This is a genomic window from Kitasatospora sp. NPDC088783 (assembly GCF_044750705.1).
In the GTDB taxonomy this organism is placed as follows: Bacteria; Actinomycetota; Actinomycetes; order Streptomycetales; family Streptomycetaceae; genus Kitasatospora; species Kitasatospora fiedleri.
Genome location: NZ_JBIVKJ010000001.1, coordinates 172,391 through 230,061, shown reverse-complemented (window position 1 = coordinate 230,061; position 57,671 = coordinate 172,391). Strand labels below are relative to the sequence as shown.

General features: G+C 75.4%; 41 protein-coding genes (1 of these 41 cut by a window edge). 19 read left to right on the top strand and 22 right to left on the bottom strand.

What is annotated here, in order from left to right; translation table 11 throughout:
* Positions 1-174 precede the first annotated feature (174 nt).
* A complete protein-coding gene (locus ACIP60_RS00890; protein WP_400678750.1) occupies positions 175-1,386 on the top strand; it encodes an aminotransferase class V-fold PLP-dependent enzyme in 1,212 nt (403 codons plus the stop codon).
* Between the two features lie 167 nt (positions 1,387-1,553).
* Positions 1,554-2,834, top strand: coding sequence for a hypothetical protein (locus tag ACIP60_RS00885; protein WP_400678748.1), 1,281 nt, complete (start codon positions 1,554-1,556; stop codon positions 2,832-2,834).
* Between the two features lie 115 nt (positions 2,835-2,949).
* Here the strand turns inward: ACIP60_RS00885 and cutA are convergent, their stop codons facing one another.
* The 4 genes from cutA to ACIP60_RS00865 all read right to left on the bottom strand — a co-directional run bounded on the left by cutA (position 2,950) and on the right by ACIP60_RS00865 (position 6,867).
* Complete coding sequence (gene cutA, locus ACIP60_RS00880; RefSeq protein WP_400678747.1) at positions 2,950-3,300, bottom strand: divalent-cation tolerance protein CutA; 351 nt, start codon at positions 3,298-3,300, stop codon at positions 2,950-2,952.
* Positions 3,301-3,536: 236 nt separating this feature from the next.
* Positions 3,537-4,415: a carbohydrate-binding protein gene (locus ACIP60_RS00875; RefSeq protein WP_400678745.1), complete on the bottom strand. Its 879-nt coding sequence runs from the start codon at positions 4,413-4,415 to the stop codon at positions 3,537-3,539.
* A gap of 264 nt (positions 4,416-4,679) precedes the next feature.
* Entirely contained in the window at positions 4,680-5,540 is an 861-nt protein-coding gene (locus tag ACIP60_RS00870; protein WP_400678744.1) for a helix-turn-helix domain-containing protein, read from the bottom strand.
* A gap of 502 nt (positions 5,541-6,042) precedes the next feature.
* Positions 6,043-6,867, bottom strand: coding sequence for a DeoR/GlpR family DNA-binding transcription regulator (locus tag ACIP60_RS00865; RefSeq protein WP_400678742.1), 825 nt, complete (start codon positions 6,865-6,867; stop codon positions 6,043-6,045).
* A gap of 143 nt (positions 6,868-7,010) precedes the next feature.
* On the opposite strand from ACIP60_RS00865, the gene galK reads away from it, so the two are divergent.
* Positions 7,011-8,168 (top strand): galactokinase, encoded by a 1,158-nt coding sequence (gene galK / locus ACIP60_RS00860; protein WP_400678740.1) that lies wholly within the window; start codon positions 7,011-7,013, stop codon positions 8,166-8,168.
* A gap of 133 nt (positions 8,169-8,301) precedes the next feature.
* On the opposite strand, the gene galT is transcribed toward galK, so the two are convergent.
* From galT to ACIP60_RS00845, 3 genes are all read right to left on the bottom strand, one after another.
* Positions 8,302-9,384 (bottom strand): galactose-1-phosphate uridylyltransferase, encoded by a 1,083-nt coding sequence (galT, locus tag ACIP60_RS00855; protein WP_400678739.1) that lies wholly within the window; start codon positions 9,382-9,384, stop codon positions 8,302-8,304.
* Between the two features lie 202 nt (positions 9,385-9,586).
* Entirely contained in the window at positions 9,587-11,230 is a 1,644-nt protein-coding gene (gene pgm / locus ACIP60_RS00850; protein ID WP_400678738.1) for a phosphoglucomutase (alpha-D-glucose-1,6-bisphosphate-dependent), read from the bottom strand.
* Positions 11,231-11,657: 427 nt separating this feature from the next.
* Positions 11,658-12,455, bottom strand: a complete 798-nt coding sequence (locus ACIP60_RS00845; RefSeq protein WP_400678736.1) for a LysR family substrate-binding domain-containing protein — start codon at positions 12,453-12,455, stop codon at positions 11,658-11,660.
* 198 nt (positions 12,456-12,653) lie between these two features.
* Here ACIP60_RS00845 and ACIP60_RS00840 point away from each other — a divergent pair, with 198 nt between their 5' ends.
* Complete coding sequence (locus ACIP60_RS00840; RefSeq protein WP_100839757.1) at positions 12,654-13,097, top strand: DUF5997 family protein; 444 nt, start codon at positions 12,654-12,656, stop codon at positions 13,095-13,097.
* A 107-nt stretch (positions 13,098-13,204) separates the two neighbouring features.
* Positions 13,205-14,773: an adenosine deaminase gene (locus ACIP60_RS00835; protein ID WP_400678734.1), complete on the top strand. Its 1,569-nt coding sequence runs from the start codon at positions 13,205-13,207 to the stop codon at positions 14,771-14,773.
* Positions 14,774-14,880: 107 nt separating this feature from the next.
* Here the strand turns inward: ACIP60_RS00835 and ACIP60_RS00830 are convergent, their stop codons facing one another.
* The 6 genes from ACIP60_RS00830 to ACIP60_RS00805 all read right to left on the bottom strand — a co-directional run bounded on the left by ACIP60_RS00830 (position 14,881) and on the right by ACIP60_RS00805 (position 22,883).
* Entirely contained in the window at positions 14,881-15,930 is a 1,050-nt protein-coding gene (locus ACIP60_RS00830) for a tetratricopeptide repeat protein (protein ID WP_400678732.1), read from the bottom strand.
* Positions 15,931-15,986: 56 nt separating this feature from the next.
* Positions 15,987-17,852 (bottom strand): hypothetical protein, encoded by a 1,866-nt coding sequence (locus ACIP60_RS00825; RefSeq protein ID WP_400678730.1) that lies wholly within the window; start codon positions 17,850-17,852, stop codon positions 15,987-15,989.
* On the bottom strand, positions 17,852-19,771 hold the full coding sequence (locus tag ACIP60_RS00820) for an HSP90 family protein (protein ID WP_400678728.1): 1,920 nt from the start codon (positions 19,769-19,771) through the stop codon (positions 17,852-17,854). Before ACIP60_RS00820 ends, ACIP60_RS00825 begins: the two co-directional genes overlap by 1 nt.
* 119 nt (positions 19,772-19,890) lie before the next feature.
* On the bottom strand, positions 19,891-20,886 hold the full coding sequence (locus ACIP60_RS00815; protein ID WP_400678726.1) for a hypothetical protein: 996 nt from the start codon (positions 20,884-20,886) through the stop codon (positions 19,891-19,893).
* A gap of 132 nt (positions 20,887-21,018) precedes the next feature.
* A complete protein-coding gene (locus ACIP60_RS00810; protein ID WP_400678724.1) occupies positions 21,019-22,398 on the bottom strand; it encodes an NAD(P)/FAD-dependent oxidoreductase in 1,380 nt (459 codons plus the stop codon).
* A 146-nt stretch (positions 22,399-22,544) separates the two neighbouring features.
* Positions 22,545-22,883, bottom strand: coding sequence for an amidohydrolase family protein (locus ACIP60_RS00805; protein WP_400678722.1), 339 nt, complete (start codon positions 22,881-22,883; stop codon positions 22,545-22,547).
* On the opposite strand from ACIP60_RS00805, the gene ACIP60_RS00800 reads away from it, so the two are divergent.
* The 3 genes from ACIP60_RS00800 (at position 22,872) to ACIP60_RS00790 (ending at position 24,857) form a co-directional block, all read left to right on the top strand.
* Complete coding sequence (locus ACIP60_RS00800) at positions 22,872-23,261, top strand: VOC family protein (protein WP_400678720.1); 390 nt, start codon at positions 22,872-22,874, stop codon at positions 23,259-23,261. The genes ACIP60_RS00805 and ACIP60_RS00800 overlap by 12 nt on opposite strands.
* 269 nt (positions 23,262-23,530) lie before the next feature.
* Positions 23,531-24,229 (top strand): hypothetical protein, encoded by a 699-nt coding sequence (locus tag ACIP60_RS00795; protein ID WP_400678718.1) that lies wholly within the window; start codon positions 23,531-23,533, stop codon positions 24,227-24,229.
* Between the two features lie 130 nt (positions 24,230-24,359).
* Positions 24,360-24,857 (top strand): NUDIX hydrolase, encoded by a 498-nt coding sequence (locus tag ACIP60_RS00790; protein ID WP_400678716.1) that lies wholly within the window; start codon positions 24,360-24,362, stop codon positions 24,855-24,857.
* Here ACIP60_RS00790 and ACIP60_RS00785 read toward each other — a convergent pair.
* The gene (locus ACIP60_RS00785; protein WP_400678714.1) at positions 24,838-26,019 is read right to left on the bottom strand and encodes a hypothetical protein; all 1,182 of its coding nucleotides are present in this window, start codon (positions 26,017-26,019) and stop codon (positions 24,838-24,840) included. The genes ACIP60_RS00790 and ACIP60_RS00785 overlap by 20 nt on opposite strands.
* Positions 26,020-26,308: 289 nt before the next feature.
* On the opposite strand from ACIP60_RS00785, the gene ACIP60_RS00780 reads away from it, so the two are divergent.
* The 11 genes from ACIP60_RS00780 to ACIP60_RS00730 all read left to right on the top strand — a co-directional run bounded on the left by ACIP60_RS00780 (position 26,309) and on the right by ACIP60_RS00730 (position 40,260).
* On the top strand, positions 26,309-27,064 hold the full coding sequence (locus ACIP60_RS00780) for a hypothetical protein (RefSeq protein WP_400678712.1): 756 nt from the start codon (positions 26,309-26,311) through the stop codon (positions 27,062-27,064).
* Positions 27,065-27,638: 574 nt separating this feature from the next.
* Positions 27,639-29,240, top strand: coding sequence for an AMP-binding protein (locus ACIP60_RS00775; protein ID WP_400678710.1), 1,602 nt, complete (start codon positions 27,639-27,641; stop codon positions 29,238-29,240).
* A 201-nt stretch (positions 29,241-29,441) separates the two neighbouring features.
* Positions 29,442-29,777 (top strand): acyl carrier protein, encoded by a 336-nt coding sequence (locus ACIP60_RS00770; RefSeq protein ID WP_400678708.1) that lies wholly within the window; start codon positions 29,442-29,444, stop codon positions 29,775-29,777.
* Positions 29,774-31,174 carry a flavin monoamine oxidase family protein gene (locus ACIP60_RS00765; protein WP_400678706.1) on the top strand — a complete coding sequence of 467 codons (1,401 nt, stop codon included), beginning with the start codon at positions 29,774-29,776 and terminating at the stop codon, positions 31,172-31,174. The genes ACIP60_RS00770 and ACIP60_RS00765 overlap by 4 nt, the downstream gene beginning before the upstream one ends.
* Positions 31,175-31,280: 106 nt before the next feature.
* The gene (locus ACIP60_RS00760) at positions 31,281-32,990 is read left to right on the top strand and encodes a class I adenylate-forming enzyme family protein (protein ID WP_400678704.1); all 1,710 of its coding nucleotides are present in this window, start codon (positions 31,281-31,283) and stop codon (positions 32,988-32,990) included.
* Entirely contained in the window at positions 32,990-34,429 is a 1,440-nt protein-coding gene (locus tag ACIP60_RS00755) for a KamA family radical SAM protein (protein WP_400678702.1), read from the top strand. Before ACIP60_RS00760 ends, ACIP60_RS00755 begins: the two co-directional genes overlap by 1 nt.
* On the top strand, positions 34,426-35,490 hold the full coding sequence (locus ACIP60_RS00750) for a RimK family alpha-L-glutamate ligase (RefSeq protein ID WP_400678700.1): 1,065 nt from the start codon (positions 34,426-34,428) through the stop codon (positions 35,488-35,490). The genes ACIP60_RS00755 and ACIP60_RS00750 overlap by 4 nt, the downstream gene beginning before the upstream one ends.
* Entirely contained in the window at positions 35,487-36,698 is a 1,212-nt protein-coding gene (locus ACIP60_RS00745) for a phenylacetate--CoA ligase family protein (protein ID WP_400678698.1), read from the top strand. Before ACIP60_RS00750 ends, ACIP60_RS00745 begins: the two co-directional genes overlap by 4 nt.
* Positions 36,695-38,149: an MFS transporter gene (locus ACIP60_RS00740; RefSeq protein ID WP_400678696.1), complete on the top strand. Its 1,455-nt coding sequence runs from the start codon at positions 36,695-36,697 to the stop codon at positions 38,147-38,149. The genes ACIP60_RS00745 and ACIP60_RS00740 overlap by 4 nt, the downstream gene beginning before the upstream one ends.
* Positions 38,146-38,985 carry an SDR family NAD(P)-dependent oxidoreductase gene (locus ACIP60_RS00735; RefSeq protein ID WP_400678694.1) on the top strand — a complete coding sequence of 280 codons (840 nt, stop codon included), beginning with the start codon at positions 38,146-38,148 and terminating at the stop codon, positions 38,983-38,985. The genes ACIP60_RS00740 and ACIP60_RS00735 overlap by 4 nt, the downstream gene beginning before the upstream one ends.
* Before the next feature lie 12 nt (positions 38,986-38,997).
* Positions 38,998-40,260 (top strand): phenylacetate--CoA ligase family protein, encoded by a 1,263-nt coding sequence (locus ACIP60_RS00730; protein WP_400678693.1) that lies wholly within the window; start codon positions 38,998-39,000, stop codon positions 40,258-40,260.
* A 52-nt stretch (positions 40,261-40,312) separates the two neighbouring features.
* On the opposite strand, the gene ACIP60_RS00725 is transcribed toward ACIP60_RS00730, so the two are convergent.
* The 8 genes from ACIP60_RS00725 to ACIP60_RS00690 form a co-directional block, all read right to left on the bottom strand.
* Complete coding sequence (locus ACIP60_RS00725; RefSeq protein WP_400678692.1) at positions 40,313-41,050, bottom strand: ferritin-like domain-containing protein; 738 nt, start codon at positions 41,048-41,050, stop codon at positions 40,313-40,315.
* A gap of 146 nt (positions 41,051-41,196) precedes the next feature.
* A complete protein-coding gene (locus tag ACIP60_RS00720; RefSeq protein WP_400678691.1) occupies positions 41,197-45,360 on the bottom strand; it encodes a molybdopterin-dependent oxidoreductase in 4,164 nt (1,387 codons plus the stop codon).
* A 188-nt stretch (positions 45,361-45,548) separates the two neighbouring features.
* On the bottom strand, positions 45,549-45,935 hold the full coding sequence (paaI, locus tag ACIP60_RS00715; protein ID WP_400678690.1) for a hydroxyphenylacetyl-CoA thioesterase PaaI: 387 nt from the start codon (positions 45,933-45,935) through the stop codon (positions 45,549-45,551).
* A 194-nt stretch (positions 45,936-46,129) separates the two neighbouring features.
* Complete coding sequence (locus tag ACIP60_RS00710) at positions 46,130-53,098, bottom strand: toxin glutamine deamidase domain-containing protein (RefSeq protein WP_400678689.1); 6,969 nt, start codon at positions 53,096-53,098, stop codon at positions 46,130-46,132.
* A gap of 6 nt (positions 53,099-53,104) precedes the next feature.
* The gene (locus tag ACIP60_RS00705; RefSeq protein WP_400678688.1) at positions 53,105-54,034 is read right to left on the bottom strand and encodes a hypothetical protein; all 930 of its coding nucleotides are present in this window, start codon (positions 54,032-54,034) and stop codon (positions 53,105-53,107) included.
* Positions 54,035-54,050: 16 nt separating this feature from the next.
* On the bottom strand, positions 54,051-55,904 hold the full coding sequence (locus ACIP60_RS00700; RefSeq protein ID WP_400678687.1) for a hypothetical protein: 1,854 nt from the start codon (positions 55,902-55,904) through the stop codon (positions 54,051-54,053).
* Positions 55,905-56,001: 97 nt separating this feature from the next.
* On the bottom strand, positions 56,002-56,658 hold the full coding sequence (locus ACIP60_RS00695; RefSeq protein ID WP_400678686.1) for a hypothetical protein: 657 nt from the start codon (positions 56,656-56,658) through the stop codon (positions 56,002-56,004).
* Between the two features lie 284 nt (positions 56,659-56,942).
* On the bottom strand, positions 56,943-57,671 hold the 3' portion of the coding sequence (locus tag ACIP60_RS00690; protein WP_400678685.1) for an AfsR/SARP family transcriptional regulator. 2,199 nt of this gene lie beyond the right edge of the window; the window shows 729 of its 2,928 coding nt (coding positions 2,200-2,928); the start codon falls outside the window, past its right edge — the gene reads right to left on this strand; the stop codon is at positions 56,943-56,945.

Here is a 57,671-nt window from a genome sequence, read left to right as displayed (position 1 = left end):
GGGCCGCGCCGCTGCTCGTCCCGCCGCCCGTCCCGGTTCCGTCCGGGGCGGGCGGTGCGTCGTGCCGGGCCGGGCGGTGGGTGGGGCGGCGGGCGGGGGCGGTGTCGGCTGTGTCAGGATTTTCCGCAGGTCATCGGGACAGCGTCGCTCCCGGCCGGATCGGAGAGAACAGCCGTGCCCACCGCCGTCGCCCCCAAGCCCCTGCTGCTCCGGGACGGGCGTCCCGCCGCCGCCGGGTGGTCGCTCGACCCCGGGATGCGGCACCTCAACCACGGTTCGTTCGGCGCGGTACCGCTGGTCGCGCAGCGCGAACAGCAGCGGCTGCGCGAGGAGATGGACGCCTCGCCGGTGGTGTGGTTCCCCGGGCTGCCCCGGCGGGTCGCCGCCGCGCGGGCCGCGATCGCCGCATTCCTGCGCGTACCGGCCGAGTTCACCGCGCTGGTGCCGAACGCGAGCGCCGGGGCGAGCGCCGTGTACGGCAGCCTCCCGCACCGGGACGGCGGCGAGGTGCTGGTCACCGACCACGGCTACGGAGCCGTCACCATGGGCGCGGCCCGGCTGGCCCGGCGCTGGGGCGGCTCGGTGCGCACGGTGCACGTGCCGCTGGCGGCCGGTCCGGCGGAGGCGGCGGCGGCGGTGACCGGGGCGGTGACCGGACGGACGGCGCTGATCGTGCTGGACCGGATCACCTCCGCGACCGCCCGCTACCTGCCGGTCGACCTGATCGGCGCGTTCGCCCGCGAGCGCGGCGTCCCGCTGCTGGTCGACGCCGCGCACGTGCCCGGCCTGGACGAGGACCCGCTGGCCGGGGCGGACTGCGACGCCTGGGTCGGCAACCTGCACAAGTTCGGCTGCGCGCCGCGCGGCACCGCCGCGCTCGTCGCCCGGGGCGAACTCCGGCACTCCCTCTACCCGTTGATCGACTCCTGGGGCGCGGAGGAGCCGTTCCCGGAGCGCTTCGACACCCAGGGCACCGTGGACGTCACCGGCTACCTGGCCGCACCGACCGCGCTCGACTTCGTCGCCGAGCAGTGGGGTTGGGCCGACACCCGCCAATACATGAGCGAACTCGCCGACTACGCCGAGCAGTTGATCGGCGAGACGATCACCGCCGCGACCGGCGAACCGGCCACGGCGGAGGTCGGCATGCCGGTGGGCGCCCTCCGCCTGGTCAGGCTCCCGGCCGGCCTGGGCCGCACCCGCCTGGAGGCCGACGGCCTGCGCGACCGCCTGGCCGCCGAGTTCGGCGTCGAGGCGGCCTTCACCAGCTTCGGCGGGACGGGGTACTTCCGGCTGTCCACGCACGCGTACAACACGGCGGAGGACTACGAGTACTTCGCGGAGCGGTGCGTACCGGTGCTGTGCGCCTGGGCCCGGGAGCACTGACCGCACCGGCGCGCGGGCGCGGTCGGCGGGGCCGGTGGGGGCCCCGTCCGGGTGATCGGAAATTCTTCGGATCGAGGCGCAACCGGCGGGCACTCCGGACGTCCTACAGGTACGAACCCTCCGATGACGAACGGAGGGCGTCACTACCAGTGGGGGAACAACTCACCATGCGCAGCCGTATCTTCTCCGGCCTCGCCGTGCTCGCGGCGATCGCCCTGACCGGCCCGGTGCTGGCCGTCGGACAGGCGCAGGCGGCCCCGGCCGCCGGCACCGTGGAGGCGAGCGCCCCGGCGGGCTTCGTCGGGATGGCTCCGACCCGGGTGCTCGACACCCGCAACAGCTACTGGAACGCGAGCGGCGTGGACGGCCCGCTGAGCCCCGGGGAGAACTACCGGGCGCAGCTGCTCGACGTCGCCGGCCGCGCGCACGGGCAGGGCGTCCCGGTGGTGCCGTCCGACGCGACGGCGGTGGTGGTCAACGTGACCGTCGCCGACGCCACCGACAACGGCTACCTGACCCTGACCGCCGACCCGAACGCGCCGGGCGTCACCCCGGCCACCTCCAGCATCAGCTTCGCGCCCCGCCAGACGGTCGCCAACCTGGTCACCGTCGCGATCACCCCGGGCACCGTCCCCGCGATCAACGTCTACAACAACGGCAGCTACACCCACGTCGTGCTCGACGTGGTCGGCTACTACCGGCCGGGCGCGACCGACAAGTACGGTGCGGTCACCCCGACCCGGCTGGTCGACAGCCGGGCGGACGGCCACTGGATCGAGCAGGGCGGGGTCCGCTCGGTCCAGGTCGCCAAGCCGGAGCTGGGCACCGCCGACGCCCGGGCGGTGGTCCTCAACGTCACCGCCACCGACGGCACCGGCGACACCTTCCTGACCGTCTACCCGACCGGCCGGCAGCGGCCGGAGTGGGGCTCCAACCTCAACGTCAAGCCGGGCGGGACGGTGCCGAACCAGGTGGTCGTGCCGGTCGGCCAGGACGGGAAGGTCGACGTCTTCAACCACATCGGCTCGCAGAACGTCGTCATCGACATCGTGGGCTTCTACGGCCCCAGCGGCCAGGGGCTGTTCAGCGCCCTGAAGGTGCCGGTGCGCCTGGCCGACACCCGTCCGAACCTGTACGAGGGCCGCCCCTCGCAGGAGCTCGCGCCGTTCTCCACGCTCCAGGTCCCCACCGGCGCCGGGGCCCCGGCCGGCGCCCTCGCCGCGGAGGTCAACGTGACGGCCACCGCGCCCTCGGAGTCCGGCCACTTCACGGTGTTCCCGAGCAACACGACCCGGCCGGACACCTCGAACCTCAACTTCGTGCCGTGGCAGACCGTGTCCAACTCGGTGACCGCCGGACTGAACGGCGACTCGTTCTCCGTCTACAACCACGCCGGTTGGACGCACGCGATCGCCGACCTCACCGGGTACTTCACGGTGGCCAAGTGATCCGCGAGGCGGCCCGCGCGACGATCCAGGGGGTGACCCGCTAGGTGACCCGCCGGTGGGAACGGCCCGGCGGCCACCCACCGGCGGGACGCGCGGCGAAGCGCCTGCCGGAGCGTCATCCGGCCTCGGGGGTGGTCTCGGTGTCGAGCCAGGCGAGGTAGGCGGGGGATCCGGCGGTCACCGGGACGGCGATCACCTCCGGGGTGTCGTAGCTGTGCAGTTCGCCGATCCGGGTGACGAGGCGGTCGGCCAGCGCGGCCCGGGTCTTGAGGTCGACGCGCCACTCGGGGGCGTCCCGGACCTCGCCGTCCCACCAGTACACCGAGCGGACGGGGTGCAACTGCGCGCAGGCGGCGAGGCGTTCGCGGACCAGGGTGGCGGCGAGGGCACGGGCGGCGGCCTCGTCCTCGTGGGTGGTCGTCACCACCAGGTACCGGTGCGGGGGCTGGGGCTGCTGCTCGGTCATGGGCCGAGCGTACGGGGCCCGGCGGGTTCCGGGCCGGTGGTCCGGCGGGTTCCGGGGCCGGGGTGCCGTGACGGCCCGGGCACCCCGCACGCGGGCCGTCACGGCGTTCGGCGGGCGCGGCCCCGGTCGCCCGGGTTTCCCCTCCCGGGGAGCGGGCCGCGCCGCCGGTTCGGGTGGCTGTCGCCGCTGACCGCCCCGCGTGGGGGCGGGGTCGGTCAGCGACGGGAACGGGGTGGTCAGCGGCGCTGCCAGAGGGCCGGGACGTTCGGCGGCTCCCAGCCCGCGTACGCGATGTGGCCCTGGAGGCAGACGTAGCCGACGCCGTTGTAGGTGACCAGGTCGCCGGCCTTGTAACTGGCGCCGACCGCCCAGGTGGTGGAGCCGCCGGGGGTGGAGGGGCTCGGGCTGGGGCTCGGCGAGCCCTGGGTCGGGCTGCCGCTGGGGCTGGGCGTGCCGGTGCCGTTGACGTTGAGCACGAAGTCGAAGCTGGCCTCGCGCCCGTTGCCGACCTGGCGGACCGTCATCACCAGGTCCGGGTCGAAGATGGTGTCGGTGGAGTTGCGCGGCTCGTTCGGGAAGTACAGCTGGGTGGTGAGGACCGGCTGCCCGGGGGCCTGCACCTTGACGTGGAGGTGCCGGGTGCGGCCCGGGTAGAGGCCGGGGACGATCGTGGTCAGCGTGTACGCCCCGTTGGCGGCGCTGAACTGGTGGCCGCGGAAGGTGTAGCCGGAGTTGTCGTAGGTGCCGTTGGTGTCGGCCTGCCAGAAGTCCAGCAGTGCGCCGGGGATCGGCAGGCAGTTCCGGCCGAAGACGTAGCCGCTGACGGTCAGCGGGGTGCCGGGGGTGCCGCTGGTGACCAGGTTGGTGCGCAGCGGGGAGCCGGGCTTGAAGTACGGGCCCTCGATCTGCTCCTCGGTGACGTGACCGTCGGTGCACTGGGGGGTGAGCGGGGCCGGGACGTCGGCGGCGACCGCGTCGCGGGCCAGGGCGACGCCGCCGCCGATCAGGACCGGCGCGGCGCCGGCCAGGGCGGCCGCCTTGAGCAGGCCCTTGCGGCTGATCCGGCGATCGGCCAGTTCGCTCAGGCCGTCCAGCGGGTTGTGGGGGGTGGGCATGGCTCTCCGTTCGACTGCTGCGGTGGTCGCCGCCCGCCCGGGATCTCTTGGACGGGACATGACATGCGGCGAGGTCGGGCCTCCCGGCGCGGCGGCGCTGTGGGGTGCCTCCGACGCTAGGCCCTGCCCGGCCGGACCGTCGATGGACGGGGTCGGCGGGACGTGGTGCATTCCTCAACCGCCGCCGGGCTAGCGGGCTTTCGGGCCGCCGGACTTTCGAGCCGCCGAGCCGCCGAGCCGTCGAGCCGCCGGGCCGCCGGGCCGTCAGCTCGCCTGCTCGCGGAACTCGCCCGGGGTGCGGCCGACTTCGCGGCGGAAGAAGCGGCAGAAGTAGGCCGGGTCGGAGAATCCGGCCGCCGCCGAGACCTGACGGACCGTCATGTCCGTGGTGGTGAGCAGGTGTTTCGCCTCCAGGGTCTGCTGCTCGCGGACCAGCCGGGCCGGGGTGCGGCCGGTGGCCTCCTTCACCACCTCGTGCAAGTAGCCGGTGGAGACGCCGAGTTCACGGGCGATGGCGAGCACCGAGCGGTCGGCGCGTTCGGCGTCGGCGATCATCCGGGTGAACCGGGCGACCAGCGGATGACCGACCGCCCGCGGAACCGCGGCCCCGCCGCCACCGCGGGCCACCCGCAGCGCACGCACCAGCAGGACGTGCAGCAGCGCCTGCAGCACGCCCACCGCACCGTCCAGACCGGCCTCGTGCTCTTGCGTCAACTCCCGCAGCAGGCCCAGGATCTCGCGGTGCTCCCGCCCCTCCGGCCGGACCCCCGGGCCACTGGCCAGGGCGCGCAGCAGGGCCAGGTCCTCCGGATGCCGGTGCAGGAAGTCCTCGTTGAACAGCAACACCCACCCGTCTAGCCGCCCCGCCCCGGACCAGCGGTGCACCTGACCGGGCAGCACCGCGTACAGCGTGGGCGGCTGGATGCGGTGCTCGACCAGGTCGATGACGTGCGTCCCACCCCCCGCCGTGACGTAGACCAGCTCGTAGAACGAGTGCCGGTGCGGGAAGTCCGCCCGGGAGAGCGGCCCGACGGCGTCGAAGCTGCCCGCCGCGAACGGCAGCAACCCCGGGTCGGGCACGTCCAGGTCGTGCAGTTCCAGGCCGCTGGCCGGTCGGAGCCTCATCGAGCCAGTGTGCGCAAACGCCCCGCGAACCGTCCAGCGGCCCAGCCCAGCCGGCACGCACCGGCAAGCGAGGGGGTGGGGGTCGATGGAGGGGGGTGGGCGGGGAAGGGCCACCATCGGGCCTCCGCCTGGGTGTCACGACCGCGCTGGACGGCCAGTCCGCTGCCGGGCCGGCTGCTCGCGGACCTCGGCCCGGGCGGGTGCGGCGCGGCGCGGCGGCCGACCGCCTCGTGTCCCGGCGCTGCCCCGGCTGGGGCCGCGCTCCCCCGCTGCGGCCCCGCAGGGCGTGTGGTCGCGGTGCGGACGCTGCTGCCGATGGCGCGGACCGTCCGACCGCCGGCACCGGCAACGCCCGCGCCCGCACCCGCACCCGCCGCGGCAACCCCGGCACCAGGGACCGCACCGGCCGCCGCCGCACCGCCCGCCGCGCCACGACGCCCGTCCCCGTTCACCTCCGCACTCCTGACCCTGCTCCGGGCGGTGGTGCGCGGGCCGCGGGGTGTCAGACCAGCAGGAGGGCGCCGCAGGATTCGGTGAGGGCGGTGCGGGCTTCGGGGGGGAGGGCCTGGTCGGTGATGAAGCAGTCGAGGTCGGTGAGGGCGGCGAAGCTGCTGAGGCCGACGATGCCCCACTTGGTGTGGTCGGCGACGGCGACGGTGCGGTGGGCGGAGGCGATCAGGGCGCGGTTGGTCTGGGCCTCGGCGAGGTTGGGGGTGGTGAGGCCGGCGCGTTCGCTGACGCCGTGGGCGCCGATGATCAGGAGGTCGACGTGGAGGGAGCGGATGGCCTGGTCGGCGAGGGGGCCGACCAGGGCGGCGGAGCGGGTGGGGGCGCCGCCGGTGAGCAGGAGGGCGGGACCGTCGTCGCCGCGGGTGCGGACGAGTTCGGCGACGGGGAGCGAGTTGGTGACCACGGTGAGGCCGGGGACGTCGAGCAGGCGGGTGGCGACGGCGTAGGCGGTGGTGCCGGCCGAGACGGCGACCACGCTGCCGGGCTGGACCTGGGCGGCGGCGGCTTCGGCGAGGGCGGCCTTGGTGTCGGCGGCGAGGCTGGACTTGGCCTCGAAGGCGGGCTCGTCCGCGGTGGTGGTGCGGGCGACCGCGCCGCCGTAGACCTTGCGGACGGCGCCGGTGCGGGCGAGGGCGTCCAGGTCGCGGCGGACGGTCATGTCGGAGACGCCGAGTTGGTCGACCAGTTCGGCGACCTTGACGGCCCCGTCCCGGCGGACCAGGTCGAGGATCAGGGCCCGGCGCTGGTCGGCGAGCAGTCCGCCGTCGGTGGTCACTGTGGTCCTCCACGGGTGCTGGGGGTGGGAGAGGATCAGCATAGTTCGCCGGGGCCGCGCCGACCCTGTTCGGGTGTGGGGTTGTGTGTTTGAATGTGTTGGATATGCCGCCCGACTGCTCGTGAACGGCCCGTGAACACCCGCGACCGCCCGTGAACGCCGCTGAACGCCCGCTGGAGTGCCCGATGACCACCGATGCCGCCACCGATGCCGCCGCCGTTTTCGCCTCCGCCTTCGGCGACGCCCCCGACGGCGTGTGGGCCGCCCCCGGCCGGATCAACCTGATCGGTGAGCACACCGACTACAACGAGGGCTTCGTGCTGCCCGCCGCGCTCCCGCACGCCACCCGGGTGGCGGCCCGCCGCCGCTCCGACGGCCTGGTGCGGCTGTTCAGCGCGCAGGGCGACGGCGCGGTGGCGGAGTTCGCGGTGGACGGCCTGGCCCCCGGGTCGGTGTCCGGCTGGGCGGCGTACCCCGCCGGGGTGTTCTGGGCCCTCGCCGAGGCCGGGCACCCGGTGGGCGGGGCCGACCTGGCGTTCGACTCGGACGTGCCGTCCGGGGCGGGCCTGTCCTCGTCCGCCGCGCTGGAGTGCGCCACCGCGCTCGCCCTGGACGAGCTGTACGGCCTGGGCCTGGACGCCCCCGGCCGGGCGCTGCTCGCCCAGCGCGCCGAGAACGCGTACGTCGGAGTGCCGTGCGGCGCGCTCGACCAGATGGCGTCGAGCTGCTGCGTCGCGGGCCACGCCTACTTCCTGGACACCCGGACGCTGGCCGGCCGCCAGGTGCCGCTGGACCTGCCCGCGGTCGGCCTCTCCCTGCTGGTGATCGACACCCGGGTCAAGCACGACCTGGGCGACGGCGCGTACGCGGGCCTGCGGGCGGGCTGCGAGCGGGCGGCCGGGCTGCTGGGGGTGCGGGCGCTGCGCGACCTGGGGGTGGCGGAGCTGGCGGCGGCGCAGGAGCGGCTGCCGGCCGAACTGCGCCCGCTGGTACGGCACGTGGTAACGGAGGACCAGCGGGTGCTGGACGCGATCGCGCTGCTGGACGCGGGCGACCCGCGGGCGCTGGGCCCGGTCCTGACCGCCGGGCACGCCTCGCTGCGCGACGACTACCGGGTCTCCTGCCCGGAGACCGACCTGGCGGTGTCCGCGGCGAACGCGGCGGGCGCGCTGGGCGCCCGGATGATGGGCGGCGGCTTCGGCGGCTCGGTGCTCGCCCTGGTGGACACCGACCGGCTGGCGGAGGTCGAGCGGGCGGTGCGCGAGGCGTTCGCGGCGGCCGGGTACGCCGACCCGCACGCCTTCCCGGCGGTGCCCTCGCAGGGCGCCCACCGGGTGCGGTAGCGGGTGCGGTGGCGGTGGGGAAGGTCGCGGGCCCGTCCGGGAGGTTCTCGGACGGGCCCTGTCCGTGCCGGGCGGGGGTTCCGTGCGGGGCGGGGGTTCCGTGCGGGGCGGGGCTTCCGTGCGGGGCCGCGGGTCAGAGCTCGCGGAGGGTGCGGGCGGCGGTCTCGGGGTTGATGTCGTTCATGAAGGCGCCCATGCCCGACTCGGTGCCGGCCAGGTACTTGAGCTTGTCGGCGGTGCGGCGGAGGGTGAACAGCTCCAGGTGGAGGGCGAGTTCGGCGGGGGCGGGGCGGGGGGTCTGGTGCCAGGCGGCGATGTAGGGGGCCGGGGCGGGGAACAGGCGGTCGAAGCGGCGCAGCAGGTCGAGGTAGACCCGGGGGAACTCGGCGCGGGCGGCCTCGTCCAGGGCGGTGAGGTCGGCGGCCCGGCGGTTCGGGTAGAGGTGCACCTCGTAGGGCCAGCGGGCGGCGAACGGGACGAAGGCCGTCCAGTGCTCGCCGGCCAGCACGACCCGGGAGTCCGGCTTGCCGGCGGTGGCGCGTTCGGCGGCCAGCACGTCGTCGTACAGGTTGCGGCCGGTGGCGGCGAGGTGGGCGGCGGCGCGGTCGAGGGCGAGGGCGGTGCGCGGGGTGGTGAACGGGAAGGCGTAGACCTGGCCGTGCGGGTGGCCGAGGGTGACGCCGATGTCGGCGCCGCGGTTCTCGAAGCAGTAGACCTGCCGGACGCCGGGGCGGGCGTACAGCTCGGCGGTGCGGTCGGTCCAGGCGTCCAGGACGAGGCGGGCGCGCTCCTCGGTGAGGTCGGCGAAGGAGGCGTCGTGGTCGGCGGTGAAGCAGACCACCTCGCAGCGGCCGGTGCCGGGGGTGAGCGCGTACGGGCCGTCCGACCAGGGGGTTACGTGGGTGGCGGAGGAGTCGGCGAGGGACGGGAAGCGGTTCTCGAACACCGCGACCTGGTAGTCGGCGGCCGGGATCTCGCTGAGCCGGCCGTCCCGGGACGGGCAGAGCGGGCACTCGTCGGCCGGCGGGTGGTAGGTGCGGCCTTGGCGGTGCGCGGCGATGGTGACCGCGTCGCCGCTGAACGGGTCGACCCGGACCTCGGAGGCGCTCGCGGCCCGCTCCAGCGGGCGCCGGTCGACGGCGTCGCGGGGGGTGGGCTCGGTGTCGTAGTAGATCAGCTCGCGGCCGTCGGCCAGCTCGGTCACCGTCTTGTGCACGGCGGCACTCCTCGTGGTTCGCAGCGCGGCTCGGGCAGGGCGGGGCAGGGTGAGCCGACACATCAAACATCTTCGAACAGACAGCATCACAATGCAACACCCCTCCGGCGTGGCGGCCGGAGGGGTGTCGTGGCGGGGACGGCGGCGGGACGGCGGCGGGCGACGGGTAGCCCGGGGAACGGTCCGGCGCGGGGGGAGCCGGTCAGACCTTGGCGAGGACGTCGCCGACCAGTTCGCGGGCCTCGGACTGGACCTGGGCGAGGTGCTGCTCGCCCCGGAAGCTCTCGGCGTAGATCTTGTAGACGTCCTCGGTGCCGGAGGGCCGTGCCGCGAACCAGGCGTTCTCGGTGGTCACCTTGAGCCCGCCGATCGCCGCGCCGTTGCCGGGGGCGTGGGTGAGCACGGCGGTGATCGGCTCGTCGGCCAGCGTGTCGGCGGTGACCCGGGAGGCGTCCAGCGCGGCCAGGGCGGCCTTCTGCTCGCGGTCGGCGGGGGCGTCCACCCGGGCGTAGACGGGGTCGCCGTGGCGGGCGACCAGCTCGCGGTGGAGCGCGGAGGGGGTGCTGCCGGTGACGGCGGTGATCTCGGAGGCGAGCAGGGCCAGCAGGATGCCGTCCTTGTCGGTGGTCCACGGGGAGCCGTCCCGGCGCAGGAAGGACGCCCCGGCGGACTCCTCGCCGCCGAACGCCACGCTCCCGTTCAGCAGCCCGTCGACGAACCACTTGAAGCCGACCGGGACTTCGAGCAGCTCGCGGCCCAGCCCGGCGGCCACCCGGTCGATCATCGAGGAGGACACCAGGGTCTTGCCGACGGCGGCCGCGGCGGGCCAGCCCTCGCGGTGGCGGTACAGGTAGTCGATGGCGACGGCCAGGTAGTGGTTGGGGTTCATCAGCCCGCCGTCGGGGGTGACGATGCCGTGCCGGTCGGCGTCCGCGTCGTTGCCGGTGGCCAGCGCGTACGCGTCGCGCTTGTCGATCAGCGAGGCCATCGCGTACGGGGAGGAGCAGTCCATCCGGATCTTGCCGTCCCAGTCCAGGGTCATGAACCGCCAGGTGGGGTCGGTGAGCGGGTTGACCACGGTGAGGTCGAGCCGGTGGGTCTCGGCGATCCGGCCCCAGTAGGCGACGGACGCGCCGCCCAGCGGGTCGGCGCCGATCCGCAGGCCGGCGTCCCGGACGGCGTCCAGGTTCAGGACGGCGGGCAGGTCGTCGACGTAGGTGCCGAGGAAGTCGTAGCGGCCGGTGGTGTCGGCGGCCAGCGCCCGGGCGTAGGGGATCCGGCGGACGCCCTCCAGGCCGGCGGCGAGCAGCGCGTTGGCGCGGCGCTCGATCCAGCCGGTGGCGGTGGAGTCGGCGGGGCCGCCGTGCGGCGGGTTGTACTTGAAGCCGCCGTCGGCGGGCGGGTTGTGCGAGGGCGTCACCACGATGCCGTCGGCGAGCGCGGCGGGGCGGGTGCGGTTGTGGGTGAGGATCGCGTGCGAGACGGCCGGGGTCGGCGTGTAGCCGTCGGCGGTGTCCAGCAGCACGGTGACGCCGTTGGCGGCGAGCACCTCCAGGGTGGTGGCCCGGGCGGGCTCGGACAGCGCGTGGGTGTCGATGCCCAGGAACAGCGGCCCGGTGGTGCCCTGTTCGGCCCGGTAGTCGCAGATCGCCTGCGCGGTGGCCGCGATGTGGTCCTCGTTGAAGGCGGTCCGCAGCGCCGAGCCGCGGTGGCCGGAGGTGCCGAAGGCGACCCGCTGGGCGACGTCCTCCGGGTCCGGGTGCAGCGTGTAATAGTCCGTCACCAGGCGGGCGACGTCGATCAGGTCCTGCGGCTGGGCCGGCTGCCCGGCCCGTGCGTGCACCATCGTGGCTACTCTCCTCGTTCGGTACGGCAACAGTGCCCGCGACCATCATGCGGGCCGCGGCACCCCATCTGCGGGAACGCCGGGGAGCGCGCGGACGGCACCCCGTCGGCGGACGCGTGACGCGACTACCCCGCCGACCCGGCCGTTACCCCCCGTGCACACCACCGACACCGTACGCGGCGGGCGGCGCGGGGCGGGTAGCGCGGGGCGGGCGACGCGGGGGACGGCGGGTGGCGGGACGGCGGGTGGCGGGACGGCGGCATCGGTCGGCGGCATCGGTCGGCGGCTTTCCGGGTACCGGGCGCCGCGTCGCCCGCCCTGGGTCCGGTCCACGATCGACGCCGACCTCCGAACGCCCGAGGACCTCGCCCGGGCCGTCGCCCCGGCGATCCGCGCCTTCCTGGCCTGAGCCCCCCCAGTGCCTCGGCTACTTCTTTCGGCCGCCGCCCCCGCTGCTGCCGCGCTTGGGCTGGGCGGTGCGGGTGCCGCCGGCGCGGCGGGGCTGGCCCGGCTTGGGCTTGGCGCCCTGGCCGGTGCGGTGCTGGGACTGGGCGGGCTGCGGGCGGGCGGGCTTCTTGGTGGACGGGCGGCGCTGCTCCTCGGCGGCGGCGGTGCGGCCGCGCGAGCTGTTGGCGGTCCGGCCGCGGACGATGCCGATGAACTCCTCGACCAGGTCGGTGGTGGCGTCCTCCGGCCAGGCCAGTGCGACCTGCGACTGCGGGACGTCGACCAGCGGGCGGTAGGTGAGGTCGCGGCGGTGGTGCAGCCGGGCCAGCGACTGCGGGACGGCCAGCACGCCGACGTTGGCGGCGACCAGTTCGACCGCGTCGGCGGTGGTGGCGGGGCGTTCGAAGGCCGGGCGGCCGGGCAGCTCGGGCCAGTCGAGGGTGTCGTCCTGCGGGTGGAAGACGATCTCCTCGGCGAGGTCGGCGGCGGTGACCTCCTCGGCGGCGGCCAACCAGTGGTCCTTGGGGAACACCACCACGGTGGTCTCGGTGTACAGCGGGATCGCGCTCAGCACCGTCCGGTCCACCGGCAGCCGGACCAGCCCGGCGTCCGCCCCGCCGGAGAGCAGCAGGGCGCGGCCGTCGGCGGGCGCCGACTGCAGCAGTTCGACCGGGACGCCCGGCAGCCGCTCCTCCCACACCCGCAGCCACTTGGTGGGCGTCACCCCCGGCACGTACACCAGGCGGAAGGGGGCGGGGGACTGCTCGATCTCGGTCACGCGTTCCAGGCTAGCGGGCCGCGGCGCCCGGGCCCGTCCCGTCCGGACCGGTGGGGACGGCGGCGGGACGGCGGCGGGACGACAGCAAGGCGGCCGGGAGAGCGGCGGCGGGTCCGGGCGGTGGGGGCCGGCGGGGGGCGGGGGCCGTGACCTGGGCGTGGGCGTCCGCCGCACCCCCGGGGCGATACCCTTGGGCCCATGACTACGCCCAAGCCCAAGACCTCCCAGACCATGAAGCCCGCGACCGCGGCCAAGAAGCTGGGGATCTACCTGGCGGCGACCCCCGCCGAGTTCCAGGCGGGCGTCGTCACCCGCGACGAGCTCAACGCGATGCAGGCCGAGCCCCCGCAGTGGCTCGTCGACCTGCGGCGCAACGGTCCGCACCCGCGCCAGGTGGTGGCCGCCCGGCTCGGCATCTCGGTCACCGGCCTCGGCCGCGCCGGGATCACCGAGGCGCTGACCACCGAGCAGATCGACGCGCTGCGCGACGAGGACCCGGAGTGGCTGCGCCGCGAGCGCGCCACCCAGGCCGACGTGCGCAAGGAGGCGCAGCGCGCGAAGGAGGCGGAGACGAAGGCCGCGGCGGTGAAGGCCGCCCGGACCGCGGGCCGGGCCACCGCCGCCAAGTCCGGCCGGAAGTAACACGATCTGATCGTTCCAGCGGCGTCCGCGCGCGTCGGCACCCTTTCGGATGATGCGGGTACGACATGAACGGCGGTGCACAGTACGTGAGCTGACGGTCCGTCAGCATGGCGGCCATGACGTCGCTACGCCGTACCAGCACCGCAGCTCTCGTCGCCTGCGCGGCCCTGCTGCTGCCGCTCGCTCCCACCGCCCACGCCGCCGACCGGGCCGGCTCCCGTCCCACCGAAGCGGCCGTCGCCGGTCTGCTGGACGGGATCCGGCAGGACCCGGCGCGGCTGGACGCCTTCCTGCGGGCGATGCCCAAGGGCGGGGACCTGCACAACCACCTGTCCGGCGCGGTCTCCACCGAGCTGCTGATCCGGCTGGCCGCGCAGGACGGCCTGTGCATCGACTCGGTGACCTCCACCGCGGCCACCGGCCCCTGCCAGGGCACCCTGCGCCCGGCCGGGGACGCGCTGGCCGAGGGCGAGTTCCGCACCCAGGTGATCCGGGCCTGGTCGATGCAGGACTTCACCCCGGGCGAGGAGTCCGGCCACGACCACTTCTTCGCCACCTTCGGCAAGTTCGGCGAGGCCAGCTGGCGCCACCCCGGCACGATGATCGCCGAGGTCACCGACACCCTGGCGGCCCAGCACCAGAGCTACCTGGAGACCATGCTGACTCCGGCCTCCGGCGGGGTGGCGGCGCTGGCCGCCGAGGTCGGCTTCGACCCGGACTTCGCGGCGCTGCGGCAGAAGCTGCTGGCCGGCGGCCGGATGCAGGCCCTGGTGGACTCGGCCCGCGCGGACCTGGACGCCGCGACGGCCGAGTACCAGGCCACCGAGCACTGCGGCACCGAGCAGGCCCGGCCGGGCTGTTCGGTGACGGTGCGGATCCAGTCCCAGGCCAGCCGGGCGTCCACTCCGGCGCGGGTGTTCGCCCAGCTGCTGATCGGCCTGGAACTCGCCTCCCAGGACGAGCGGTTCGTCGCGGTGAACCTGGTGCAGCCGGAGGACTACCAGCCCTCGCTGGACAACTACCGGCTCCAGATGGAGATGCTGGACTTCCTGCACCCGCTCTACCCGAACGCCCACATCACCCTGCACGCGGGCGAGTTGGTGCCCGGCCTGGTGAAGCCCGAGGACCTGACCTTCCACATCCGGCAGGCCGTGCTGACCGGCCACGCCGAGCGGATCGGCCACGGCGTGGACGTCACCCACGAGGACGACGCGGCGGACCTGCTGCGCACCCTGGCCGAGCGCAAGGTGCTGGTCGAGGTGCCGCTGACCTCCAACGCGCAGATCCTCCAGGTGGAGGGCCGGGAGCACCCGTTCCCGCTGTACCGCAAGTACGGGGTGCCGACGGCGCTGGCCACCGACGACCCGGGCGTGGAGCGGATCGACATCACCCACGAGTACGTCCGCGCGGCGCGGACCTACCACCTGGGCTACCCGGACCTGAAGGACCTGGCGCGCAACTCGCTGGAGTACGGCTTCGTGGCCGGCCGCAGCCTGTGGCGGGACCGCGACGGGTTCAAGCCGGTGCCGGAGTGCCAGGGCCGCGCCCTCGGGTCGGAGAACCCGGCGCCGAAGTGCGCGGCGCTGCTGGCGGCCAGCCCGAAGGCGGCGCTGGAGTGGAAGCAGGAGGGGGCGTTCCGGGCCTTCGAGACCTCGGTGCTGCACCTGAGGAAGTAGCCCGCGCGGGAAGCGGGTTCGGCGGCCCGCCGGGGGTGTCCCCGGCGGGCCGCCGGTCGGTTCGGGGACGGGCCGCCGGTCGGTTCGGGGACGGGCCGTCGGTCGGTTCAGCGGCGGGTGAGGTGGGCGCGGAGTTCGGTGAGCGGTTCGGCCGCGTCGGCGGCGTCGGCGGCGCGGAACATGGCGATCGCGGCGTCGAGGCGGGCCAGGGCGGCGGGGCGGCGGTCGAGCCGGTTGGCCTCCAGCACGGCGGCGACCCGGATCGACTCGGCCCGGCCGTGGTGGGCGCCGGGGCCGTGGGCGGCGAACGCGGCGATGGCGCGTTCCATCTCGGCGAGGGCCTCCTCGTCGCGGCGCAGGGTGCTCAGGGTGCGGGCGCGGGTGTCGTGCAGGGTGCCGTCGGGGCAGCCGCTGCTGAAGTCCTGCTGTTCGCGTTCGGCGGTGCGGGCCACCTCGGCGGCCTCGTCGAGCCGGGCCAGGGCCTGGTCGGCGGCCTCGGGGTGGTCGGGGTCGTACCGCTCGGCGGTGTGGCGGGCCTGGCGCAGCAGCATGTCGAAGACCGCGTCGGGGTGCGGGGCGGTGCGGTGGCTGTCGAGGGCGCGCTGCCGGGCGAGGTCGGCGGCGGGCCACTGCTCGGCGGCGGCCAGGGCGGCGGCGGCCTCGGCGGCGACCATGGTGAGGATGTGCCGGTCCTCGAACCCGGCGACCTGGTCGGCGAACAGCAGGTACTCCTCGGCGGCGGCCCGGGGTTCGTCGATCTCGCGCAGGCCGCGGGCCAGGTTGAGCCGGGTCTGGGCCTGTTCGCGGACGTCGAGCCCGGTGAACGCCGGTTCCAGCAGCACGGATTCGAGGACGGCGACGCCGTCGTCGGCGCGGCCGGAGCAGCACAGGACCTGGCCGAGCATGATGCGCGCGGAGACGGCTTCGGCGGCGTCGCCGTTGCGGTCGTAGCGGGCGGCGGACTCGGTGAACGCGCGGGCCGCCTCGGCGGGGCGGTCCAGACCGAGGTAGGCGCGGCCGAGACCGTCGTGCACCCGGGCGACGCTGGAGGAGCGGTCGCCGTACCGGGCGGCGCTGTCGGCGGCCTTGCGCAGGAAGCGTTCGGCGGTCGCCAGGTCGCCGGTGTACAGGGCGAGTTCGCCGCGCTGGCCGTGCACCTGGGTGAGCCGCCAGGGGGCGCCGGCCCGTTCGACCAGCTGTTCGGCCTCGGTGATCAGCCGGTCGGCCTCGGCGAAGCGTCGCCCTCCTCCTGGTGGCGGCCGGCCAGGAAGCGGGCCCGGGCGCCGAGCAGGCGGGCGTTGGCCTGGCGGTGCGGGAAGCCGTGCCGGGCCGCCTCGGCGTACAGCAGGTCGAGGGTGGCCTCGGCCTCGGCGAGGGCGGCCGGGTCCGGTCCGGGGCCGTCCGGGCCGCCCGCCTGGGCGGCGGCCTCGAAGACCGCCCGCAGTTCGGTGTTGGCCTGGAGTTGCAGCACGGCGACCAGTTCGCGCCCGCCGAACGGGGCGTCGTCCTCGGCCAACTCGGCTATCTTCCCGCGCAGTTCGCGGATCACCGCGAGGTCGCCCGGGTGGTCGCCGGTGGGGCCGGCCAGCCGGGCCCGGCAGCCGAGGGCGCGGGCGGTCAGCCCGGCCTGCTCGAACAGTTCGGCGGCGCCCGCGTACAGGGCGGCGGCCTCCTCGTCGGAGGTGCGCTCCTCGAAGGCGCGTTCCAGGGCGAGTTCGGCCCGGAGCTGGGCGAGCGAGCCGAGGCCGGAGCGCTCGGCGTCCTCGGGGTGCCGGTGGTCGGGGGCCTCGATCAGGGCGCCGATCCGGTTCCAGTGCAGGATCGCGTCGGGGTGGTTGGTGACGCTCAACTCGCGCGCCTTGGCGACGAGTTCGGCCAGGTCGGCGGGCCCGTCCGGGGCGGTGTCGGCGGCCGGGTCGGCGGTGGCCCGGTCGGTGGCGGCCGGGGCGGGTCGCGGGGCGGCGGGCGCGGGGCCGGTGGCGCGCAGGCCGAGCGGCAGCGGCTCGGCGAACAGCGGGGTGCGGGCCAGCCTGGCGCGGCGGGCCGCGCCGACCGCGTCGGTGCCGTTGCGGGCGTCGTAGCGGGCGGCCAGCGCGTCGCCCTCGGTGCGCAGTTCGGCGTGCAGGGCGGCGGCGGTGCGGTGCGCGCCGGGCGGGCCGGCCACCGGGACGTCGCCGTGGCCGTCCTCGACCAGCCGGGACAGCAGGAGTTGGGCGCCGGTGAGGAAGTGCAGCCGGGAGAGCGGGTCGCCGTGCCGGTCGAACAGGTCGCGGTTCTCGGCCAGGATCTCCAGGCCGCGCGGCTCGTTGCGGGTGAGTGCGCAGAACTCCAGGTGCAGGCCGATCGGTTCGGCGGCGGCGGAGCGGCCGCGGGCCCAGCGGTAGCCGGTCAGGTGCGCGGAGCGGGCCTGGTCGAGGCGGCCGGTGCGCAGCAGCGGCAGCAGGGCGAGGGCCCGGCTGACGTGCGGCTCCTCGGAGCAGGAGCGCTCGCCGGAGAACACCGGCTGCCAGATCTCCAGGGCCCGCTCGTCCTCGCCGAGGGTGACGAAGTGCCGGGCCTGCTCGCGCAGTTCGCAGGCGTGGCAGTCGCTGTAGCGGGAGCGCCAGCGGCCGGCCCAGAGTTCGAAGGCGTCCTGGACGCCCTCGCCGGTGTGGGCGGCCAGCAGGTACTGCCGGGCGTAGTAGGGCTGGAGGTCGTGGCCCCGGGCGAGGTAGTGGGCGCGCAGTTCGCCGTGCCAGCGGCGGACCGCCTCCAGCGGGACGTCGGGGACGCTCAGCAGGGCGGCGGCGACCCACTTGTAGCGCCAGTCGGTGGCGTGGTTCTCCCAGTCGCCGAAGCTGTCGGGGTGCTCCTTGCGGAGCTTGGCGATCCGGGCGAACACCACGGGCAGTTTGCGCTGCTCGGCGTCGTACTCGTACGCCTCGGTGAGTTCCAGCAGGGCGAAGGCGAGCAGCTGCGGGTCGTCGAACTGCTCGGCGGCGTCGACGAGTTCCTCGGCGGTGACGGTGCGCGGGCGGCCGTGCGGCAGCTCGTCGTTGGCGCGCAGGGCGGCGCGGACGGCGTCGGTGGTGTCGAGCATCACGGCTCCTGGTGCGGCGTGGTCGGGCCGGGGTGGCCGGTGGCGGGCCCGTCGGGGGCGGCGGGCCCGTCGGGGGCGGGCTCGGTGGGGGCGTGGCCGAGCATGGCGTGGTCGAGCAGGGCGAGGAAGGAACGGTTCAGCAGGGCGGATTCGCTCGCCTTGAGCGGGCGCCGGGTGAGCAGCAGGGCCTGGCCGTAGAGCGCTTCGACGGTGGTGGTGGTGAGTTCGCGGTGCCGGATCGCGGCGGCCCGGCGCACCAGCGGGTTGAGGTGGTTGAGGACGAGCTGGGCGCGGGGCGCGGAGCTGCCCAGCGAGCCGAGGATGTCGGCCCACAACCCGTCTGCCTGGTCGGCGAGTTGGGTGCGGGTGCGCTCGTGCCGGGCCTCCCGGTCGTCGAGCAGCAGGGCGGGGGCGCTGCTGGGGTGGAAGGTGCGCAGCGCGACGTCGCAGTCGAACCGGCCGAGCACCTCGCGGGCGGTGGCGAGGAACGCGGCGGCGGCGAGCTCGGTGGCCGGGTCGACGTTGTCGAGGTGCGCGGTGACGGTGGCCGGGTCGAGGTCGGCGACGGTGGTGCCGGTGCGGATCTCGGGCAGCCGGTGCACCAGGTCCCGGTCGTAGGTGTAGCCGCCGTTGATGACGCCGAGGCCGGCCGCGCCGGCGATCGGGGCGACCTGGCGGAACTCCTCGACGGTGCGGGTGACCAGCACCACCGGGTGGGCGCGGGCGAACTCGTCCAGCGTGACGTTGCCGTCGGTGGTCTCGAACGGCAGCCAGGGCAGCAGCATCCGCAGCAGCTGGTCGTCGTGCCGGGCCAGCGACTTGACGGCCAGGTGGTGCACGGACAGGAAGCGGTGCAGCAGGCCGGGGTCGCTGGCGGACAGGTCGGTCAGCCAGTCGCGGATGCGCAGGCCGAGGGCGTCGCGGACGGCGGCCAGCGTCTCGTCGGCGTACAGCGCCTCGCGGGAGGCGGTGGGGCGCAGGCGTTCGGCGTCGACCACGCAGCGCACGAAGAACGCCCACTCGGGGAGCAGTTCGTCGGCCTGGTCGGAGAGCAGCATGCCCTTGAGGTGCACCCGGTGCCCGGCCCGGCGGGAGGGCGGGACGGCCTCGGGCAGCACGTAGGCGACGCCGCTGAGGCCGACCAGCGGCAGGTCGAGGTCGATGGTGTCGAGCGGGGTGAAGTCGAAGGTGTCGCGGCAGTGCGCGGTGAGCGCCTCGCGCCGGGCGGCGGGGGTGTCGTGGCGGCGGGCCCAGGGCGCGGGGGTCCGGTTGATCTGCGTGGCGCGCCCGGCGCCGTCGACCACGGTGACCCGGTGGCGCAGCAGGCTGCCGTAGTGGCGGGCGAGTTCGAGGACCCGGCGGGGCGCGGTCCACTCCTCGGCGTCGGCGCGCGGGGTGAGGGTGACGGTGGTGCCGGGCTCGGGGCGGGCGTCGGCGGGCAGGGTGGTGATGGTGTAGCGGCCGTCGGAGCGTCCGCGCCACTCGACCACCGGGGCGTCGGGGGTGCGGGCCGAGCGGGTGGTGACGGTGATCTCGTCGGCGACCACGAAGCAGGCGAGCAGGCCGATGCCGAACTGGCCGATGAACTCGCTTCGGGCGTCGGCGAGCCGCCCGGCGTCCAGGTCGCCGTCGGCGGTCCGCTTGGAGCTGCGGCCGATGGTGGCGAGGAAGGTGTGCACGTCGGCCTCGGTGAGGCCGACACCGGTGTCGGAGACCGAGAAGCCGTCGCCGGTGGTGACGGTGATCTCGGCGGGCGCGGCCGGGTCGAGGGCCTGCCGGGCGGTGATCGCGTCGACCGCGTTCTGCAGCAGTTCGCGCAGGTAGACGCGGGGGCTGGAGTACAGGTGGTGGGAGAGCAAGTCGACCAGGCCGCGCAGGTCCACCTGGAAGGTGTGCGCACTGGGGTCGTTCGGGGTCACCGGGCTGGTCCTTCGGCTGGTTCGGTCGGGACGTCGGGGGTGCGGGCGGCGCGGCCCGCGACGCGCTGTGCGGCGGCGGGGCGGCCCGGAGTGGGGCGGCCCGGCGGCGGGGCGGGTGGTCAGTACCCGGCGCACTGCCGGCGGGTGCGCTGGTACACCTCCACCGGGTCGCCCCAGTACGCCCAGGGCAGTTCGGTGACCCGGTCGCCGAGTTCGCCGAGCAGCAGGTGGGCGGCGGCGGGCTGCCCGGAGAGCGCGAACGCCATCGCGAACTCGTTGTGGGCGACCGGCCAGTCCCGGCCGCGGACGTAGGCGGGGTGCCGGACGGAGCGGTCGGCGGCCTCGTGCAGCTGCTCGCGGACGTGCTCCTGGCCGATGTACGCGGCGTCCTCCTCGACCGGCAGCGACAGCCAGTGCTCGATGTGGGCGCGGGCGACCAGCTGGCCGAGCGGGCTGCCCTCGGGGGCGGCGAGCATCGTGTCGCGGGCGAAGGCGTGCATCCGCTCGTGCGAGCCCTGCCACTTCTCGCACAGCTGCTGGAGGCGCTGGCGGTGCGAGGCGACGTGGCCGGGGCTGCGGCGCAGCGCGGCCTCGAAGCGGTGGCGGGCGGCGTTCCGCTCCAGGGAGGCGCCGCGACCGCTGATCTGCAGGAAGTACCAGGGGCCGAGCAGGTCGGGGTCGAGTTCGGCGGCCCGGAAGAGGTGCTCCTCGGCGATCTCCAGGCGCTCGTGGAAGAGCTTCCACTGCTCCTCGCCGACGTACTGGGCGCGGGCGCCGGTGCGGGCCTCCCAGGCCCAGCTGACGTGCCGGGCGCCCTGGGCGAGCCGCAGCAGCGGGTCGTCGGGGGCGGCGTCCAGGGCCTCGGCGAGCGGCACCTCGGCGCCGGTGACGTCGGCCACGGCCTCGACCATCAGCGTCAGGTCGTCCTGGTCGGCGGCGGTGTCGAGGATGCTCCGGGCGCCCTCCCAGGAGCCGGCCCCGACGGCGGCGCGCAGCCCGGTCAGCTCGGCGTCGCCGAACGCCGGGTCGATGGCGGGGAGCCCCGGGGCCCCCGTGCCGGCCGACCGGTCGTCGCCGGTGTCCCGGCGGCCGAGCAGCCGTGCGAACAGTCCCATTCCCGGGTCCCCTCCGATGTGCGATGCGTTCCCGCGGGGGCGCGTGTGCGGCGGTCCCCGGACGGAGATTCCTATCACGTCCGGGCGACAGGTGTGCGAAGGGTTTTCCGGGGGCGCCGGGCCGGACAGGCTCTAGCCGCGGCCGGAGATCCGGTCGGCGAGGGTGGCCAGCGGGGAGGTGGTGGCGCGTTCGCGGCGGTCGGCGTGGCGGTAGACGGCGTACAGGGTGTGGACGCCGAGCCAGCGCAGGGGTTCGGGTTCCCAGCGGCGGACGCGGTGACCGACCCAGGGCAGGGCGGTGAGTGCGGTGGGGCCGCCGCGGCCGAGGTGGCGCAGGGTCAGGTCGCGCAGGGTGCGGCCGGCCAGGTTGGCGGTGGCGACGCCGCTGCCGACGTAGCCGCCAGCGGCGCCGAGTCCGGTGGCGGGGTCGAGGCCGACGGTGGCGCACCAGTCGCGCGGGACGCCGAGCACGCCGGACCAGGCGTGGTCGATCCGGGCGTCGGCGGCGGCGGGGAACATCCGGGCCAGGATCTCGCGGAGTTGGGCGACGGTGCCGGCGGGGGTGGCGCCGTCCTGGTCGATCCGGGAGCCGTAGCGGTAGGGGCGGCCCCGGCCGCCGAGGGCGATCCGGTCGTCGGCGGTGCGCTGGGCGTACATGTAGGCGTGCGCCTCGTCGCCGAGCACCTCGCGGTGCTGCCAGCCGATCGCCTCCCAGACGTCGGCGGGCAGCGGTTCGGTGGCGATCATCGAGGAGTTCATCGGGAGCCAACTGCGCTTGTTCCCGGCGGTGTTGGCGGTGAAGCCCTCAGTGCAGCGGAGGATCGCGCGGGCCCGGACGGTGCCGTGCGGGGTGGTGGCGCGGCCGGGGGCGAGCGCGGTGGCGGGGGTGGACTCGTACACCCGGACGCCGAGCCGGCGGACCGCGGCGGCCAGGCCGAGGACGAGCTTGGCGGGGTGCACCCGGGCTCCGTGGGGCGTCCAGGTCGCGCCCAACGCGCCCGGGACGTGGAGGCGTTCGGCGGTGCGGTCGGCGTCCAGCAGCTGCACCCGGTCCGCGCCGAACGCCTGCTCGTGGGCGAACCTGGCCTTCAGGCGGTCGAGTTGGGCGGGGGTGGTGGCGACCTCCAGGACACCGCCGCGGTGCGCGTCGCAGTCGATGCCCTCCGCCTCGGCGGCCCGCAGGGTCTCGGAGACCGTGTCGTTCATGGCGCGTTGGAGCCGACGGGCGGCGTCCTCGCCGTGCAGCCGGGCGTACCGGCCACGACCGGCGATGCCGTTGTACAGCCAGCCGCCGTTGCGGCCGGAGGCCCCGTAGCCGCAGAACTCGGCCTCCAGCAGGACGACTTCGAGGTCGGGGGCGGCCTGCTTGAGGTAGTAGGCGGTCCACAGCCCGGTGTAGCCGCCGCCGACCACGCAGACGTCGGCGGTGGTGTCGCCGTCCAGCGGGGCGCCGCGCTCGGGCAGGCCGGTGGCCGCGTACCAGAAGGAGACGCCGCCGTTGACGGTGGTCATGATGCCTGTCCTGGGTCCGGAGGGTGGGGGAACGGGGGGCGGAACGGGGGGTGGGGTGCGTGCTGGGACGCTAGCCGGGCGGTCGCGGGCCGGGCAACGGACACCCTGGCAGGCCGTCCCCGCCCGGCCTGACAGCGTGTCCGGGCTCACTCGGCGGTGTGCACGACCCGCCCGCCGCCGTGGGTGCGCGGCACCCGGGTCTCGGCGATCTCCGCCGCGGGCGCGGCGAACGGGTCGCGGTCCAGGACGACCGGGTCGGCGAGGTTCCCGGGGCGCAGCACGCCGGTGTCGTGGAGGCGGTTGAGGTGCGCGGTGCCGGCGGCGGGCCGCCCCGGTGTCGAGCCTGAGCCGGAATGTCGCCCCCGGCGGGTAGCTTCGGCGGACGGCACCCGACGGGGCCGACAGCCGTCCGGCGGTCGGCCGGCGGTCGCCCGGCGGGGCCGTGTCCCGACCTTCTCGCGTAGGAGATCCGCATGCGCATCCATCTCACCTCGGTCTTCGTCGACGACCAGGCCGAGGCACTGGCGTTCTACACCGGGGTGCTGGGCTTCGTGAAGAAGCACGACGTCCCGCTCGGCGGCGGCGCCCGGTGGCTGACCGTCGTCTCGCCCGAGCAGCCCGACGGCACCGAGCTGCTGCTGGAGCCCTCCGGGCACCGGGCCGTTCCGGCGTACCGGGCGGCGCTGCGCGAGGACGGGATTCCCGCCGCGTCCTTCGCCGTGGACGACGTGCCCGCCGAGTACGAGCGCCTGCGCGCCCTCGGGGTGGTGTTCACCCAGGAGCCGGTGGCCGCCGGGCCGGTCACCACGGCGGTGTTCGCCGACACCTGCGGCAACCTGATCCAGCTCGTGCACGCCCCGTAGCACCGGAACCCGCGGGTCGTCCGGGCCGACTCTCCACCGCCCTGCCCCGATGATCATCGAGGGAGTGCGTCCGGGCGGCGCGGGCTGGTGGGGACGGACGTCCCGTTGCGCGGGAGTTCTCCTGCCGTCCCGCCGGCTTCCTGCCGGGATCGGCGCGGCCGACGCGGCGGACGCCGTCCGCTGACCGGCGTGCGGCGGGTGGGCGGCGGGTTGGTATGTTCTCGGACCGTCACTGCTGCCACAGCTGTTCCATGGGGGAATCCACCAGCATGCGTACCCGTCGACTCGTCGCCTCCGCAGCCCTGCTGACCGTCGCGCTGGCCACCGCCGGCTGCGGCCCGGACGACTCCTCCGGCACCGGCTCGACCACTGCCGCCGCCCCGCCCGCCGCGTCCGGCACCCCGTCGGCCACCGCGTCCGCCGACCCGGCCGGCGGCTCCTCCCCCGCCGCGTCCGGTGCCGCCTCGGCCGGCGCGTCCGGAGCCACGTCGGCTGCCGCGTCCGCCGACGGGCAGGGGGTGAGCTCCGCCGAGGAGGGGGCGTTCGAAAAGGCCAGCATGGACGTCAACGGCTGCGCCGCGTACTACAAGGCCCACCAGGTGCTGCTGGTCGAGTCGGCGAGTGCCGGGCAGCTCAAGGGCGTCAAGGTGAAGACCGAATGCGGCCCGTACGGGCTTCAGTTGGACACCGGCAGCAACCCGAGCGGCACCTTCAAGCTCGCCGCCGGTGCCACGGTCGTCATGTTCGTCAGGCCCACGGCGGGCTCCTCCAACTCCAAGGGGTACCCGCGCTACGAGGTGCAGAAGGTCTCCTTCGCCGACTACGCGAAGAGCCACAAGCCGTGCTTCGACACCCCCGAGCCGGACAACCGGCCGGCCGGGCTCCAGTGCGGCGGCCTCTTCATCTACACCAGCGACGGCAGCGGCGCCGTCACCTCGATGCACGAGACCTGGGAGGTCAACGACTGATCCCCGCCGGAGGGACGGGCCGGGGGGCCTGAACCCGGAATCCGGAACCCGGAACTCTTAACCCGCAACTCGGCTGCCCGGCAAGGGCTTTCGGGCCGGGAGCGGTACCGGCGGCGGTAGGGTCGGGGGCATGACGTCGGACACCCGGGACACCTCGCGCATCCTGCTGCTCGACCACCAGGACCGCCTGCTGCTGCTCTGCGCCCGCGACCCGCGACCGGCGGGCGGGCGGTGGTGGTTCACCGTCGGCGGCGGCGTGGACGAGGGCGAGGACGCCCTGGCCGCCGCCGTCCGGGAGCTGCGCGAGGAGACCGGGCTCGACCTGCCGGCCGAACGACTCGGCCCGGTGGTCTGGACCCGCCGCTCCTCCTTCACCTTCGACGGCCGGTTCTCCCACCAGTGGGAGGAGTACCGCCTGGTGCGGCTCACCCCCGCCGAGACCGCCGCCGTCCGGGTCGACCCCGTCGAGGCCGCGTACGGCCACCACTGGTGGAGCATCGAGGAGTTGGCCGCCACCGACCTCACCATCCGCCCCCGCGACCTGGCCCCGCTGCTCACCGACCTGCTCCGCGACGGCCCCGGCCCGTCCCCGCTGCACCTCGGCGACGTCAACGACGACGAGGAGTAGCCGCAGGGGGAAGGGAAGCGGGGCCGTCGCGGCGGAGGTCGGTGAGGGCGAGCAGGAGGGCGGCGGTGGCGGGGAGGGCGACCACGGCGCGCAGCAGGGCGTTCTCGGGGTAGGTGTCGTGGCGCAGGTGCAGGGCGAGGTGGGCGGCGGCGAGTCCGGCGGCGCAGGCGAGGGCGAGCGGGCGGGCGGCCGGGCGGAGGCGGGGGGTGGCGAGGGCGGCGAGGGCGACGGCCAGGACTGCGGCGGCGGAGAGTCGGGGGTGCGCGAAGCCGAGGCCGTAGCGGATCGCCAGGGCGGGGAGCAGGAACAGGACGAGCGTCCGCCGTAGCAGCAGGTCGAGGGCGGCGGTGCCGGGGCCGGTGGTGGCGGGCCCGGGGCGGCGGTCGCGGGCGGTGGCGGCGAGGAGGGCCAGGGCGAGCGCGGCCTCGGGCCAACGGTCGGACAGGTGGCGGAGGTTGTAGAGCAGCGCGGTGTCGTAGACCGCCATCACCAGGGTGCCGACGGCCCACAGTTCGGCGGTGAAGCGCAACAGCCCGAGGGTGTCCGACCGCCGTTCGGGGCCGGGTGCGCGGCGGGCGGCGCGGAGCAGCAGCGGGGCGGTGAGCAGCGCGGACAGCACCCGGATCACCACGTCCTGGCCGGTCCACGGGTTGCGCAGCGCCCCTTCGACCACCCCGAACACCAGCGTGTACGAGGCGGCGGTCGCCCACACCAGGGCGGGCGAGCCCAGGACGGCCCGCAGCAGCGCGGGGCTGAGGCGGTACAGCACCGTGGCGTAGGCGGACAGCACGAACGGCAGCTCCAGGAACGCCTGCACCCGCAGCACCGTCGGTGCGAACAGCCCGGGCGCCGGCAGGTGCGCGGCCAGCGCCCGGACCACCGGGTGTCCCGTCGGCTCGGCGAACCATCCGGGCGGCAGGTAGCGGGTGACGTACCCGGCGTCCCCGCCGTGCACCCGCAGCAGGTAGGCGGAGCAGAGCAGTTGGTTCAGGTAGATCAGCCCGGTCACCGCCGCCAGCAGCACCTCCGGCCGCACGCCCTGCCCGGGGCGGGCAGGCGTACCGTCGGCGGCCGGTGCGCGCAGGGCCCGGGGGCCGAGCAGCAGGGCGGCGCCGGTCGAACCGAGGACGGCGGCGTCGACCAGCAGCGCGGTGATCGTCATCCGGGAGATGCTACTGCGGGCTGGCCCGCTACCGGACTGCCAGGCTGGCGGGCTGCCGGACTGCCAGGCTGGCGGGCTGGCGGACTGCCAGGCTGGCGGGCTGGCGGACTGCCAGGCTGGCGGGCTGGCGGGCTGGCGGGCTGGCGGCCGGGTGCCCCGGAGCCCCGGGGCCCCGGCGGGCCGCAATGGGTTTGACGGGCGGCTTCCGCTGCCGGTAATCGTCGGGGTGGGCAGCGCCGGGCCACCGTACGGTCCGGGGCGCCGACCGCCTCAGGGGGAGGGCATCGTCATGCAGGCTTGGGGCTGGACGCTCCTGCTCGTGCTGGTCGCCGTGGCCGCGCTCGTGCTCCGGCAGCTGCGCCGCTACCCGGGCGGTTGGCGGTTCGCCTTCGGCGCCGAGTACGGCGCCGCGCGCAGTGACCTCGACCGGGCGCGCGGTGAGCTGTCGGGCCTGGAGCGGTCCGCGCGGCAGGAGTTGTCCGGTGCGCAGGGCGCGGTCAAGGCCGCCGTCGCGGCCCACGGGCGGCGGGTGCGCGACGCCGAGGAGCAGGTGGCGTACCTGCGCGACCCCGGCCGCGGGGGCTACCGCACCGAACTCGGCGACCTGTGCCTGTACGAGCACGTCCTGGCGGTCTCGACGTACGAGTACAGCGGGGACCTGCCGCTGCACGAGACGGCGGTCCGGTCGGAGCACACCCCCAGGGCGAGCCACCTCTACGTGATCGGTCCGGACGGGCGCCAGCACCTGGTGACCTACCCCGCGGCGGAGACCCCGGAGGGGCACGTCCGCCAGTTCGTCGTGGACGTCCACAACGCGATCGCCGAGGCCAAGTCGTTCCGGCGGGACCGGCCCGCCCAGCTCCGGGAGGCGCGGGCCGAGCTGCGCCGGGCCACGAACGACACCGCCGAGCAGGAGGCGGCCCGGCGGCGCCTTGAGGAGGTCACCGCCCGGCAGGGCGGCGACCTCCGCATCCCGGCGGCGCGGCAGAGCCGCGACGCCGCGTACGACCGCTGGCAGCAGCTCACCGGGCACCGCCCTCGCTGACCGCGCGGCGGGGGGACCGTTGCCCGGCCCCCGGCCCCCGGCCCCCGGGCCGACGCCGACGCCGGCGCCCCGCCGGTGCCCGGTGGGGGTCGCGGCCGTAGCCGTCACGGCGCGTCACCGGGACCGGGGGTGTCCGGGCGGCGGGCGGGCGGTTGCCGGGGCGGTTTCGCGGGGTCGCTCTCCGTCCGGGGAATTCGGCGCTCCGACTTCCGGCGGGAAAAGTACGTTCGGGCACCAAGCGTGCTTGTTCGGTCGGGGTGGTTATCGTGCGGGCGCGTCCTTTTCGCGAATTCCGGTCGGGATGCGGAAAAGCGGGTCGATTCGCTGACGCACCGTCACCTGCGCGACGCGGCCGGGTTCGTGGCCGCACCGGCCGGGCGGTCGCCGGTCCGTACCGGCCCGGTCGGAGCGATCACGGAACGTGGCCGGAAGGCGGGCACGGGGCGTTCACGGCGCGGCCACGGATTCTTCGGACCGCCCGCCCAACAACCATTGTGGGGCCGGATCGCGGGAGGTAGAGTCCGGGTTCGCCGAAGCACGGACGGGCACCTCTGGGCATTTTCTTGGAGCGCGCATGTCAAAGAACGGCGGCGTCAACAGACCGGGCTCCGATCTGCTCGACGCGTTCGAGGAAACCGCTCTCAGGTGGCCCGGACTAACCGCGATCGAGTCTCCCGCTTGTACGCTCAGCTACCGTCAACTCAAGCTTTACATCGGCCAGTTGGCGGACGCGCTGGGCGACCGGCCGGGCCCCGTGGCGGTCTCGGCCGGGCACGCCCCGGAGACCGTGGTCGCCCTGCTGGGCATCCTCGCGGCGGGCGGCGCGTACGTCCCGCTGGACCCGGCCTTCCCGGTGGAGCGGCAGCGCGCGATGGCGGCGGCGGCCGGCTGCACCGCGCTGGTGGGGTCGGCCGAACAGGCCGCGCTGCTCGGGCTGCCGCACGTCGGGGCGGGGCTCGCGGCGGCAACGGACGGGACGGCGGACGGAGTTGCGGACGGAGCGGCGGACGGCGGTGCGCCGTGGCGTCCGGCCGTCGCGGTCGGGCCGGAGGAGCCCGCGTACCTGCTGTTCACCTCCGGGTCGACGGGGCGGCCGAAGCCGGTGCTGACGCCGCGCCGGGCGATCTCGGCGGTGGTGGGTTCGCTGCGCGGGCTGTTCGGGGTGACGCCGCGGGACCGGGTGCTGCAGTTCGCCTCGCTGAACTGGGACACCTGCTTCGAGGAGATCCTGCCGACCCTGGTCTCCGGCGCCCGGCTGGTGTTCGAGCCGGAGGCGCACTCGGGCTCCTTCCCCCGGCTGCTGCGGGCGGTGGAGCGGCGCGGGATCACCGTGCTGGACCTGCCCACCGCGTTCTGGCACGAGCTGGTGCTGCACCTCGCCGAGGACGGCCCGGACGCCGAACTGCCCTCCTGCCTGCGGCTGGTGGTGATCGGCGGCGAGGCCGCCGACCCGGCCCGGCTGGCGGACTGGAGTCGGTTGGCGGACAGCGGCCGGATCAGGCTGCTGAACACCTACGGCTGCACCGAGACCACCCTGATCACCCACGCGGTGGACCTGCTCGGCCCCGACACCCCGGAGCCCGGCCGCCGGTGGGACCCGGCGGAGCGCGCGCCGATCGGCCGCGCCCTGCCGTACGTCGAGGAACTGCTCACCTCCGAGGGCGAGTTGCTGATCGGCGGCCCCGCCCTGGCGGCCGGCTACCCCGGGCTGCCGGAGGTCACCGCGGAGCGGTTCACCGAACGGGCCGGACGGCGCTGGTTCCGGACCGGCGACCGGGTCTCCCGGGCGGCGGACGGGGTGCTGACCCACCGGGGACGGATCGACCACGAGGTGAAGATCCGCGGCATCCGGGTCGACCCGGCCGAGGTGGAGGCCGCCCTGGGCACCCACCCCCGGGTGGGGCTGGCGGCCGTCACCGCGACCACCCTGGCCGGCCGCACCGCGCTGGTCGCCTACGTCGTCCCGCGCCCCGGAGCGGACCGGCCGACGCCGCCGACCTCCGAGGAACTGCTGCGCCACCTGCGGGAGTTGCTGCCCGCCCACCTCGTCCCGAGCCGACTCGCCGTCGTCCCCGAGCTGGCCCGCACCCCCGGCGGGAAGATCGACCGCGCGGGCTCGCACCTGCTGCACAGCGGCGCCGCCGCGACTGCCGCCACGGCCACCGTCGTTGGCTGAACCACCGCGCACCACCGCACCGCCCACCACCGCACCACGCACCACCGCACCGCGCACCGCCCACCACCGCACCGCGCACCACCCGTCCGGGCGCACCACCGACCGGACGCGGCACCACCGTTCAGGCACAGCACCGCGCACCACGCACCGCTGGCACCACCGGACCACGCGCACCCCGCACCGGTCGAAGGAGACCCGCTGATGAGCCTCGACACGCCCGCCGTCACGCCCGCCGCCCCACCCTCCCCCGCCGGTGTCCCCGGCGCCGAACTGCTCGACGCGCTGACGGCGGTGTTCCGCCGCGTCCTGGAGCTGGCGGAGGTGCCGCCGGACGGCAACTTCTTCCTGCTGGGCGGGGATTCGCTGGTCGCCACCCGGGTGCTGAGCGCGGTGGCGCGCACCCACGGGATCGAACTGACCTTCGAGGACTTCCTCGCCGATCCGACCCCGGCGGGCCTCGCCGACCGCGTCACCACGGCCGCCACGGCCGCCACCGCCACTGCCGCCACCGCCACTGCCGCCACGGCCGTCCGGTGAGCGCCGCCACGCCCTCCCCCGCCGCGCCGCGTCCGGCCGCCGTCCCGCGTTCGGCCGTCGTGGTCGGTGCGGGCCTGGCCGGGCTGACCGCCGCCGTGGAGCTGGCCGAGCGGGGCGTGCGGGTGACGGTGCTGGAGGCCCGGGAGCGGGTCGGCGGGCGGGCCCGGGGCATCGAGGTGGCGCCAGGGCGCTGGGTGGACGCGGGCGCCGCGTACCTGGGCGACCGGCACACCGAGCTGCACGCCCTGCTGTCCGCCTGCGACCTGAAGACCGCGCCGACCGAGATGGTCGGGGCCAGCCGGTTCGCGCTGGGCGCGGACGGCGGCGACGGCGCGGGCGGCCCCGCGGCGACCACCGACGGGCGGTTCCCGCCGTTGAACGCGGTCGCCCTGGGCGACCTGTTCGAGCAGTTGGAGGAGCTGGCGGCGGCCGTCCGCCCGGACGCGCCCTGGCTGACGCCGGACGCCGGGCGGCTCGACGCGCTGACCGCCGCCGACTGGGCGGACCGGCAACTGGCCCACCCGGACGCCCGGTTGTTCTTCCCGCTGTTCCTGGGCGAGATGATGGCCGCCGACCCGGCGAAGGTCTCCGTCCTGCACATGGCCTTCTACCTGCGCTCGGGCGGCGGCCTGCGCTACCTGAACGCCTTCGCGGGCGGCGCCCAGCAGGACCGGGTGGCGGGCGGCGCGCACCGGCTGTGCGAGCGGCTGGTCCGGCGGCTGCTGGACGCCGGCGGGGTGCTGCGCACCGCCGAGCCGGTGCTGGCCGTCGAGCAGTCCGACGCCGAGGTCACCGTCCGCACGCCGGACGGGAGTTACCGGGCGGAGGCGGCCGTGGTGGCGGTGCCGCCGCTGCTCGCGGACGCGATCGAGTACCGGCCGGGGCTGCCGGTGCGGCGGGCCGCCTCGCGGACCGGGCGGGGCTGCGCGGTGAAGCTGCACCTGGTGTTCCCGGAGCCGGTGTGGCGGGCGCACGGGCTGTCCGGCTGGTCGGTGAACGCGGCCGGTCCGCTGCTGTCCACGGTGGACGACACCCCGCCGGAGGGCTCGCCCGGCGTGCTGACCGGCTTCGTCACCGGTGCGGAGGCGCACCGCTACGCCGCCCTGCCGCCCGCCGAGCAGCGGGCGTCGGCGCTCGACCAGGCCCGGCGGCTGTTCCCGATGCTGCCCGAGCCGGTCGGCTTCCACCTCACCGACTGGGTCAACGAGCCGTGGAGCAGGGGCTGTTACGCCGCGCTGTTCGGCCCCGGCGACTGGTCGGCGCTCGGGCCGACGCTGACCGCCCCGCACGGCCGGGTGCGGTTCGCGGGCACCGAGACCAGCACCGAGTTCTTCGGCCTGCTGGAGGGCGCGATCCGCTCCGGCCGCCGGGCGGCCGCCGAACTGCTCGCTACCTGACGTTCCATCAGTTCACCATCCCGGCAAGCCTTCGGACCATTTTCCCCCGGACCGGTGCACGCCCCACGAGGGCCGTCCCGGCGACCCGTCCTGCTTGGAGACCCCCATGAGCGACCAGACGCCCCTCGCCCCGCTGTCCGTCCGGGAGCGGTTCATGACCGATCCGGACCTCGGCGCGGGGAACTTCCTCGACCGGGCGGTCGAGGCGAACCCGAACCGGGCGGTGCCGTACGCGTTCTCCCACCGGCTCGACCACCGCGGTGAGGTGGTGCTGGTCGGGCACAGCCTGCTGGACCTGGTGGCGCTGCGCGACCGGTACGCGGCCTGGTACCACGCGATGGGGGTGCGGCCGGGCGAGCCGGTGGCCGTGGTGGTCGCGGAGGGACTGGAGCCGCTGCTGCACTTCTTCGCGCTGACCGCGCTGGGGGCCGTCCCGGCGCTGGTGAACGACGCGATGCGGCCGGACGTGATGGTGCGGTACCTGAACCACGTCGGCGTGGTCGGGGTGGTGGCGGACGACACCACCCGGCTGGCGTCCGCGTACCGGCAGGACCCGCAGCGCCGGCCCCGGTTCCTGGCGCTGACCGCCGAGGTGCAGGCGTTCGACGCGGCCGCCGCGCCGCTGCCGGCGGAGTACCCGTACCGGCACGCGGCCGAGGACGTGGTGGCGCTGATCCACTCCTCGGGGACGACGGGCACCCCGAAGTCGACGATCCTGGCGCACCGGCAGTTCTGGGAGGGCAAGCAGCCGCGGATGGTCCGATTCCCGGCCGAGCCGTCCGACCGGCTGATGTCGCTGATGCCGCACACCCACGCGGGCGGTCTGAGCTACTTCCTGACCGCGACGCTGCTGGGTCTGCCGACGGTGGTGATGGCGGGCTGGCGGCGGTCGGTGGTGGAGCCGGTGATGGAGGCGTTCCAGCCGACCATGGTGGCCTCCTTCCCGCGCACCTTCGTGGAGTTGGCGACCGGCGAACTGCCGGTGAGGGGCGCCGCCAAGGTGCACTCCTGGTTCAACACCGGCGACAGCGCGCACTACGGGCACGTCCGGCGGCTGGTCCGACTGGGCGAGCGCCCGGCCGGGTTGATCCGGCCGTGGCTGCTCCCGCAGGAGAAGGCCGAGCAACCCGCGCTGCCGGGTTCGCAGTTCGTGGACGGGCTGGGCTCCTCCGAGATGGGCATGGCACTGTTCGGGCAGGTCACCTCGCCGGAGACGGAGCGCGCCGACCGCTGCGTGGGCAAGCCGTCCGAGGTGGTGGAGCACGCCACCGTGCTGGACGAGGACGGGGCCGAGCTGCCGGTCGGGGCGGTCGGCCTGCTGGCGGTGCGGGCGCCCTCGATCACGCCCGGGTACTGGAACAACGCGCGGCTGACCGAGAGCTTCCACCTGTCCGGGTACTGGCTGACCGGCGACGTCGCCCGCCGGGACGCCGAGGGCCGGTTCTTCCACCTGGACCGGACGGTCGACGTGATCGACACCCTGGACGGGCCGGTGTACAGCCTGCCGCTGGAGGAGGTGCTGCTGGCCGACTGCGCCGAACTGGTGCAGGACTGCTCGGTGGTGGGCGTCCCGCACCCGGACGGCGGGCAGCGGCCGATCGCCGTGGTGCGGCTCCAGCCGGGAGCCGGGTCCGCCGACGAGGCCGGGCTGTTGAAGGCGGCCAACGCCGAACTCGGCCGGGCCGGGCTGGCGGAGCTGGCCGCGCTGCTGGTGGCCCGCGCGGACGGCGACTTCCCGCTCGGCCCGACCGGCAAGGTGCTCAAGCGGGAGCTGCGCACCCGGCACGCCGGCCTGCTCACGTCGAGAGTCTCCTGATGGAGCGGCACAGCGGCTCCGGTCAGCCGCCGCCACAGCCCTACCAGTACGTGCGGCAGCCGCTGGTGGAGCCGGACTGGCGGCGGCTGCCGGGCTGGCGGGAGGTGACGGCCGCGCAGTGGCGGGACGCGCAGTGGCAGCGGGCGCACTGCGTGCAGGGCGAGCGGCAGTTGCGGCAGGTGTTCGGGCCGCTGCTGACCGACCGGTTCTACGACGAACTGGCGGCCGACCAGCGGGAGTTCGCCACCATGTCGGTGCTGGTGCCGCCGCACATGCTGAACACCATGGCGGTCGGGGCGCCGCTGGTGCCGGGCGCGTTCACCGAGGCGTTCCTGGCCGATCCGGTGCGCCGCTACATGCTGCCGGTGCGCGCGGACCGGCTGGCGTCCTGGCCGAGCCACCCGCTGGCGGCCAGGGACTCGCTGCACGAGGCGCAGATGTGGGTGGTGGAGGGGCTGACCCACCGCTACCCGACCAAGGTGCTGGCCGAGCTGCTGTCCACCTGCCCGCAGTACTGCGGGCACTGCACCCGGATGGACCTGGTGGGCCGCTCCACCCCGCAGGTCGCCAAGACCCGGCTGGTGCTGCGTCCGGCGGACCGCGAGGAGCAGATGCTCGACTACCTCAAGCGCACCCCGTCGGTGCGGGACGTGGTGGTGTCGGGCGGCGACCTGGCGAACGTGCCGTGGCCCCGGCTGGAGTCGTTCCTGCTGCGGCTGCTGGAGCTGGGCTCGGTGCGGGACGTCCGGCTGGCCAGCAAGGCGGTCGTCGGCCTGCCCCAGCACTGGCTCCAGCCCCGGGTGCTGGCGGGGGTGGAGCGGGTGGCCCGGCTGGCCGCGCGGCGCTCGGTCAACCTGGCGGTGCACACCCACGCCAACCACGCGGCGTCCGTCACCCCGCTGGTCGCGGAGGCGGCCCGGGCCCTGCTGGACGCGGGCGTGCGGGACGTGCGCAACCAGGGCGTGCTGATGCGCGGCGTGAACGACACCCCGGCGGCGCTGCTCGACCTGTGCTTCGCGCTGCAGGGCGAGGCCAACGTCCTGCCCTACTACTTCTACCTGTGCGACGTGATCCCGAACGCCGAGCACTGGCGGCTGCCGCTGGCCGCGGCGCAGCGCCTCCAGGAGGCGATCCTCGGCTACCTGCCGGGCTACGCCACGCCCCGGCTGGTCGCGGACGTGCCGCACGTCGGCAAGCGCTGGGTGCACCAGGCGGTGGGCTACGACCGGGTCCGCGGCATCTCGTACTGGACCAAGAACTACCGCACCGGACTGGAGCTGCGCGGGGCCGGGGGGCCGGGCGGCGGGGACGGGCTGGACCACCGCTACCCGTACGTGGACCCGGTGGACACGCTGCCGCCCGAGGGCCGCGCCTGGTGGGCCGAACGGGCCGGCGCCGAGCGGGAATTCGACCTGAGCGAACTGGAGGAGAGCGAGTGAGCGAGCCGCAGGCGCCGCTGCGCCGGATGTGCTGGATCTTCCCGGACCGGGAGTCGAGCCGGTCCGGGGCGATGTGGAAGCACTACTTCTGGGACATGTACGCGGAGATCGCCGCCGAGCTGGGCCTGGCGTGGACGATGCACGCGCCGGAGGCGGTGACGGTGGACGGCACCGACCCGGGCCGGCCGCGGGTGTACGTGGACGGCGAGCCGGTCACGCCCGGGGACACCCTGTTCATCACGGCGCTGTACTCGCTGCCGTACCAGTCGATGGACGTGTTCAACCAGTTGACGCTGTGCGCGGTGCTGGAGCAGGCCGGGTTCTACCTGCCGTTCCCGGCGCAGGTGTCGCTGCTGGGCAACGACAAGCTGGCGACGGTGCTGTTCCTGGCGGACTCGCCGGTGCCGCCCGTCCCGTCGGTGCGGATCGGCTCCGGCCGGGACGTCTCCAAGCACCAGTACGAGGCGGCGCTGGACGGCCTGACCTTCCCGGCGATCGTGAAGCCGTCCGGCTGGTGCGGCGGCGGCGGGATCTGCCTGGCCCGCTCCCGGGAGGACGTGCGCGGCCTGGCCAGCCTGGCCCAGGGCGGCGACACCGTGCTGGTGGCGCAGCCGTACCTGGGGGACGGCACGGTCGACTACCGGGTGTACGTGATCGACGGGCGGCCGTACGCGGCGCTGCGGCGCACCCCGGAGGCGGGCTCGCCGGTGGCCAACGCGAGCCGGGGCGGTTCGATGGAGTTCTGCGAGGTCCCGCCCGAACTGGTCGACGCCACCGGCTACTTCGCGAAGAAGCTGCCGATCCCGTTCTTCTGCGTGGACTTCCTGCACGACGGCGAGCGGTTCTGGTTCTCCGAGCTGGAGCCGGACGGGGTGATCGCCCCGGACCTGGACGATCCCGGCCGGCCGGTGCAGCGGGACGTCACCCGGGCCCGGTTCGCCGCCTACCGGGACGCGCACGCGGCCTTCCTGGCGGGCGGGGGCGGCCCGGCGCACGGCCCCGCGAACGGCCTCCCGAACGGTCTCGCGGACGGTCTCGTGGACGGCGGTGCGCGGCGATGACCTTCTCCCTCACCGAAGCGGAGGCGGCGGACGGCCTGGCGGTGGCCCGGCGGACGCTGGAACTGCTGCGCGGCGTACCGGAGTTCGGTGAGCGGTACGCGGACGCGGTGGCGCCGTCCTCGCTGGCGGAGCTGGCCGCGCTGCCGCCGCTGGCCAAGGACGACCTGAACACGGCGCTGGCGCACCTGGAGCCGGCCGCCGAGAGCGGCGCGACCTGGCTGTTCCAGAGCGGCGGTTCGACCGGCGCGCCGAAGGTCGGCTACGCGCCGACCGGGTTCTACATGGCGAAGGTGCACCAGCACTGGCAGCCGCTGGAGCGGGACGACGTGTTCGTCAACGCCTGGGGCGCGGGCCGGATGTGGGGCGCGCACTTCCTGGCGGCGGGCCTGGCCGACCTGTCCGGCTGCCGGGTGATCGCGCTCGGGTCGGTGACGGCCGAGGAGTACCCGGAGTGGCTGGGCTTCCTGGCCGACCGGAGGGTCACCGCGATCGGCGGCACCCCGAGCGTGCTGCGGCTGTGGTTCGCGCACGCCCGCGCCGCCGGGATCGAACTGCCCTCGCTGCGCAAGGTGCTGTGGCTGGGCGAGGCGTGGCAGCCGCAGCTGGAGGAGGACCTGGCGGCCGTCGCGCCGAAGGCCCGCCGGCACGGCATGTTCGGTTCCACCGAGACCTGGGTGGTGGGCTCCAACTCCCCCGACTGCCCGGCCGACACCTTCCACCCGTTCCCGCACCAGCTGGTGCACGTCGGCGCGGACGGGCTGCTGGACTTCACCTCGCTGGACCCGGCGATGCTCAACCCGGTGCTGCGCTACCGCACCGGCGACGCGGGCGAGTTGGTGCCCTGCCCGTGCGGGCGGCCGGGCCCGGCGATGCGGGTGCTGGGGCGCCGCGACAACGTGGTGCAGGTCCGCGGCCTGGGCCTGCACGTGGACGAGCTGCTGGCCCGGGTCGAGCGCGAGCCGGGCGTCACCCGGGCCCAGGTGCTGGTCACCGAACAGGGCGGCCGGGCCAAGGGGGTGGACGTCCTGGTGCTCGGCGAGCTGCCGGACCCGGACGCGCTGCGGCGCGAACTGCTGTCCGCCACCTTCACCTTGAGCACCGCCTTCGTGCACGACCCGGAGAACGTGCGGGTCCGGGTGGTGGACGCGCTGATCAGCAACGACCGCACCGGGAAGACCGCCGGGTTCGCCGTCCGGGAGGAACTGTGAAACTGCGCAGCCCCGAGCAGCTGGGCCGGGCGTTCAACCTGTTCTGGTTCGGCAAGTCGGTCTCCAACGTCGGCGACCGGGTGACGGTGTTCGTCGTCCCGACCCTGATGATCTTCGTGCTGCACGCCTCCGCGTTCCAGGTCGGCGTCGTGGCGATGGCCCAGTACCTGGGCATCCCGCTGCTCGGGCCGGTGGCGGGCGTCCTGGTGGACCGCTGGGACAAGCGGCGCACCCTGATCGCCTGCGACCTGGTCCGGCTGGCGGCCGTCGCGGTGATCCCGGTCGCGTACTGGCTGGACCTGCTCTCCACGCCGCTGCTGTTCTGCTGCGTGGCGGCGGTCTCCGGCGCCACGATCTTCTTCAACGTCGGCTACCTGGTGGCCGTCCCGGCCGTGGTCGAGCAGCCGCACCTGGTGCGCGCCTACTCCCGGCTGGAGGGCAGCGGCTCGGTCGCCGAGGTCTCCGGGCCGTCGATCGCCGCCGCCCTGTACGCGGCGCTCGGCGCGGCCTCGCTGCTGGTCGACGCCGCCAGCTACCTGGTCTCGGCGGTCTGCTTCCGCTGGATGCGGCCGTGGGGACAGCCGACCGTCGCCCAGGGCTCGGTGTGGCAGCGGCTCACCCTCGGTTTCCGGCTGAACTGGCAGGACCCGGTGCTGCGCCGGGTGGTGCTGGCCGCCGTCACGCTCAACTCCGGCGGCCCGGTGTTCGTCACCGTCATGCCGGTGCTCGCCTACCGCGGCCTGGGCGTCACCGTCGGCGTCTACGGCGCCGCGATGTCCACGGCCGCGGTCGGCGCGCTGCTGGGCGCGCTGGTCGCCCCGAAGATCGGCGAACGGCTCGGCATCGGTCGGACCCTGGCCTGGGCGCTGCTGCTGCACTGCCTGGTCGGCCTGGGCGTGCTGGCCGCGCCCGCGCTGCCCTCCGGGCTGGTCATCGCGGCCACCATGGGCTGCTACGGCTTCTTCATGTCCTGCATCAACGTGTGCTCCGCGCCCGCCCGGCAGTCCCGGATGTCCGCGCAGCACCAGGGCGTCATGCACGCCGCCTTCCGCACCGCCACCTGGGGCGTCATCCCGCTGGCCGCGCTGGCCGGCGGCCTCGCCGTCTCCCTGCTCACCGGCCCGCTCGGCGTCCTGGACGCGGCCCGCTGGACCATGGTCGGCGGCACCCTGCTGGCCGCCTGCTCCTTCCTGCCCGCGCTCGGCATCCAGTCCCGGATGGACGCCGACCTGCCGAAGGCCGTGGACCGGATCGCCGGGCCGGCGCAGGACGGCGGTTCGGCGCAGGCCGACGGCGCCGCGGAGGCGGGCGGTCCGGCGGAGGCGGGCGGTCCGGCGGAGGCGGGCGGTCCGGCGGAGGCGGGCGGTCCGGCGGAGGCGGGCGGTCCGGCGGAGGGTGCGGGCCCGGCGGGGGCCGGCGGCCCGGCCGAGCCCGCGGAGGTCGTGAAGTGACGGGCCGCCAGGTGCTGCTGGTCACCGGCTGCTCCTCCGGCATCGGGCTGGCCACCGCCGCGGCGGCCGACCGGGCGGGCTGGGCGGTGGTCGCCACCGTCCGCGACCCGGGGCGGGCCGACGCCCTGCGGGCCGCCGCGCCCGGCGCGCGGGTGCGGCGGCTGGACGTCACCGACGAGGAGTCGGTGGCCGACTGCTTCGCCGGGCTGGAGCGGCTCGACGCGCTGGTCAACAACGCCGGGATCTCCAACTTCGACCCGACGCTGGAGATGTCCACCTCGAAGGCGCTGCGCGCCAACCTGGAGGTGAACTTCTTCGGTACCGTGGCCGTCTCGCGGGCCGCGATGCCGCTGCTGCGCGCCTCCGGCGGGCGGCTGCTGACCATCGGCAGCGTGCACGGCGTGGTCGGCCAGCCCTTCAACGAGGCGTACTGCGCGGCCAAGTTCGCCGTCGAGGGCTTCATGGAGGCGCTCGCCCCGGTCGCCGCCGCGCACGGCGTACGGGTGTCGGTGCTGGTGCCCGGCTACGTCCCGGACACCCGCTTCGGGATCTTCCCGGACGTCAACCGCCGTACCGTGCAGGCCGCTTCGGGCCCGTACGCGGAGACCTTCGCCGCGTACGGCGCCCGGATCGGCGCGCACTGGGCGGGCGCCGGGCAGCCCGCCGCGGAGGTCGCCGAGGCGGTGCTGCGGGCGCTGGCCGAGGAGCGGCCGCCGTTCCGCATCCCCACCGGGCCGTGGGCGGCGGCCTACCTGGACGCCAAGCTCGCCGACCGCGACGGCAGCGCCGTCCAGCGGCTCGCCCACGACTGGATCGGCCTGAACCCCCTGCCCTGAGGAGCAACCGCCATGCCCGCACTGCCACTTCACGCGCTCGTCGACCACGCCCGGCGGCACTCGCCGTTCTACGCCGAGCTGTACCGCGACGTGCCCGCCGTCGTCACCTCGCTCGCCCAGCTGCCCCTGATCGACCACGTCGCGTTCTGGTCGGCCAACCGCTGGCCCGACAACCGACTGCTGACCGGCCCGCTCACCGACGCCGCCGTCTACAAGTCCGGCGGCACCACCGGCGCGCCCAAGTTCTCGCCGTGGACGCGCTCCGAGCACGTCGACTCGGTCAGCGCGTTCGGCGCCGGGCTGGTCGACGCCGGGCTCAAGCCCGGGCAGAAGGTCGCCAACCTGTTCCGGGCGGGCGAGTTCTACAGCGGCTTCCTGTTCATCGAGGGGGCCCTGCACCACGCGCCGATCGACAACGTCCGGCTGCCGGTGGCCACCGCGCCGGACGAGTACGTCGCCGACCTGATCCACTCCTTCGGCGTCGACGTGCTGGCGGGCGAGCCGATGAAGCTGTCCGCCGTCGCCGAGACGCTGCTCAAGCAGGACCGGCCCGCCCCGCAGGTCGAACTGATCCTGTTCGGCGGCGACATCCTCTTCAACGACCTTCGCCCGCTGCTGCGTTCGGCCTTCCCGAACGCCGCGCTCTCCTCGATCGGCTACGCCTCGGTGGACGCCGGGCTGGTGGCCGGACCGGTGCCCGCCGGGGACGACCTGCGGGTCCACCGGGCCTTCCCGAACCGGACGGTGGTCGAACTCGTCGACGACGCCACCGGCGAGCCGATCACCGAACCCGGCGTCCCCGGGCGGGTGGTGGTCACCAACCTGTTCCGCACCCTGGTGCCGATCCTGCGCTACCCGGCGGGCGACCGCGCCGAGTGGACGGACACCGAGCGCGGCACCTTCCGGCTGCTCGGCCGCTCCACCGAGGGCGCCCGGATCGGCATCGTCACCATGCCCACCGAGGACGTCCGCGACGTGCTGCTCGCCCACGACCCCGACCACCGCATCACCGGCCTCCAGTTCGTCCAACGCCGCTGGGAGGGCCGCGACGGCCTGGTCATCCGGCTCGGCCACACCACCGACGCCCCGCCCTCCGCCGCCTTCACCGAGACACTGCGGCAGGCCGTCCTGGACGCCCGGCCCGCGTACGTCTCCGAGACCGCGATCGGCGCGATCCACCCGCTCCGGGTCGAATGGGTGCCGCGCGGCGAGCTGGTCACCAACCCCCGCACCGGCAAGCTCCGCCAGGTCATCGACGAGCGTCCCGCGCACTGACCGCCCCGGCCCGGGCGCGGCGCACCGGCGGCAGCGCCGACGGGTGGCCGCCCTACTCGGTGAGCGGGTCCGCCGCGACCCGCCCGGGGCGGGCGGTCATCCGGGCGCCGACCGACCAGGCGTGCCGGGTGACCGCGAGCAGGAAGCGGGTCCGGGAGGCCCGGACGGCGTGCAGGGCGGGTCCGTGGTCGACGGCGACGAAGAGGGCGCCGGCCAGCGCCAGCAGGAGCCAGGCGAGGTTCATGAACGGCCGCGCGGCGGGCGGTAGTTCGGTGGCGGACTGGTGCAGCCGACGGACGTGGAACGGGATGTGGCGGCGCTCGTCGCGCAGGATCCGGTCGGTGACCTCGCGGGCCAGCGGGTCGGCGAGGCCGTCCCGCAGGCTGCGGTAGTACTCGACGGCGACCAGCTCGGCGACCATCAGCACCATCAACTCGGTGCGCAGGCCCAGCAGTCGGCGCACCCGGACGAAGATCCCGTCGCTCCAGTGCCCGTCCAGCAGCGGGACGCCGGCCGCGCCCAGCAGCTCGGCCAGCAGCCGCGCGTGGTTGCGCTCCTCGGCGACGAACAGCCGCACCGCCGCCGAGTACTCCGCGTCCCCCGCCAGGTCGGCCTTGGCCCGCAGGTTGGCCCCGTCCCCGTTCTCCCCCACTTGGAACTTCTGCAGGCTGCGCGCCACCACCGCGGGCAGCCGCACCCCGTGCCCCCACTCCGGATCGGCGATCCACTCCCGGCGCGCCCGCTCCGCCTCGAACTCCGCCACCCACTCACCGAATCCGCTTCCGGGCATGGCTGCGCCCCCGCTCTCGTGCCTGTGCTGCGCCCGCCGCGCCGACGGCACGCGGGCATACCGGGACGAACACCACGGTTCGGCGGCGCCCGACCCGTACGCTACCGCACTCCTGAACGCGTTCAAATAGCTGGCGCGGGCCTCGCTCAGTACACGTCGCGGACGTAGCGCTTCTCGGCGGCGAGGGACTTGACGTAGGCGGCGGCGTCGGCCGGGGTGAGGCCGCCGTGGGTGGTGGCGAGGTCGCGCAGGGCGCGGTCGACGTCCTTGGCCATCCGGGAGGCGTCGCCGCAGACGTAGAAGTGGGCACCGTCCTGGAGCCAGGACCAGAGGTGGTGGCCGTGTTCGCGCATCCGGTCCTGGACGTAGACCTTGGCGCGCTGGTCGCGGGAGAAGGCGGTGTCGAGGCGGGTGAGGGTGCCGTCGGCGAGGTGGGCAGCGAGTTCCTCGCGGTAGTAGAAGTCGGTGGCCTCGTGCTGCTCGCCGAAGAACAGCCAGTTGGGGGCCCGGTGGCCGCGGGCGCGGCGGTCGTCCAGGAAGCCGAGGAAGGGGGCGACGCCGGTGCCGGGGCCGACCATGACCATGGGGGTGGCGGGGTCGGCGGGCGGGCGGAAGTGCGGGGAGCGCTGGAGGTGGACGGGGACGGTGGCGCCGGGTTCGGCGTCGGCCAGGTGGGTGGAGCAGACGCCGCCGCGCGGCCGGCCCTTGAGGCTGTCCCAGCGGACCACCGAGACGGTGAGCGAGACCTGGTGGGGGTCGGTGAGCGGGCTGGAGCAGATCGAGTACTGGCGGGGCTGGAGCCTGCCGAACACCTCGGCCCACTCCTGGGCCGAGGCCCGGACGGCGAACTCGGCGGCCACGTCCACGGCCTGGCGGCCCCACGTCCAGCGGGCCAGCGCGTCGGTGTTGTCGGCGCGCAGCAGGGCGCGCAACTCGCGTTCGTCGCGGGTGCGTTCGGCGGTGAAGCGGAGCAGCGCGGGGCTGACCCTGGTGATGTCGAGGTGCCGGGCGAGCGCTTCGCGCAGCGGCAGCTCGCCGGGGCCGGGGAGGGTGACGGCGCTGTCGCCGGACAGGCCGGTGACGGAGAGCCATTCGTCCACCAGAGCGGGCGAGTTGACCGGGTGGACGGCGAGCGCGTCGCCGGCCGCGTAGTCGAGCGGGAGGCCGAGTTCGCCGGTGTCGAAGGTGAAGCGGCGGACCTCCTTGCCCGAACCGGCCCCGGAGAGCAGGCGGTTGCCGGCCAGCCGAACGGGGACGGTGCTGCGGCGCGGGGCTGCGGGGGCCGCGGGGGTGGCGGTGGTGACGGTGGGGGCGGTGGGGGCGGTGGGGGCAGGGTGCGCGGGGACGGCGGGTGCGGTGGCCTGGCCGAGGGCGGTCAGGACGCTGTCGAGCCAGCCGTCGGCGGTGCGCTCGTAGTCGGGTTCGCAGTCGGCGCGCGGGGCGAGGCGGTGGGCGCCGAGTTCGGCGAGGCGGGTGTCGAGGCGGCGGCCGTGGCCGCAGAAGTCCTGGTAGTTGGAGTCGCCGAAGGCGAGGACGGCGTAGCGGCGGCCGTCGAGTCGGGCGGGGCGGTCGGCGGTGAGGGCGTCCCAGAAGCCGGCGCCGTTGTCGGGGGCGTCGCCGTCGCCGTAGGTGGAGGTGATCAGCAGCAGGTCGGCGTCGCCCGGCAGGGCGGCCGGGTCGGTGTCGGCCATCGCGTGCAGCGCGGCGGGGTGGCCGTCGGCGGTGAGGCGGGCGACGGCGGTGGTGGCGAACTCCTCGGCGGTGCCGGTCTGCGAGGCCCACAGCACGATGAGCTGCCGGGTCGGCGCGGCGGGCGCGGCCGGGGCGGGTTCGGCGGCCCGCGAGTACAGGCCGGCCAGGGCGCCGTTGACCCACTGGGCGTGCCCGGGGTCGAACGGCGCGTCGGCGGGGAGCACCGGCACGCCGGGCCGTCCGGTCGGGATGGCGGCCAGGAAGCCGGCCAGGTAGCGGCGTTCGCCCTCGGCGAGGACCGGCGGGGGCGCGGCGTCCAGCCCGAACACCGCGGCGGCGGACCCGGGGGCGGCCACCGGAACGGCGAGCGGGACGGCGGGCACGGGCGCGGGCGCGGGTATGGGTACGGGCGCGGGCGCGGGTATGGGCGCGGTGACGGCGGGCGTCGGGACCCTGGTCAACGCCACCGCGCAGTACTTGAGTTCGGGCTGGAAGGAGAGCGGGTCGACGGCGTCGGAGGTGACGGCGTTGACCGACAGGTACTCGCCGAACAGGTCGTTCCAGTGGAACGGGGCGAAGCAGTTCCCCCGCTGCACCCGGTCGGTGACCTTGGCGGGCAGCACGGCCCGGCCGCGCCGGGAGGAGACCTCGACGCCGTCGCCCTCGTCGATGCCGAGCGCGGCGGCGTCCTCGGGGTGGATCTCGACGAACGGCGACGGGTTCAGCTTGGCGAGCTTGGCGACCTTGGCGGTCTTGGTGAGGGTGTGCCACTGGTGCGGGAGGCGGCCGGTGTTCAGGACGAACGGGTAGTCGTCGTCCGGGAGTTCGGCCGGGTCGAGGTGCGGGCGGGGGTGGAAGGCGGCCCGGCCGGAGGGGGTGGGGAAACGCGGGGTGCCGTCGGGCCGCAGGTAGCGGATCGGGTTGCGGTCGGGCCCCTCGGGGTCGGCGGCGGGCCACTGGACGGGGGTGTCGCGCAGCCGGGGGTAGGAGGCGCCGCGCAGGTCCCAGCCGGTGACGGGGTTGTGGGCCCGTTTGAGCTCCTCGAAGACCTGCTCGGCGTCGGTGAAGTCGAAGCCCTCGGAGTAGCCCATGGCGCGGGCGACCTCGGCGATGATCCGCCAGTCCGGGAGCGCCTCGCCGGGCGGGTCGGCGGCGGGGCGGGCCAGGGTGAGGTTGCGCTCGCTGTTGATCAGCACGCCCTCGGTCTCGGTCCACAGCGCGGCCGGGAGCACCACGTCGGCGTAGGCGTTGGTCTCGGTGTCGGTGAACACGTCCTGGGTGACGACGAGTTCGGCCCGTTCCAGGCCCTCGATGACGGTGCGCCGGTTGCCGACCGAGGCGACCGGGTTGGTGCAGATGATCCAGCACGCCTTGATCTCGCCGTCGGCCATCCTCCGGAACATCTCGACGGTGCCCCTGCCGACGCCGTCGGCGCGCAGCGTGCCCGGCGGCAGGTCCCACAGCCGCTCGGTGAACTCCCGGTCGGCGGCGGCGAGGACGGAGCGCTGACCGGGCAGCCCGGGGCCCATGTAGCCCATCTCGCGGCCGCCCATGGCGTTGGGCTGGCCGGTCAGCGAGAACGGGCCGCTGCCGGGGCGGCAGATGGTGCCGGTGGCCAGGTGCAGGTTGACCAGCGCGTTGGTGTTCCAGGTGCCGTGCGTGGACTGGTTCAGCCCCATCGTCCACAGGCTGGTGAACTCCCCCGCCTCGCCTATGAGTTCGGCGGCCCGGCGGATGTCGGACTCGGCCAGGCCGGTGAGTTCGGCGACCCGGTGCGGCGGGTAGTCGGCGAGGAGTTCCGGCATCGCCTCCCAGCCCTCGGTGTGCCGGGCGATGAACTCCGGGTCGGTGTGCCCGTCCGCGTGCAGCAGGTGCAGCAGGCCGTTCAGCAGGGCCAGGTCGGTGCCGGGGCGCAGTTGCAGGAACAGGTCGGCCCTGGCGGCGGTGGCGGTGCGCCGGGGGTCGACCACGATCAGCTTGGCGCCCGCCTTGACCCGGTCCATCATCCGCAGGAACAGGATCGGGTGGCAGTCGGCCGTGTTGGAGCCGATCACCAGGAACACGTCCGCCAGGTCGAGGTCCCGGTACGAGCCGGGCGGGCCGTCCGCGCCCAGCGACAGCTTGTAGCCGGTGCCCGCGCTGGCCATGCACAGGCGGGAGTTGGACTCGATCTGGTTGGTCCGGACGTACCCCTTGGCGAGCTTGTTGGCCAGGTACTGGGCCTCCAGGCTCAGCTGGCCCGACACGTACAGCGCGAACGCGTCCGGCCCGTGCTCGTCCACGATCGCCCGCAGCCGCCGCCCGGTGGCGGCGATCGCGTCGGTAACCGGCGTCGGCACCGGGTCCTCGCCGCGGACGGTGCGCACCAGGGCGGTGGTCAGGCGTCCGGGCGCGGCCAGCAGGTCCGCGGTGGTCGCGCCCTTGGTGCACAGCCGGCCCCGGTTCGCCGGGTGGTCCGGGTCACCGGAGACCTTCCGCACGGTGCGGCGGCCGTCCGGGCCGGTGCCGACGTCCAGGAGCAGGCCGCAGCCCACCCCGCAGTAGGAGCAGACCGACCTGACCTGTCCGGTCCCCGGTCGCTGCGGCTTCGCTGCGTCCTGCGCCACCTGTCCGGCCACGGGAGCCCTTCCGTTCGACCTGCACCTGCCTGCGGCGACTGTAGGAAGGGCGCGTTTCGCGGCTGTCTCCGCGGCGCACGGCCCGCGGTTACACCGGCCGCACAGCGGGGCGGACCGCCCGGTGAGGGCCCCTGCGCCCCGCCGGGGGCCGTCCACGGGGGCCGCCCGCACCCGCGGGCCCCGGCGGCTCAGCTGCTGTGCGGCACCCCGGCGACCAGCACGCTCTGGCCCCGGAACTCGGCGACCACCGCGCCCGCGGCGGTCCGCACCGTGACGTCGTAGACGCCCTGCCGGCCCGCCAGGGTCCGCTCCACGGCCTCCGCCACCAGCTCGTCGCCGAGCTGCGCCGGGGCCAGGAAGCTGATCTGCGCGCCCTGGGCGAGCGCGACCGGCCCGTAGCTGTTGCAGGCGTAGGAGAAGGCGGCGTCGGCGAGCAGGAACACGTACCCGCCGTGCCCGATGCCGTGCGCGTTGGCCATCTCCTCGGTGACCTTCATCCGCGCCACCGCGCGCCCTCCGGACACCTCCTCGAGCACGATGCCCGCCCCGCCGGCGGCCCGGTCGCGCTCGAACATTGCGTCGATCCTGGAACGTCCCACGACGGCTCCCCCGGTGAGCTGGTCATTCGGCGAAGCAGCATTAGACCGACCGCGCTGACGGCCTGTCAATGACGTCCCCGTCCCGTCCGAGGACGGCACGGGGACGGGGACGGGCAAGCCGGGCAGAACGGGCCGGACGGGCAGACCGGGCCGGGACGGGCGGCACCGGGCTACTGGACCGGCTCCATGGACAGGAACGGGTCCGGGGCCGCCAGCCCGTCCGGGCCGGGGCGGAAGCGGACTCCGGGGATGCCCAGGGTGTCCGCGATGCCGGGGGCCGGCGGCCTGCCGGGCGGTGCCGGATGGGTGCCGACGTGGTGCGCGCCGACCACGACCAGGTACCGGCCCGCGGTTCCCCGCTCCTCCCGGTGGGTGTTGATCACCTCGTGCGCGTAGGCGTTCATCCGGCGGGCCCGCTGGTACAGGTTGGGGTCCACCGGGAGTCCCGGCGGGACGGGGTCCTTCGGCTTGCGGGCCGGGTAGCCGTCGATCAGCCGGACGTCGACGCCGTTGACCCTGGCCTGCTCGAGGACGTCCAGGACGGCGTCGGCGTTGCGGCCGCTCTGGCGCCGGACGATCTGCTCGAACAGCGCGCTCCTGGTGCCGTCCCCCGCCAGGTAGTCGTCCAGCTCGCGCTGGAAGGCGTCGTCCCGGAACTGCTCCAGGTACACCGTCCTGACCTCGTTGGCGTGCAGGGCCGCCATGTTGTCGCGGAGGAAGGTCCAGGTCGCGGGGTCGCCGTGCTTCTCGCCGAGCACGAAGCCCTGGTGCTGCCCGAGCAGGTCCTGCGCGTGCCGAACGGCGTCCGCCTGGGGGGTCAGCAACTGGCCCACGGCGTCCGGGGCGGGCCGACCGGAGTACCGGCGGGCCGCCAGGTCCGCGGCCAGGGCGTCCAGTTCCTCCAGGCGGGTGTCCTGCTCGTGCCAGTACCCCCGGGTGGCCGGGTCCTGCGCCCCGTACGCGGCCAGGAACTCGGAGTCGCCGAGGAGGTGCCCGTTCGTGACGGTCCCGCCGCTGCGCCGCAGACCGTTCTCCAGCAGTCTGCGGGCCGGACCGGCGACCCCCGGATAGCGGTCGCTGAGCGTGGTCGGGTCGAGCTTGGAGGAGAACTCCCGGGTGCGCACGTCGAAGGTGACGTCGGGGTCGCCCGCGGGGCCGAGCTCGATCACGTCGCCGACGCGCCGGCCGCGGTGGTGGTCGACGTGGTCCCGCGTCATCAGGTCCCGCAGGTCGTCGGCGGCGCGGTCCAGGTCCTGGTCGGCGTTCTTCCGGCTCCGCACCTCCTGGTCGTACTGGCCCCGGAACTTCAGCGTCAAGGGCGGCTTCGGCAGCTTGGGCAGCGGCGAGAACGTCCCCGCGGTGGCGGCCCCCGCGGGCGCGGTGTGGCTGACGCCGATGCCGTCGGACGGGTCGGTGCCGTGGGCGGTCAGGGTGCCGAAGCGGTCCATGAAGGCCGGGTCGTGCGGGCCGGAGAGGTTCTGCTCGTGCGGGCCGGCGACGGAGGCCCAGAGCGTCCAGTCCTCGCCGAAGCCCCCGGGGAGCCGCCCCTGGGCGGTGCTGACCCGGCGGTCGGTCAGGTCGGCCCAGCGCAGGGTGCCGTCGCGGTCGTGGACCAGCGCGACGGCGTGGCCGTCGCCGTGCGGGCCGGCACCGATCACGGTGGCGAAGCTGCCCGGGCCGCCGGCCTCCACCCGAGCCGTCAACTCCTTGACGGCGCCCGGCCCTTCACCGAAGCGGGCCGGGGCGTCGTGCCGCTTCCACAGCGCGTCGCCACCCGCGTGCTCGACCTCGCCGTGCAGGGTCTGCCCGGAGACCCGGGGCCGCCCGAAGTGGGTGTCCCGGTACGCCTCGACGTTCTCCAGGCAGGCGTTCAGGTCCCGGCCCGGCCGGGGCGCGTCCGGGCTCTGGTGGACCGGCGCCTCGTGCGGATTCACCTTCTGCAGCAGCGTGTTGCTCATCGGCGGGTGCAGCTTCGGCTCGCCGCCCAGGTAGTCCACCAGCTCGTGCGCGAGCGGGTGCTCGGGCCCGACCGCCCGGAAGCCGCGCCCTGCCAGCACCGCCGGGTCGTTCTCGTACGCGGGAGTGCGGCGGCGCTTCACCGGGGGTTCGACGGGCGGGGCGGGCTCGGTGGGCGGGGTGGGCTCGGTGGGCGGGGTGGGTTCGGTGCGGGGCGCGGATTCGGTGGGCGGGGTGGGATCGTAGGGCGGCGCCGAGTCGTCGGGCAGCGCGCGCTTGGCCGACCGCGCGGTGCCGGTCGGCGGGGGCGGCGGCGGGAACGGCGGGGACGGGTGCGACGCCGCGGGGGGCGGCGGGGGCGGTGCGGCGGCCAGGTCCGCGGGCTGGGTGGTGGCGTGCTGGTCGGCGGCGGGCTGGTGCCCGGTCGCCGGTGTCGGAGTCGGAGTCGGAGTCGGTGTCGGCGTCGGTGTCGGCGTCGGGTCGAGCGGGCTCAGCCGGAGTTCGCCGGGCGGTGTCCGGTAGGCGGCCAGTTCCCCGGACGGGTCGGTCAGCTTCACCCGGGGGACGCCCAGCATGTCGGCCACGCCGTGGATCGGGGCGCCGCTGCCGACCGGGTGGTCGTAGGCGTGGGCGAGGCCGGTGACCAGCAGGTACTTGTTCGGGCGCTGGTGGGTGTCGATGGTGTGCCGCATGTACGAGTTGAGCATCCGGGCGCGGTTCTCCTTCGCCGCGTCGGAGCTCTGGGTGTCCGCCGACGCCGGGTACCCGTCCACCGCCCGGACGTCGACGCCGTGCGCCTTCGCGGCCTCCAGCGTCCGGCGGAGCTTGCCGCCGTTCTGGTTCGCCCCGGCGGAGCCGTCGCCGCTGTTCCACCTGTCGTCGTAGGCGGCGACCATCCGGTCGAGGTTGTGGGGCATCGGGGCGTCGGCCGGGCCGTGCAGGTAGGCGTCCAGCAGGTGCTGCGCGGACTCGTCGCGCAGCGCCTCCAGGTAGAGGGTCTCGACGCCCGCCGCCTTCAGCGCCGCCATGTTGTCGTGGAGGAAGCCCCAGCTGGCCGTGTCGCCGTGCTTCTCGCCCAGCACGATGCCGCCGTGGTCCTGGAGCAGCCGCTGCACGCCGTCCAGCGCGGAGGGCGACCCCGAGAGCCGGTCGGCGACCCGGGCCTCGGGCACCGGCTGCCACGCGGTCCGCGCGTCCTGGTACGCCTGCCGTTCCAGGATGTTGCGGCGGACGTCCTGCTGCGCGTGGTGGCTCTCGGTCCGGTAGTCGAGCCGGCTGCCCGCCGCGAGGACCTGGTTGCCCGGCATCACCATGGAGTTCGGCACGTGCTCCCGGAGGACGGGGACCGTCGAGGGGTTGAACTCCTTGTACACGGTCGTGAAGGTCAGCGGGTCCTGCTGCACCTTCAGCGCGTGGTCCTTGCGGCTGTACCGGACGTCCGGCTTGCCGTTCGCCCCCGGCGTCACCGAGCCGTTCCCGCCCGGGGACGGCACCGGGAGGTGCGAGTTGACGAGCTCCAGCCGCGGGTCGTCCGGGGTCCTGCGGAACTTGTCGGCCAGCCGGTTCACGCCGAGGTCGAACGCGCTCCTGGTCGGCGGGATCACCAGCGCCACACCGCTCGGGTGGGCGTGCAGGAACGCCAACTCGGCGGCGGTGGGCGCCTCGTGCAGCGGCTTGACCGTCGGTTTCGGCCTCGACTGCTCGGGCGGCGGCGCGGGCAGTTCGCCGTCGGCGGCCCGGGGGCGCGGGGCCCCGTCCGGCTGCGGGTGCGACCGCGCCGGTGCTTCCGGACGCGGGTGCGGCTCGGGGTCCGGGTGCGGGTGCGGTTCGGGGTCCGGGTGCGGGTGCGGGTGCGGTTCGGCGGTGCTGGCGTCGTTGCCCTCGACGTGGGCCGTGAACTCGCGCAGGCCCGCGTACATGTCGTTCTCGGCGGCGGTGGCGTGCACCGGGTTGGCCCCGCCCTGCCTGTCCGGGGCCGGGCCGTACAGCTTCTCCAGCAGCGGCAGCATCTCCGGCTCGTTGCGCCGCACCCAGTCCGCGCCGTTGTTGCGCGGCGCGCCGGTGTACGGGTCGGTGCCGTGGTTGGTGCCCAGGTAGGCGTTGGTGAGCTGGGCGAAGTACTCCTGCTCGTCCCGGGCGGAGTAGTTCTTCTCCCCGTTCGCGCCGTGGCGCGGGCCGTCCGGCCAGACCGCGTCCGGGTCCGCGTCCTTCCTGCGGAAGGTCTCGGTGATCAGCCGCTGCCCGGCCTCGTCGAGGCCGTGCCGGTGCAGGGTGTGGCTGAACTCGTGGGTGGTGGTGGAGTACCCGTCCTCGTAGTGGCCGCCGTGCCCGATCGAGGTGTCCTCGCCGAGCAGGTTCTCCTCGGTGACGGCCGCGTGCCGCCCGCCCGAACCGCGCATGTCGTCGTACGCCCGGCCGGCCGCCGCCTCGGAGTCGTTCCGCACCGTGCGCAGCTCGTGCAGGCTCGGCACGTCGGTCATCCGGACGTCCTTCGGCACGATCACCACGTCCGCGCCGTTCTTCAGCAACCGCGCGGCGGTGTCCGGGTCCCGGAGCATCCGGGCGACCTGCTGCTGCGCCTCCAGCCGCGCGGACGCGGCCCGCTCGGCCCGCGGATCGACGTGCACGATCAGCTCGGACGCCGTCCGGGCGAACTCGTGCGGCGGCAGCCCGTCGCGCAGCGCGTCCACGGTCCGCGGGTCACGCGCCAGCCAACGCCGGTTCTCCGGGCTGAGGTTGGCGATCTCCTGGGCCCGCTCGCGCGGCGACATGCCGGGCAACTCCCGCCGCAGCCGGTCCGCGTCCGCCGGACGGACGGCCTCCGGCTTCGGGGCGCGGCCGGCGTGGTCGGTGTGGTCGGTGTGCGAGTGGTCGGCGGACGGGCGGTCGGGGCGTCCCGCGTCCGGGCGGATCGAACCGCCGACCGGGCGTTCCGTGGCACCGGACGGGCCGGACGGGCGGGCGGACGGCTCCGGACGGACGGGGCCCGGTGCGGTCGGGCGCGACGGCTGGTGGCCGCCACCGCCGCCGGTGTGACCGGCATCCGTCGGGACGGTTCCGAGGCCGCCCGTCATCGGCACCTGCGCCGGACCGGACTGCGCACCGGCCCCCGTCGGAGGCGCCGCGTCGGCACCCGGGTACCCCGCCCCCGTCGCCGCGTCCGGCTGCGCCGGTCGGACCGCCGTCGCTCCGGCACCCGCCAACCGGGACCCGGCGTCGATGTGCGCGGCCCCCGCGAGGTTGGGCACCGCGCCCGCACCGCCACCCGAGGTGGCAGCGGGGTCGGCGGCGTGCGCGGAGACGGGCCGGGGCGCGTCCGACTCCCGTGAAGGGACGCCCTCCTGCCGACCGCCCGACGGGGACGCGTGCTCCGGCGAGCCGCCCTGCGCGGCGTCCGTCCCGTGGACGGGCTGGACATCCGGACGGACGCTCGGCTGGGACGGGGACGGGGACGGTGCCGCTCCGTGCGAACCGCCCGACTCGTGGCCGGACGGGCTGTCGTACCCACCCGTCGCCCCGCCGTGGGACGGCGGGAGCACGTCACCGGCACGGCCGGAACCACTGGGCGCGTCGTGGCTGCCCGAGCCGCCCGCCGTGTCGGCGTGCGACGACGACGACGCGTCGTGACGACCCGCACCACCCGTCGCCTCGGCGTACGGCGGCGGCGGGGAGACGTCGTGGCGACCCGAGCCGCTGGGCGTGTCGGCGTACGACGGCGGCGACGCGTCGTGACGACCCGCACCACCCGTCGCCTCGGCGTACGGCGGCGGGGAGACGTCGTGACGGCCCGAGCCGCTGGGCGTGTCGGCGTGCGACGGCGGCGACGCGTCGTGACGACCCGCACCACCCGCCACCTCGGCGTACGACGGCGGCGGGGAGACGTCGTGACGGCCCGAGCCGCCGGGCGTGTCGTGGCTGCCCGTGCTGCTCGTGCTGCCGGTGCCGGCCGTCGCCTCGTGGTGGGACGGCGGCGGGGCGGTGTGGCTGCCGGTCGCCTCGGCGTACGACGGCGGGGGTGTGTCGGTGCGGCCGGAGCCGAACGGGGCGAGGTCGCCGGGCTTTCCGCTGCCGGTGCCCGTGCCGCTGCCGGGACCGACGTTACTGCCGCTGCCGGAACCCGTCTCGGTCGAACCGGTGCTCCCGTTGCCCTCCGGGCCGTGATAGCTGTTCTCGCCGCCACCGGCGGAGTCGGGCTTGACGAAGGACGGCGGCGGGCCGTCCTGGCGTCCGCCGGTGCCGGGGGCGGCGGGGCCGGGGATGTCGAGGTGCGGGCCCTCGCCCGGCTTGGGGGCGTTGCCGTGGGCCCTGGCGGCGGCTCCGGCCGCGTGCAGGCCGGCGCCCGCGCCGCCGGACAGGCCGGAGCCGAGCAGGGAGGAGCCGTCGACCTCGCCGGTGGTGATCAGCTGGGTGAGGGCGTCGGCGCCGACGCCGACCGCCGCGCCGGTGCCCATCTTGCCGACGGTGGAGCCCAGTGCGGCCTCCATGCCGAGCTTCTTGCCGATGCCGCCGATGCCCGCGCCGAGCAGGTGCCCGGTGGCGCCGCCGATCGCGCCGCCGAGGGCGTTCTGGCCGACCTCCTTCATGTCGATGCTCTTGCGGTGGCCCTCGGCGAGTTCGATGCCCTGGGCGAGCAGGTTGATGGCGGCCATCTGGGCGGCCTGCTTGGCCGCCATCTTGACCATCTCGACGGCGAGCTTCTTCAGGATGCCCATGACGATCTGCCGCTGGGTCTGGACCATCACCGGCACCTGGAGCATCGAGGCTCCGGCGGTGACCACGGACTCCGCCTCGGCGGTGGCGATCTCGAAGGCCAGGATGCCGAGTTGGACGACGATCTGGATCTTCGCGGTCTCCGCCGAGTTGGCCATCTGTTCCAGCATGTCGCCCATGCCGTTCAGCGCGTTGACCGTGCCGCCCAGCCGACCGGGGTCGTTCTCGGTGCCCTTGCCGACCGAGAAGTTGACCCAGTACGTGCCCAACGACTGGGCGGCGTTGCCCTGTTGGCCGTCCAGGGAGCGTTTGATCGCGGTGTCCGCGCCCCGTGCGGCGTCCTTGAGCCCCTCGGCGGTCCTGCGGCAGTGCTCGGCCATGTCGCGGAGCTGGTCCTCGTCGGCTTCCGGCCAGCGGCAGCCCGCGAGCAGCAGGAGCACCCACTGGAGGGGCTCCGGGAGTTCGACAGCCATCGTGGGTCAGTGCCTTCCGCTCTGGGTGAGGTGCGGCGTCATCGGGACGTGCACGGGGTTACCGGGCGCGGACGGCGGCGGGGGGAGCGGCGCGCCGCCCTGGTCCCGGCCGCCGAAACCGGAGGTGATGGCGGCGTCGGCGTCCTGGTAGTTCTCGCCCATGGACTTCAGGCCGTCCGCGATGTTCCTGAGGTCGCCGGAGAGCTCCTTGAGGACGGCCAGGGTGTCGTGGCTGTACTTCAGGTAGCCCTTCTCGCCCTCCGCGAACTTCTTGCCCGAGTCGTCCTTCCCCCACGGGTCCTGCGCCTCCAGCGACGGCAGGTACCCGCCCAGCGCGCTGCTCAGCGCGGCCACCTGCTCGGACGCCGCGAGCAGCGGCGAGACCGCCGCCAGGTACTGCCCGGGGTCCACCCGGAAGCCCGCCCCGGCGTTCCCGGTGCCCCCGGCCCGCGCCGCCGGGGCGGCCGGGGCGGCCGGGGCGGCCGGGGCGGCCGTCTGCCGACGGGGCGTCAACGCCGCACCGGCCGGCACCCCGGCCCCCTGCTTCAACACCGCGTCCACCGTCCCGGCACCCTCCGCCGGCACCCCGGCCGTGGCGAGCCCCCCGACCCGGTACGCGGGAGTCGTACCCTCGACGGACTCCGCCGGTATCCCCGCCTTCGGCACCATCCGCGCCGAGTACGCGGGCGTGGTGCCGTCGCCGAACTCCGCCGGGACTCCCGCCTCCGGAGCCGTCCGCACCGAGTACGCCGGGATCACGCCCTCGGGCAGGAACGTTCCGATCCGGGCGTGCTCCACGCCCTCGGGCAGCGCCGCCCCCGCCCGGGCCGGTTCCACGGCGTCGGGCAGGCCGAACCGGGCGGGGACGGGGTCCTCGGGGTGGCGGCGGATGGTGTGGGCCGGGGTGGTGAACCAGGCGGGCTCGTCGGTGGTCATGGGTTCCTCTCCTGGTTCAGTCGGCGGTCGGGACGGCGAGGCGGGTGAGCGCGGCGCGCAGGAAGGGGCTGGGGACCTGGTAGCCGCCTTCCTCCCGGATGGGTGCGGGCTTGGCCGCCGCGGTGGCCGGGCGCGTGGCGGCCGGTGCGTCCGGCACGGCCGGTGCGTCCGGTGCGTCCGGTGCGTCGGGGTGGCCGCGGCGGGCGGCGGCGGAGCGGGCGCGGTCGAGGTAGGCGTCGTCGCGGTCGGTGGCCGGGGCGGTGGTGGTGGCGTCCCGGCCCTTGGTGGCGTCGGCGTCGGCGGTCGTCGTGGTGCCGTCCGCGAGGACGTCCGGGTCGTCGCCCGCGGCGTCGTCGGTGCCGCGCAGGACGCCGGTGAGCAGGGCGAGTGCGTCGCTCTCGCTGGCGGGGGTGACGGGGGTCTCGGCCGGGGCGGCCTCGGTCTCGGGGACGGCGAAAGCGCCTTCGGCGCGGGCGTCGTCGAGCCACCGGCGGCGGGCCAGTTGCCACTTGCGGTCGCGGGGGTCGGTCTCGGCGGCCTGGCCGAGGATGCCGCTGTCGCCCTGGGGCCGTTCCCCGTCCTCGGACTCGGCGCCGAAGCGGGTCGGGCTGAGGAAGCGGTTGCCCTTCTTGCCGTCCTTGCCCGCGCCGCCGCGTCCGCCGCCCGTGCCGCCGGGGCCGTGCGCGCCGCCCGCGGTGCCGCCGGGTCCGGCCCCACGTCCGGACCCGGCGGCGGAGAGGAGTCCGGCCCCGGCGCGGCCGACGGCGGAGGCGGCTCCGCCGAGGCCGTTGGCGGCTGCGCCGACGGTCCCACCCGCCAGGGCGCCACCGCCACCGCCGAGGCCGAACGCCCCGGCCCCCGCCCCGGACCCGGTCCCGAACGGGGACAGCGCGCCGGAGCCGGAGCCCCCGCCGAGCGCGCCGCCCGGGTCCGGCCCGGACAGTCCGGCCAGGCTCAGGCCCCCACTGGGACTGAGCGGGCGGGAGGAGTAGACCGGCAGACCGTCGCTGCCGGAAGTGAGGTCGGGGACGCCGGGGGTGAGCGGCGTGAACGGCTGGATCTTGGACGTCTTCCCCCCGCCGAGACCCCCGAGGCCCCCGAGACCGCCGGGGCCGCTGCCCGTCCCGCCCGCGCCGCCACCCGCGCCGCCGCCCGCCCCGGAGCCGAAGCCGCCGCCGTCCGGGCCGCTGCCCGAGCCGCCCGCCCCGCCCGCGCCGTCGCCGCCGGGCGGCGGGGTGATCCCGTCCAGCCCGGTGCCGGGGCCGCCGCTCCCGCCGGGGCCGCCCGTCCCGGGGCCGCCGCCGCTGCCGCTCAGGGCGCAGGTCCTGGCCATGCCGGTCATCTCGGCGATGTGGCCGGCGCTCTGCCGGAGCATGGTGTCGACGCCGTTGCCGACCTGCCCGATGTACTGGTGGTAGACGGCGGCGGCCTGCTTGACGCCCTCGGACTGGGCGATGTCGCTCTTCTTGCCCGCCGGGTGGGCCGCCATGTACTCCTTGGCGTACTGGAGTTCGCGGATCATCTCGTTCTTGGTGCCGGTCACCGCCTGGGCCGCGCCGTGTAGGGTCAGGGCGATCGCCTGCCCGGCCTGGAGCGTGGTGGCGACGTGCGAACCGGCCCCGGAGGCGAACTTCCGCAGGTACTGCGCGAAGCTGTCGGCGGCCGGCCCGGACATGCTGGCCATCGCCCGCTGGGCGGCCTGGACGATCGCCTGCACATGGCCGTCGGCGGCCTCGTTCCACCGGTCCCAGGAGGCGGCGAGGTCCGCGAGCAGGTCCTCGTTGCCGTCGGGGAAGAAGATGTCCTTGCCGTTCTCGTTGCTCTGGACGGTCTTGAGCACGTCGGCGAGTTCGGCGGGCAGCTGGATCATGGCGGGCGGCTCTCTCGGGGACGGTCGGGGAGGCGGCGGGCGCGGAGCGGCAGGGCGGGGCGCGGCAGGGCCGGATGACGGAGACGGAGACGGGGCGTCAGATGTAGTTGAGCCGGCCGCCTCCGCCGCCCGGGTGGACCTCGGGGTGCGGGACGGGCTCGTTGTAGTCGAGGTCGGGTGCGGTCGGGTCGTGGTACCCGATGCCGGGCGCGGGCGCGGTCTCGGGCGCGGACCCGGGCTCGGGTACGGCGGCGGGCACCGGTGCGGACGGCGGCCCGGACAGCGGCGCGGTGACGGGGAGCGGCACCGGTGCGGACGGCGGCCCGGACAGCGGCGCGGTGACGGGGAGCGGCACCGTCCCGCCCGCGCCCCCGCCGCCCGTACCGCCGCTCCCCGTACCGCCGTCGCCGCCGGTGGTGGTGATCCGGCGCAGGTCGGCGACGTGCTCCTCGTCGATGCTCTGGTGGCGGGCGGCCATGGTCCGGAGGTTGGCGGCGACGGCGGCGGCGTTCTGCAGGAACGCCTTGATGCCCTCCAGGACCTGGGTCTGGTGGGCGCCGAGGCCGCCGACGGCGGAGCTGTCGCCGACCAGGGCCTTGCCGAGCAGGTCGGTGCCGTACACCGCGTCCTGGACCTGCTTGACCTCGGCCTCCAACTGGTTCACCGGCCCGTTCAGTTCGTCGAGCAGTCCGGCGATGGCCGTGGCCGCCGCCTGCACCTCGTCGAGGTCGATCTGCACCGTCTCGCCCGCCACCGCGCCCCTCCAGGGTCTTCAGGTCTCCCGTGTCCGCGGACCGCGCGCCGCTGCGGGTCGGCGCGGTCCGTTCCGGCGGGCGGAGGGTGCCGGGCCGGTCCGGGGGGCGGGGCGGGGCGGGTCCGGAGCCGTGCGCGCGCCTGGGGCCGGCCGGGCGGGTCCGCACTGCCGTGCCGCCATCCTGCCGGGGGGCGTTTGCCTTTCGGCTGCGCCTGGTTAACGTTCCGCTGCCACGGCCGGAGGTGACGCGGAACACGCCGCGGACGGCGGTGGCCGACGGCCGGTCAGACGGGCGACAGCAGGTCGGCCCGGCGGCGGTGGGCGGTGGCGGCGTGGGCGTGTCCGGCGGCGTCCTCGGCGCGGGCGAGGGCGCGCAGGACCTCGGCGGTGGCCTCGTCGTGGCCGACCTGTTCGGCCTCGGTGAGAGCGGCACCGAGCCGGGCCCGGGCCTCGGGGTGGCGGCCGAGCGCGGAGAGTGCCTCGCCGGCGGCGGTGTGCAGCAGGACGCGGCGCGGGCCGGGCCGTTCGCCGGTGCTCAGCGAGATGCCGTGCAGGGCGTGGTCGAGGGCGGGGCGGGGGCGTCCGGCGTCCAGGTGGTGGCGGGCGAGGTGCTGGAGGGCGAGGGCGACGGTGTGCGGGTGGTCGGCGGCCAGCGCGATCTCCAGGGCCTGGGCGAGTCCGGCTCCGGCGGCGGTGTGGTCGGCGAGTTCGGAGTGGACGGCGGCCAGGTTGATCAGCGCGATCGCCCGGCCGACCTGGTTGCCGGCCCGGGCGGCGAGTTCGGCGGCGGGGGTGAGGCAGGCGGCGGCCTCGTGCAGGCGGCGGTTGGAGACCAGCACCCAGCCGAGCAGCGCCCGGACCTGGCTCTCGCCGTCCAGGTGGCCGGTCTCCACGGTGGCCTCCAGGGCGAGTTGGAGCTGCGGCACCCAGCCGTCGCGGACCCGGCGCAGGATCAGCGGCCACTGGGTGAGCACCAGCCGCCAGGCGCGTTCGGGGCCGGCGGTGGCGATCAC

Bases quoted from the DNA above. Each gene is read 5' to 3' on its own strand.
- ACIP60_RS00810 (WP_400678724.1), bottom strand. From the start codon at position 22,398: ATGACCACCGTCAACGGCGGCGTCTCCTTCTGGTACGCGGCCACCGGC.
- ACIP60_RS00700 (WP_400678687.1), bottom strand. From the start codon at position 55,904: ATGATCCAGCTGCCCGCCGAACTCGCCGACGTGCTCAAGACCGTCCAG.
- ACIP60_RS00755 (WP_400678702.1), top strand. From the start codon at position 32,990: ATGGAGCGGCACAGCGGCTCCGGTCAGCCGCCGCCACAGCCCTACCAG.
- ACIP60_RS00885 (WP_400678748.1), top strand. From the start codon at position 1,554: ATGCGCAGCCGTATCTTCTCCGGCCTCGCCGTGCTCGCGGCGATCGCC.
- ACIP60_RS00875 (WP_400678745.1), bottom strand. From the start codon at position 4,415: ATGCCCACCCCCCACAACCCGCTGGACGGCCTGAGCGAACTGGCCGAT.
- ACIP60_RS00840 (WP_100839757.1), top strand. From the start codon at position 12,654: ATGACTACGCCCAAGCCCAAGACCTCCCAGACCATGAAGCCCGCGACC.
- pgm (WP_400678738.1), bottom strand. From the start codon at position 11,230: ATGGTGCACGCACGGGCCGGGCAGCCGGCCCAGCCGCAGGACCTGATC.
- ACIP60_RS00705 (WP_400678688.1), bottom strand. From the start codon at position 54,034: ATGACCACCGACGAGCCCGCCTGGTTCACCACCCCGGCCCACACCATC.
- ACIP60_RS00710 (WP_400678689.1), bottom strand. From the start codon at position 53,098: ATGGCTGTCGAACTCCCGGAGCCCCTCCAGTGGGTGCTCCTGCTGCTC.
- paaI (WP_400678690.1), bottom strand. From the start codon at position 45,935: ATGTTCGAGCGCGACCGGGCCGCCGGCGGGGCGGGCATCGTGCTCGAG.
- ACIP60_RS00785 (WP_400678714.1), bottom strand. From the start codon at position 26,019: ATGACGATCACCGCGCTGCTGGTCGACGCCGCCGTCCTCGGTTCGACC.
- ACIP60_RS00770 (WP_400678708.1), top strand. From the start codon at position 29,442: ATGAGCCTCGACACGCCCGCCGTCACGCCCGCCGCCCCACCCTCCCCC.
- ACIP60_RS00805 (WP_400678722.1), bottom strand. From the start codon at position 22,883: ATGGATGCGCATGCGGATCTCCTACGCGAGAAGGTCGGGACACGGCCC.
- ACIP60_RS00725 (WP_400678692.1), bottom strand. From the start codon at position 41,050: ATGCCCGGAAGCGGATTCGGTGAGTGGGTGGCGGAGTTCGAGGCGGAG.
- ACIP60_RS00760 (WP_400678704.1), top strand. From the start codon at position 31,281: ATGAGCGACCAGACGCCCCTCGCCCCGCTGTCCGTCCGGGAGCGGTTC.
- ACIP60_RS00780 (WP_400678712.1), top strand. From the start codon at position 26,309: ATGCAGGCTTGGGGCTGGACGCTCCTGCTCGTGCTGGTCGCCGTGGCC.
- ACIP60_RS00865 (WP_400678742.1), bottom strand. From the start codon at position 6,867: ATGCTGATCCTCTCCCACCCCCAGCACCCGTGGAGGACCACAGTGACC.
- ACIP60_RS00775 (WP_400678710.1), top strand. From the start codon at position 27,639: ATGTCAAAGAACGGCGGCGTCAACAGACCGGGCTCCGATCTGCTCGAC.
- ACIP60_RS00745 (WP_400678698.1), top strand. From the start codon at position 35,487: ATGACCTTCTCCCTCACCGAAGCGGAGGCGGCGGACGGCCTGGCGGTG.
- ACIP60_RS00825 (WP_400678730.1), bottom strand. From the start codon at position 17,852: ATGCTCGACACCACCGACGCCGTCCGCGCCGCCCTGCGCGCCAACGAC.
- ACIP60_RS00870 (WP_400678744.1), bottom strand. From the start codon at position 5,540: ATGAGGCTCCGACCGGCCAGCGGCCTGGAACTGCACGACCTGGACGTG.
- ACIP60_RS00815 (WP_400678726.1), bottom strand. From the start codon at position 20,886: ATGGGACTGTTCGCACGGCTGCTCGGCCGCCGGGACACCGGCGACGAC.
- ACIP60_RS00800 (WP_400678720.1), top strand. From the start codon at position 22,872: ATGCGCATCCATCTCACCTCGGTCTTCGTCGACGACCAGGCCGAGGCA.
- ACIP60_RS00730 (WP_400678693.1), top strand. From the start codon at position 38,998: ATGCCCGCACTGCCACTTCACGCGCTCGTCGACCACGCCCGGCGGCAC.
- cutA (WP_400678747.1), bottom strand. From the start codon at position 3,300: ATGACCGAGCAGCAGCCCCAGCCCCCGCACCGGTACCTGGTGGTGACG.
- ACIP60_RS00790 (WP_400678716.1), top strand. From the start codon at position 24,360: ATGACGTCGGACACCCGGGACACCTCGCGCATCCTGCTGCTCGACCAC.
- ACIP60_RS00835 (WP_400678734.1), top strand. From the start codon at position 13,205: ATGGCGGCCATGACGTCGCTACGCCGTACCAGCACCGCAGCTCTCGTC.
- ACIP60_RS00795 (WP_400678718.1), top strand. From the start codon at position 23,531: ATGCGTACCCGTCGACTCGTCGCCTCCGCAGCCCTGCTGACCGTCGCG.
- galK (WP_400678740.1), top strand. From the start codon at position 7,011: ATGACCACCGATGCCGCCACCGATGCCGCCGCCGTTTTCGCCTCCGCC.